Origin of the sequence: Duganella sp. HH101 (assembly GCF_001758795.1) — a bacterium.
Taxonomy (GTDB): domain Bacteria; phylum Pseudomonadota; class Gammaproteobacteria; order Burkholderiales; family Burkholderiaceae_D; genus Rugamonas; species Rugamonas rivuli.
Genome location: NZ_LRON01000014.1, coordinates 112810 through 167949, shown reverse-complemented (window position 1 = coordinate 167949; position 55140 = coordinate 112810). Strand labels below are relative to the sequence as shown.

At 64.3% G+C, this 55140-nt stretch carries 55 protein-coding genes (2 of these 55 cut by a window edge); 33 read left to right on the top strand and 22 right to left on the bottom strand.

Features of this window, described 5'->3' with window-relative positions; all coding sequences use genetic code 11:
• The 4 genes from DUGA2_RS21665 to DUGA2_RS21650 all read left to right on the top strand — a co-directional run.
• Positions 1-880 carry the 3' portion of an ABC transporter permease gene (locus DUGA2_RS21665; RefSeq protein WP_070271547.1) on the top strand. Its footprint begins 209 nt before the window's first position, so only the last 880 of its 1089 coding nucleotides appear in the window; its start codon lies off the left edge, out of view; its stop codon occupies positions 878-880.
• A complete protein-coding gene (locus DUGA2_RS21660) occupies positions 877-1803 on the top strand; it encodes an ABC transporter permease (protein WP_070271546.1) in 927 nt (308 codons plus the stop codon). The genes DUGA2_RS21665 and DUGA2_RS21660 overlap by 4 nt, the downstream gene beginning before the upstream one ends.
• A gap of 196 nt (positions 1804-1999) precedes the next feature.
• Positions 2000-3652: a PAS domain-containing methyl-accepting chemotaxis protein gene (locus DUGA2_RS21655; protein WP_070271545.1), complete on the top strand. Its 1653-nt coding sequence runs from the start codon at positions 2000-2002 to the stop codon at positions 3650-3652.
• Positions 3653-3695: 43 nt separating this feature from the next.
• On the top strand, positions 3696-3989 hold the full coding sequence (locus DUGA2_RS21650; RefSeq protein ID WP_070271544.1) for a 2Fe-2S iron-sulfur cluster binding domain-containing protein: 294 nt from the start codon (positions 3696-3698) through the stop codon (positions 3987-3989).
• On the opposite strand, the gene DUGA2_RS21645 is transcribed toward DUGA2_RS21650, so the two are convergent.
• Entirely contained in the window at positions 3986-4306 is a 321-nt protein-coding gene (locus DUGA2_RS21645; RefSeq protein WP_008443796.1) for a hypothetical protein, read from the bottom strand. The two genes, DUGA2_RS21650 and DUGA2_RS21645, sit on opposite strands and share 4 nt — an antisense overlap.
• 88 nt (positions 4307-4394) lie before the next feature.
• Here DUGA2_RS21645 and DUGA2_RS21640 point away from each other — a divergent pair, with 88 nt between their 5' ends.
• Positions 4395-4664, top strand: a complete 270-nt coding sequence (locus DUGA2_RS21640; RefSeq protein WP_070271543.1) for a thiamine biosynthesis protein ThiS — start codon at positions 4395-4397, stop codon at positions 4662-4664.
• Position 4665: 1 nt separating this feature from the next.
• The gene (locus DUGA2_RS21635) at positions 4666-5754 is read left to right on the top strand and encodes a sialidase (protein WP_070271542.1); all 1089 of its coding nucleotides are present in this window, start codon (positions 4666-4668) and stop codon (positions 5752-5754) included.
• Between the two features lie 6 nt (positions 5755-5760).
• On the opposite strand, the gene DUGA2_RS21630 is transcribed toward DUGA2_RS21635, so the two are convergent.
• Positions 5761-6366 carry a TetR/AcrR family transcriptional regulator gene (locus DUGA2_RS21630; RefSeq protein ID WP_070271541.1) on the bottom strand — a complete coding sequence of 202 codons (606 nt, stop codon included), beginning with the start codon at positions 6364-6366 and terminating at the stop codon, positions 5761-5763.
• An 87-nt stretch (positions 6367-6453) separates the two neighbouring features.
• On the opposite strand from DUGA2_RS21630, the gene DUGA2_RS21625 reads away from it, so the two are divergent.
• Positions 6454-7518, top strand: a complete 1065-nt coding sequence (locus DUGA2_RS21625) for an MBL fold metallo-hydrolase (protein ID WP_070271540.1) — start codon at positions 6454-6456, stop codon at positions 7516-7518.
• A 1-nt stretch (position 7519) separates the two neighbouring features.
• On the opposite strand, the gene DUGA2_RS21620 is transcribed toward DUGA2_RS21625, so the two are convergent.
• Positions 7520-7780, bottom strand: a complete 261-nt coding sequence (locus tag DUGA2_RS21620; RefSeq protein ID WP_229214746.1) for a hypothetical protein — start codon at positions 7778-7780, stop codon at positions 7520-7522.
• Between the two features lie 216 nt (positions 7781-7996).
• Positions 7997-10471, bottom strand: coding sequence for a TonB-dependent receptor (locus DUGA2_RS21615; protein WP_070271538.1), 2475 nt, complete (start codon positions 10469-10471; stop codon positions 7997-7999).
• 229 nt (positions 10472-10700) lie between these two features.
• Between DUGA2_RS21615 and DUGA2_RS21610 the strand changes: the two genes are divergently transcribed.
• From DUGA2_RS21610 to DUGA2_RS21590, 5 genes are all read left to right on the top strand, one after another.
• Positions 10701-11708, top strand: a complete 1008-nt coding sequence (locus DUGA2_RS21610) for a LacI family DNA-binding transcriptional regulator (RefSeq protein WP_070271537.1) — start codon at positions 10701-10703, stop codon at positions 11706-11708.
• A gap of 96 nt (positions 11709-11804) precedes the next feature.
• Positions 11805-14129, top strand: coding sequence for a glycoside hydrolase family 65 protein (locus tag DUGA2_RS21605; protein ID WP_070271561.1), 2325 nt, complete (start codon positions 11805-11807; stop codon positions 14127-14129).
• Entirely contained in the window at positions 14126-14767 is a 642-nt protein-coding gene (pgmB, locus tag DUGA2_RS21600) for a beta-phosphoglucomutase (RefSeq protein WP_070271536.1), read from the top strand. Before DUGA2_RS21605 ends, pgmB begins: the two co-directional genes overlap by 4 nt.
• A 31-nt stretch (positions 14768-14798) precedes the next feature.
• Entirely contained in the window at positions 14799-16067 is a 1269-nt protein-coding gene (locus DUGA2_RS21595; protein ID WP_070271535.1) for a sugar MFS transporter, read from the top strand.
• Between the two features lie 10 nt (positions 16068-16077).
• A complete protein-coding gene (locus DUGA2_RS21590) occupies positions 16078-17091 on the top strand; it encodes a substrate-binding domain-containing protein (protein ID WP_070271534.1) in 1014 nt (337 codons plus the stop codon).
• Positions 17092-17125: 34 nt separating this feature from the next.
• Here DUGA2_RS21590 and DUGA2_RS21585 read toward each other — a convergent pair whose 3' ends face one another.
• The 3 genes from DUGA2_RS21585 to DUGA2_RS21575 form a co-directional block, all read right to left on the bottom strand.
• Positions 17126-17317, bottom strand: a complete 192-nt coding sequence (locus DUGA2_RS21585) for a putative toxin-antitoxin system toxin component, PIN family (protein WP_070271533.1) — start codon at positions 17315-17317, stop codon at positions 17126-17128.
• A complete protein-coding gene (locus DUGA2_RS21580) occupies positions 17301-17690 on the bottom strand; it encodes a hypothetical protein (RefSeq protein WP_141753334.1) in 390 nt (129 codons plus the stop codon). The genes DUGA2_RS21585 and DUGA2_RS21580 overlap by 17 nt, the downstream gene beginning before the upstream one ends.
• A 94-nt stretch (positions 17691-17784) precedes the next feature.
• Entirely contained in the window at positions 17785-18180 is a 396-nt protein-coding gene (locus DUGA2_RS21575) for a RidA family protein (RefSeq protein ID WP_070271560.1), read from the bottom strand.
• A gap of 69 nt (positions 18181-18249) precedes the next feature.
• On the opposite strand from DUGA2_RS21575, the gene soxR reads away from it, so the two are divergent.
• From soxR to DUGA2_RS34825, 4 genes are all read left to right on the top strand, one after another.
• Positions 18250-18693 carry a redox-sensitive transcriptional activator SoxR gene (soxR, locus tag DUGA2_RS21570; protein WP_070271531.1) on the top strand — a complete coding sequence of 148 codons (444 nt, stop codon included), beginning with the start codon at positions 18250-18252 and terminating at the stop codon, positions 18691-18693.
• A gap of 296 nt (positions 18694-18989) precedes the next feature.
• On the top strand, positions 18990-20435 hold the full coding sequence (locus DUGA2_RS21565; protein WP_229214745.1) for a polysaccharide lyase family 1 protein: 1446 nt from the start codon (positions 18990-18992) through the stop codon (positions 20433-20435).
• A 27-nt stretch (positions 20436-20462) separates the two neighbouring features.
• Positions 20463-21086 (top strand): PEP-CTERM sorting domain-containing protein, encoded by a 624-nt coding sequence (locus tag DUGA2_RS21560; protein ID WP_168167811.1) that lies wholly within the window; start codon positions 20463-20465, stop codon positions 21084-21086.
• 2 nt (positions 21087-21088) lie between these two features.
• Positions 21089-21220, top strand: coding sequence for a hypothetical protein (locus DUGA2_RS34825; protein WP_286162316.1), 132 nt, complete (start codon positions 21089-21091; stop codon positions 21218-21220).
• Positions 21221-21373: 153 nt separating this feature from the next.
• Here DUGA2_RS34825 and icmF read toward each other — a convergent pair whose 3' ends face one another.
• From icmF to DUGA2_RS21540, 4 genes are all read right to left on the bottom strand, one after another.
• A complete protein-coding gene (gene icmF / locus DUGA2_RS21555) occupies positions 21374-24664 on the bottom strand; it encodes a fused isobutyryl-CoA mutase/GTPase IcmF (RefSeq protein ID WP_070271528.1) in 3291 nt (1096 codons plus the stop codon).
• 52 nt (positions 24665-24716) lie between these two features.
• Positions 24717-28286 (bottom strand): indolepyruvate ferredoxin oxidoreductase family protein, encoded by a 3570-nt coding sequence (locus tag DUGA2_RS21550; RefSeq protein ID WP_070271527.1) that lies wholly within the window; start codon positions 28284-28286, stop codon positions 24717-24719.
• Positions 28287-28488: 202 nt separating this feature from the next.
• Entirely contained in the window at positions 28489-29385 is an 897-nt protein-coding gene (locus tag DUGA2_RS21545; RefSeq protein WP_070271526.1) for an alpha/beta fold hydrolase, read from the bottom strand.
• 29 nt (positions 29386-29414) lie between these two features.
• Complete coding sequence (locus tag DUGA2_RS21540; RefSeq protein WP_070271525.1) at positions 29415-30470, bottom strand: sugar phosphate isomerase/epimerase; 1056 nt, start codon at positions 30468-30470, stop codon at positions 29415-29417.
• A gap of 136 nt (positions 30471-30606) precedes the next feature.
• Here DUGA2_RS21540 and DUGA2_RS21535 point away from each other — a divergent pair, with 136 nt between their 5' ends.
• Positions 30607-31203, top strand: a complete 597-nt coding sequence (locus DUGA2_RS21535) for a TetR/AcrR family transcriptional regulator (protein ID WP_070271559.1) — start codon at positions 30607-30609, stop codon at positions 31201-31203.
• On the opposite strand, the gene DUGA2_RS21530 is transcribed toward DUGA2_RS21535, so the two are convergent.
• Entirely contained in the window at positions 31200-32147 is a 948-nt protein-coding gene (locus DUGA2_RS21530) for a LysR substrate-binding domain-containing protein (protein ID WP_070271524.1), read from the bottom strand. The genes DUGA2_RS21535 and DUGA2_RS21530 overlap by 4 nt on opposite strands.
• Positions 32148-32279: 132 nt before the next feature.
• Between DUGA2_RS21530 and DUGA2_RS21525 the strand changes: the two genes are divergently transcribed.
• Positions 32280-33500: an HD-GYP domain-containing protein gene (locus DUGA2_RS21525; RefSeq protein WP_070271523.1), complete on the top strand. Its 1221-nt coding sequence runs from the start codon at positions 32280-32282 to the stop codon at positions 33498-33500.
• Here the strand turns inward: DUGA2_RS21525 and DUGA2_RS21520 are convergent.
• Positions 33497-34540 (bottom strand): GGDEF domain-containing protein, encoded by a 1044-nt coding sequence (locus DUGA2_RS21520; RefSeq protein ID WP_008443834.1) that lies wholly within the window; start codon positions 34538-34540, stop codon positions 33497-33499. The genes DUGA2_RS21525 and DUGA2_RS21520 overlap by 4 nt on opposite strands.
• A 466-nt stretch (positions 34541-35006) precedes the next feature.
• On the opposite strand from DUGA2_RS21520, the gene DUGA2_RS21515 reads away from it, so the two are divergent.
• The 11 genes from DUGA2_RS21515 to DUGA2_RS34070 all read left to right on the top strand — a co-directional run bounded on the left by DUGA2_RS21515 (position 35007) and on the right by DUGA2_RS34070 (position 44908).
• Entirely contained in the window at positions 35007-35186 is a 180-nt protein-coding gene (locus DUGA2_RS21515; RefSeq protein ID WP_070271522.1) for a Flp family type IVb pilin, read from the top strand.
• Positions 35187-35242: 56 nt separating this feature from the next.
• Entirely contained in the window at positions 35243-35773 is a 531-nt protein-coding gene (locus DUGA2_RS21510) for a prepilin peptidase (protein WP_070271521.1), read from the top strand.
• Positions 35774-35872: 99 nt separating this feature from the next.
• Entirely contained in the window at positions 35873-37243 is a 1371-nt protein-coding gene (locus DUGA2_RS21505; protein ID WP_070271520.1) for an ATPase, read from the top strand.
• Entirely contained in the window at positions 37240-38082 is an 843-nt protein-coding gene (gene cpaB / locus DUGA2_RS21500; protein ID WP_070271519.1) for a Flp pilus assembly protein CpaB, read from the top strand. The genes DUGA2_RS21505 and cpaB overlap by 4 nt, the downstream gene beginning before the upstream one ends.
• A gap of 7 nt (positions 38083-38089) precedes the next feature.
• Positions 38090-39394: a type II and III secretion system protein family protein gene (locus DUGA2_RS21495; RefSeq protein WP_070271518.1), complete on the top strand. Its 1305-nt coding sequence runs from the start codon at positions 38090-38092 to the stop codon at positions 39392-39394.
• Between the two features lie 13 nt (positions 39395-39407).
• Positions 39408-39686, top strand: a complete 279-nt coding sequence (locus tag DUGA2_RS21490) for a hypothetical protein (protein ID WP_083296403.1) — start codon at positions 39408-39410, stop codon at positions 39684-39686.
• Positions 39687-39706: 20 nt separating this feature from the next.
• Complete coding sequence (locus DUGA2_RS21485; RefSeq protein ID WP_070271517.1) at positions 39707-40879, top strand: CpaE family protein; 1173 nt, start codon at positions 39707-39709, stop codon at positions 40877-40879.
• Between the two features lie 10 nt (positions 40880-40889).
• Positions 40890-42236, top strand: a complete 1347-nt coding sequence (locus DUGA2_RS21480) for a CpaF family protein (RefSeq protein WP_070271516.1) — start codon at positions 40890-40892, stop codon at positions 42234-42236.
• Positions 42237-42240: 4 nt separating this feature from the next.
• Positions 42241-43218 (top strand): type II secretion system F family protein, encoded by a 978-nt coding sequence (locus DUGA2_RS21475; RefSeq protein WP_070271515.1) that lies wholly within the window; start codon positions 42241-42243, stop codon positions 43216-43218.
• 10 nt (positions 43219-43228) lie between these two features.
• The gene (locus DUGA2_RS21470; RefSeq protein WP_070271514.1) at positions 43229-44164 is read left to right on the top strand and encodes a type II secretion system F family protein; all 936 of its coding nucleotides are present in this window, start codon (positions 43229-43231) and stop codon (positions 44162-44164) included.
• A 9-nt stretch (positions 44165-44173) separates the two neighbouring features.
• Positions 44174-44908, top strand: coding sequence for a LytR C-terminal domain-containing protein (locus DUGA2_RS34070; RefSeq protein WP_070271513.1), 735 nt, complete (start codon positions 44174-44176; stop codon positions 44906-44908).
• Positions 44909-44988: 80 nt separating this feature from the next.
• Here the strand turns inward: DUGA2_RS34070 and DUGA2_RS21460 are convergent, their stop codons facing one another.
• The 3 genes from DUGA2_RS21460 to DUGA2_RS21450 form a co-directional block, all read right to left on the bottom strand.
• Positions 44989-45759 (bottom strand): GIN domain-containing protein, encoded by a 771-nt coding sequence (locus DUGA2_RS21460; protein ID WP_070271512.1) that lies wholly within the window; start codon positions 45757-45759, stop codon positions 44989-44991.
• A gap of 37 nt (positions 45760-45796) precedes the next feature.
• A complete protein-coding gene (locus DUGA2_RS21455) occupies positions 45797-46000 on the bottom strand; it encodes a hypothetical protein (RefSeq protein ID WP_008443885.1) in 204 nt (67 codons plus the stop codon).
• A gap of 124 nt (positions 46001-46124) precedes the next feature.
• Positions 46125-47027, bottom strand: coding sequence for a LysR family transcriptional regulator (locus tag DUGA2_RS21450; RefSeq protein ID WP_070271511.1), 903 nt, complete (start codon positions 47025-47027; stop codon positions 46125-46127).
• Between the two features lie 313 nt (positions 47028-47340).
• Here DUGA2_RS21450 and DUGA2_RS21445 point away from each other — a divergent pair, with 313 nt between their 5' ends.
• On the top strand, positions 47341-48336 hold the full coding sequence (locus DUGA2_RS21445; RefSeq protein WP_070271510.1) for an alpha/beta fold hydrolase: 996 nt from the start codon (positions 47341-47343) through the stop codon (positions 48334-48336).
• Between the two features lie 48 nt (positions 48337-48384).
• On the opposite strand, the gene DUGA2_RS34820 is transcribed toward DUGA2_RS21445, so the two are convergent.
• Positions 48385-48516 carry a hypothetical protein gene (locus tag DUGA2_RS34820; RefSeq protein WP_286162315.1) on the bottom strand — a complete coding sequence of 44 codons (132 nt, stop codon included), beginning with the start codon at positions 48514-48516 and terminating at the stop codon, positions 48385-48387.
• A 54-nt stretch (positions 48517-48570) separates the two neighbouring features.
• The gene (locus tag DUGA2_RS21440) at positions 48571-48837 is read right to left on the bottom strand and encodes a hypothetical protein (protein ID WP_070271509.1); all 267 of its coding nucleotides are present in this window, start codon (positions 48835-48837) and stop codon (positions 48571-48573) included.
• Positions 48838-48910: 73 nt separating this feature from the next.
• On the opposite strand from DUGA2_RS21440, the gene DUGA2_RS21435 reads away from it, so the two are divergent.
• Positions 48911-49651, top strand: coding sequence for an ABC transporter substrate-binding protein (locus DUGA2_RS21435; RefSeq protein ID WP_070271508.1), 741 nt, complete (start codon positions 48911-48913; stop codon positions 49649-49651).
• A gap of 13 nt (positions 49652-49664) precedes the next feature.
• On the opposite strand, the gene DUGA2_RS21430 is transcribed toward DUGA2_RS21435, so the two are convergent.
• The 3 genes from DUGA2_RS21430 to DUGA2_RS21420 form a co-directional block, all read right to left on the bottom strand.
• Positions 49665-50549 carry a dienelactone hydrolase family protein gene (locus tag DUGA2_RS21430; RefSeq protein WP_070271507.1) on the bottom strand — a complete coding sequence of 295 codons (885 nt, stop codon included), beginning with the start codon at positions 50547-50549 and terminating at the stop codon, positions 49665-49667.
• Between the two features lie 108 nt (positions 50550-50657).
• A complete protein-coding gene (locus tag DUGA2_RS21425) occupies positions 50658-51005 on the bottom strand; it encodes a transcriptional regulator (protein WP_070271506.1) in 348 nt (115 codons plus the stop codon).
• Positions 51002-51298 (bottom strand): DUF6516 family protein, encoded by a 297-nt coding sequence (locus DUGA2_RS21420; protein ID WP_070271505.1) that lies wholly within the window; start codon positions 51296-51298, stop codon positions 51002-51004. Before DUGA2_RS21420 ends, DUGA2_RS21425 begins: the two co-directional genes overlap by 4 nt.
• Positions 51299-51549: 251 nt before the next feature.
• On the opposite strand from DUGA2_RS21420, the gene DUGA2_RS21415 reads away from it, so the two are divergent.
• Together DUGA2_RS21415 and DUGA2_RS21410 are read left to right on the top strand one after the other, a co-directional pair.
• Positions 51550-53772, top strand: coding sequence for a TonB-dependent receptor (locus tag DUGA2_RS21415; RefSeq protein WP_168167810.1), 2223 nt, complete (start codon positions 51550-51552; stop codon positions 53770-53772).
• A 20-nt stretch (positions 53773-53792) separates the two neighbouring features.
• On the top strand, positions 53793-54839 hold the full coding sequence (locus DUGA2_RS21410; protein ID WP_070271503.1) for an enolase C-terminal domain-like protein: 1047 nt from the start codon (positions 53793-53795) through the stop codon (positions 54837-54839).
• Here DUGA2_RS21410 and DUGA2_RS21405 read toward each other — a convergent pair.
• Positions 54766-55140, bottom strand: the 3' portion of a protein-coding gene (locus DUGA2_RS21405; RefSeq protein WP_070271502.1) for a TetR/AcrR family transcriptional regulator. 231 nt of this gene lie beyond the right edge of the window; the window shows 375 of its 606 coding nt (coding positions 232-606); the start codon falls outside the window, past its right edge; its stop codon occupies positions 54766-54768. The two genes, DUGA2_RS21410 and DUGA2_RS21405, sit on opposite strands and share 74 nt — an antisense overlap.

Here is a 55140-nt window from a genome sequence, read left to right as displayed (position 1 = left end):
CCTGTGCGGCGTGGGCCTGGCGATAGGCTTCCGCGCCAACGTCGCCAACATCGGCGCCGACGGCCAGCTGACGGTGGGCGCCATCGCTGCCGGCGCGGTGGCGCTATATTTCGACGAGGTGCAGGCATGGTGGGTGCTGCCGCTGATGCTGGCGGCGGGCGCGCTGGGCGGCATGCTGTGGGCGGCCATCCCCGCGCTGCTGCGCACGCGCTTCAACACCAGCGAGATTCTCGTGAGCCTGATGCTGGTGTACGTGTCGTATCACTTGCTGAGCTACCTGGTGCACGGGCCGATGCGCGATCCGGCCGGCTTCAACTTCCCGCAGTCGAAAATGTTCAGCGATTCGGCCACCTTGCCGCTGCTGGTGGAGGGCTTGCGGCTGAACGCGGCCTTCATCCTGTCGCTGGTCGCGGCGGGGGCGGCCTGGTTCTTCTGCAAGCACACGTTTGCCGGCTACCGCATGCAGGTCAGCGGCATGGCGCCGGCCGCCGCGCTGTACGCCGGCTTCAGCGAGCCGCGCAATGTGTGGCTGGCCTTCATGGTCAGCGGCGCGCTGTCGGGCATTGCCGGCGTGGGCGAGGTGGCGGGGCCGCTGGGGCAGATGCAGCCGTCGGTGTCGGCCGGCTACGGCTTTGCGGCCATCATCGTCGCCTACGTCGGCCGCCTGCATCCGCTGGGCGTGGTGTTGTCGGCGGTGCTGATGTCGCTGCTGTACATCGGCGGCGAGACGGCGCAGATCGAGCTGCAGGTGCCGTCGGCGATCACCGGCATGTTCCAGGGCCTGCTGCTGTTCTACCTGCTGGCCGCCGACCTGTTCATCCACTATCGTTTCAAGCCGCACCATCGCCGCTTGCCTGTCACCGCCGGAGAAACCGCATGATCAGCACCGAACTGTTAATCGCCTTCCTCGCCAGCACGGCGGGCGCCGCCACGCCGCTGGTGGTGGCCTCGATAGGTGAGCTGGTGACGGAGCGCTCCGGCGTGCTCAATCTGGGCATGGAGGGCATGATGCTGGTGGGCGCGGTGGTGGGCTTCGGCGTCACGCTGGGCACGGGGCAGATGTGGCTTGGGCTGCTGGCGGCGATTGCGGCCGGCATGCTGATGTCGCTGATCTTCGGCTTCCTGGTGCTGACGCTGCAAACCAACCAGGTGGCCACCGGCCTGGCGCTGACCTTGTTCGGCATCGGACTGTCGGCCTTCATGGGGCGCGGTCTGGTGGGGCAGACGGTGGAGCCGATGCCGCATCTGCACTTCCCGCTGCTGTCGGATGTGCCGTTCGTCGGGCCGCTGCTGTTCCGTTTTGACGCAATGGTGTACGGTTCTGTCGCACTGGTGCTGCTGGTCGGCTGGATGCTGGCGCGTACCCGCATCGGACTGGTGATACGCGCGGTGGGCGAGTCGCCGCACAGCGCGCATGCGATCGGCTATCCGGTGATCGGCCTGCGCTACGGCACGGTGCTGTTCGGCGGCGCCATGGCTGGCCTGGGCGGCGCCTACCTGTCGCTGGCGCTGACGCCGATGTGGGTCGAGGGCATGACGGCGGGGCGCGGCTGGATCGCGCTGGCGCAGGTGGTGTTCGCGACGTGGAAGCCACGCGGCGTGATGGTGGGCGCCTATCTGTTCGGCGGCGTGACGGTGCTGCAGTTCCACGGCCAGGGCATGGGGCTCGATATCCCGTCGGAGTTCCTGGCGATGCTGCCCTACCTCGCCACTATCGTTGTACTAGTCATCATTTGCCGCAATCCGCAAGCAATCTTGCTGAATAAACCAATGTCTTTGGGCCAAAACTTCAAGCCGGATTGAGATATGTTGCGTTTGCGCACAGGAAAATTGATCTAGATCAAAAATCCGCAGTAAAAACTGGTGGTTAACATTCCCGGCGACAATTGGTGACTTTTGCGCAGGGATCCCCCCCCTATTCTGGACTCATCGGCTACCGGCCGATGGCGCTCCCCAAACCCCGGCACGCCCCTTCCATAACGATAATTAAGGAACGGCCATGCGCATCAACAGTCCAGTCACTCAAAACGAATACCTGATGGAAGACGGCAAGACCATTGTCTCCAGCACCGATTTGCAGGGCAATATCAACTACGCGAATCCGTATTTCATCGAGGTCAGCGGCTACACCGAACAGGAGCTGCTGGGCGCGCCGCAGAATATCGTGCGCCATCCGGACATGCCGGTCGAAGCCTTTGCCGATCTGTGGCAGACCATCCGCAGCGGCATGCCGTGGACCGGGCTGGTGAAGAACCGTTGCAAGAACGGCGACTACTACTGGGTGCTGGCGAACGTGACGCCGGTGATCGAGCAGGGCAAGCCGGTCGGCTATCTGTCGGTGCGGACCAAGCCCAGCCGCGCGCAGGTGCGCGAGGCCGATGCCTTGTACCGCCAGTTCAAGGCCGGCAATCCGCAGCGGCTGCGCATCGTCAACGGACGCGCGGTGGGGACCGGCATTGTGGCGCGGCTGGCGGGGTTGATGCGGATGTCGCTGGCGCGCCAGATCGGCGCGGCGACGCTGCTGACCGGCGGCGTGCTTGCCGTGCTGGCTTTTGCCTTGCTGGGCCTGGGCGACGCGGGCGTCGCCGCTGTGCGCAGCGGCTTGGGGGCGCTGGCGCTGTGCGCCATGCTGGGCATGGTGTGGTTCGGCCGCAGCCTGTATCTGAACGTGGCGCTGCCGCTGCGGCAGGCGACGCGCGCTGCGCGCATGATGGCGGGCGGCGACCTGACGGCGGCCTTCGATGTCCAGCGCGACGATGAAATGGGCCAGCTGCTGGCGGCGCTGCGGCAGACCAATATCAATCTGCACAGCATCATCGGCGACGTGCGCGCGAACTTCGACGAGATCTCGGTGGCGACCGGGGAAATCGCCGACGGCAACCTGGATCTGTCGGGCCGCACGGAGTCGCAGGCCTCCAGCTTGCAGCAGACCGCGGCCAGCATGGAGCAGCTGACATCGACCGTCCAGCAGAGCGCCAGCAATGTCGCCAGCGCCAACCAGTTGGCCGGGCAAGCGTCGGCGGTGGCGGCGCAGGGCGGCAGCATCGTGTCGCAGGTGGTGTCGACGATGGACGACATCAGCGCCTCGTCGAACAAGGTGCTCGACATCATCGGCCTGATCGACGGCATCGCCTTCCAGACCAATATCCTGGCGCTGAATGCGGCGGTGGAGGCGGCGCGCGCCGGCGAAGAGGGACGCGGCTTTGCCGTGGTGGCCAGCGAGGTGCGCAACCTGGCGCAGCGTTCGGCCACGGCGGCCAAGGAGATCAAGACGCTGATCGACCAGTCGATCCGCAAGGTGCAGGCCGGCACGGTGCTGACCAACAGCGCCGGCGTAACGATGAACCAGGTGATCGAGTCGGTGGACCGGGTGTCGCGCGTGATGGAAGAGATTTCGAACTCCACGCGCGAGCAGAGCGTTGGCATCGACCAGGTCAACCAGGCGGTGATACAGATCGACGACATCACGCAACAGAACGCGGCGCTGGTGGAGCAAGCCGCCGCCGCCGCCGGCAATCTGGCGCAGCAGACGCGGTGCGTGTCGCAGGCGATGGCCGTGTTCAAGCTGCAGGGTGGTGTGGCGGTGCGGCGCGTCGCCGTGGCGCCGGCGCCGCAGGTGGCCGCCAAGCCCCGGCTCAAGCTGTTGGCCTGATCGGGTTATCATGCCGGTTTGACGGGGCAAATCGGGAATCGGCATGGATGCTGCGGTAAAGGTGACGTTGGCGGGGCAGGGATGGCGCTTCGACGCGCAGGCGCCGGCCACGGTGCTGCAAAGCGCCGAGCGCGCCGGCGTGCGCCTGCCCAGCTCCTGCCGCAACGGCACCTGCCGCACCTGCATCTGCCTGAGCACCAGCGGCACGGTGCGCTACCTGATCGAGTGGCCCGGCCTGAGCCTGGACGAAAAGCGCGAAGGCTACATCCTGCCCTGCGTGGCCATCGCCGTAACCGACCTGGTCATCGAGGCGCCCGCCGCTTCGCGGATCGCTTAGGTCGCCGGGCCGTCGTCGCGCTTGCGCAGGCGGCTTAGCAGCGCGTCGGTCGATTCGCTGAGCGGCACGCCGTGGCGCCGCATCAGCTGGATATTCAGCACCATGTTTTCCAGCACCAGCTTGGCCGCCACGGCCAGCAGGGTCAGGTGCTTGTCTTCCTCGCTGAAGCTCTCCATCGCCTCGGCCATCTCGCACAGGTGGTTGGAGATCAGGCCGCGCAGATCGTGTTCGTCGAACGGCAAGTCGGCGAAATCGATCGGGTCTTCCTTCTCCACTTCCTCCATCAACAGTTCCAGCTCTTGCGGTGTGATCGTCATGCGGCGCTCCATTAGTTGATGCATTTTCATTTTATTCGAAACGGGCATAGAATCTGAATTCCCGTCGATCAGACCAATAAGCACAACGATGGCGCAACTCATTTTTACCCAGCAACTGGGCCGCTTCATGGATGTGCCGCAGGTGGAGACCAAGGCGGCAGATCTGCGCAGCGCCCTCGACGCCACCTTCGCCGACCACCCACGGCTGCGCGGCTACGTGCTCGACGAGCAGGGCCAGTTGCGCGAGAACGTCGTCATCTTCATCGACGGCCAGCGCACCCGCGAGCGGAAAATCTTGAACGACGCGCTGGCTCCCCTATCCAAAGTCTATATCTTGCAAGCTCTCTCTGGAGGTTGACATGTCCGACCGCGCCTACATCGGCACCCGCAAAGGTCTGTTTGAAATCTACCGCACCCATGAGGCGTGGCATATCGATCAGCAGCACTTCCTGGGCGACCCGGTGTCGATGGTGCTGCCGGACCGGCGCGACGGCGCGCTGTACGCGGCGTTGAACCTGGGCCACTTCGGCGCCAAGCTGCACCGGCGCGATGCGGGCAGCGACAACTGGGTCGAGGTGGCGGCGCCGGCCTTTCCCACCAAGCCCACCGACTCCGCCGATCCGGTCGAGTGGACGGTCAAGCAGATCTGGTCGCTGGCGGCGGGCGGGCCGGACCAGCCGGGCGTGCTGTGGGCCGGCACCTTGCCGGGCGGCCTGTTCCGCTCGAACGACCGCGGCGAGACGTGGCAACTGGTGGAAGGGCTGTGGAACGTGCCCGAGCGCGCGCAGTGGATGGGCGGCGGTTACGACGTGCCGGGCATCCACAGCATCTGCGTCGATCCACGCGACAGCAGGTCAGTGCTGGTCGGCATCTCCTGCGGCGGCGCCTGGCTGACCACCGACGGCGGCGAGAGCTGGTCGCTGCGCGCGCAAGGCATGAAGGCGAACTATATGCCGCCGGAAATGGCGGATGTGCAGCAGATACAAGACCCGCACCGCATCGTGCGCTGCCCGGCCGAGCCGGACAAGCTGTGGTGCCAGCATCACAACGGCATCTGGCGCTCGGTGGACAACGGCGCCAACTGGACCGAGGTGCACAGCGCGCCGCTATCGAATTTCGGTTTCGTGACGGCCGTGCATCCCAAGGATGGCGAGACGGCCTGGTTCGTGCCGGCCGAGGCGGACAGCAAGCGCATCGCGGCGCATGCGGCCCTGGCCGTCACCCGCACCACGGACGGCGGCAAGCACTTCACCGCCTGGCGCGGCGGCTTGCCGCAGCAGCATTGCTACGATCTGGTGTATCGCCACGGCCTGGCCGTCAGCGATTGCGGGCAGATCCTGCTGATGGGATCGACCACCGGCGGCGCCTGGCTGTCGGAGGATGGCGGCGGCCAGTGGCAGACCATCTCCACCACCTTGCCGCCGATTTACTCGGTCAGTTTCGCCTAGCCTGATTCAGCCGGCGTAGGCCAGGAACATATCGACGGTCGCTTCGACCACTTTCTTTTGCATGGCCGCGTCCAGCGGCGGCTGGTTCAGCGTCACCTGCGGCCAGAAGGCGAAGGTTTTCAGCTGGCCGGTCAGCATCTGCGGGGCCAGCACCGGATCGGCCTTGGTCAGCTTGCCGTCGGCCTGGGCGGCGCGCAGCCAGGCCACGGCTTCCTCTTCCTTGCGGGTCAGCCGCGTCACCATCTCCTGCGCCCGCTCGGGCGAGTGGATGGATTCGGCGATCGCCACCCGCGCCAGGTCGAGGAAGTAGCTGTCCTGCAGCATGGCCATCTTTTTCCATAGCAAAGCCAGCAATTGCTCGCGTACCGGCACGGCCGGATCGTAGGGCTGCTGCTCCTGTGCCATCGAACTATTCCACAACTCATGCAATATTTGCGCGAACAGTTCGTCTTTACTGGGGAAGTGGTTGTACACCGTGCGCTTGGAAACACCGGCGGTGGCGGCGATCTTGTCCATGCTGGTCGATTCGAATCCGCTGACACGGAACTCGGCGATGGCGGCTTCGACGATGGCCTGGCGTTTGCGGTCGGTCAGTTTGAGGGGCGTGTTCATGGCTTTATTTTACACCGACTAGTTTACTTTTCAAAAAATAAGAACTACACTGTGTAGTGTACATTGTCAATCCAGGAGTCGCCCGTCATGACTTATCAATCCGTTACCGCTGAATCCGCCCTCGATGGTTTGTCCGTGCCCAGCGCGCCGCGTACCCGCGACGGCAAGTTCCGCAATCCGGTGAAGATGCACCAGATGGGCTTCTTCAAGTCGCTGGGCGTCATGCTGCGCTTTGCCTTCGACAAGCCGAAGGACACCGTTCCGCGCCAGGCTATCCCCGTTCATGCGATCACGCAGCAGCAGTTATTGGATGCTCCGGATCGCAGCCTGTTCCGCCTCGGACATTCGACGGTGCTGCTCAAGCTCAACGGCCATTTCTGGCTGACCGATCCGGTGTTTTCCGAGCGCGCGTCGCCGGTGCAGTGGGCCGGGCCGCAGCGTTTCCACCAGGCGCCGATCAGCATCGAAGAGCTGCCGCCGATCAAGGGCATCATCCTGTCGCACGACCATTACGACCACCTGGACTACGCCGCCGTGATGAAGCTGGCCGCCAAGACCGAGCATTTCATCACGCCGCTGGGCGTGGGCGACCGCCTGGTCGCCTGGGGCATACCGGCCGCCAAGGTGCAGCAGCTGAGCTGGTGGGAGGCTACCCATGTGGCCGGCCTGAAGCTGGTGGCGACGCCGGCCCAGCACTTCTCCGGCCGTGGCCTGAGCGACCGCAACAAGACGCTGTGGGCCTCGTTCGTCATCGAGGACCGCGACGTGAAGGTGTTTTTCAGCGGCGATAGCGGGTACTTCGACGGTTTCAAGGAAATCGGCCGCAAGTTCGGCCCCTTCGACCTGACCATGGTGGAAACCGGCGCCTACGATCCGCAATGGCCGGATGTGCACATGCAGCCGGAGGAATCCCTGCAGGCCCACATCGATTTGCGCGGCAAGGTGATGCTGCCGATTCATAACGGCACCTTCGATTTGTCGCTGCACGCGTGGCACGACCCCTTCGACCGCATCGCCGAGCTGGCGGCGGACCGCCGCTTGCCATTGGCCACGCCGGAGATCGGCCAGGCGCTCGATATCCGCCTGCCGCTGGCCGATGGAAAATGGTGGGAAAGGGTGAAGGAACAGGAAGCGGCGATGGCCGCCGCCTGAGTCAGGCGACGACGTTGATCAGCTTGCCGATGGTCTCGCCCTGGGCGTTGATCTGCGGCTTGGGCGGCGCGGCCAGGTCGGCCGGCAGCACCTGCTGCGCGCGTGACGGTTTCTCTATCGCATTATTCAAATTCGGGGTTGGCGCCGCTTTCAATGGCGGCGCGGACGCCTGATCGCTCTCGCGCTGGCTATCGCTCAGCGTCTGCTTGTCCTTGGTCAGCTGCTGGCGGCTTTGCTCCAGCCGGTTGGCGTCCTGGCTCACGCGTGTCTGGTCCGTTTGCACCTGCCTTTCGGCCTGTGCTATCGATGCCTGCAGCGCACTGACGGACGTTACGGAAGCCACAATCTAACCTCTAGGCAAAAATTCTGGACATAGCAAGGCAGAATCGTGTTGAGCACGATCAATTGCAGATTAGGCTAGAAAAACAAAAAAGGCAAGGCGAACTACGCCTTGCCTGTGAGGGAGGGATGGAACAGTTTAGAAGCGGTACAAGACCGACGCTTCCCAGGTACGGCCAAACAGCGGACGTGCGTTGATCGGACCGGTGCCGCCGGCGGTCAGGCGCGAATTGCCCTCGGTCAGCCCCAGTTCGTTGTTGAGGTTGGTGCCGCTGAGGCGCACTTCGATCTTGTCACCCAGCGAGAACAGCACGCCGGCATCGATGGTGCGGTAGGACGGCAGGTATTGCTGGTTCGCCTGGTCCGCCCAACGCTCGCCGATCGAGGTGTAGGTGGCGTAGAGCTTGGCCGAGTTGCCGTCGCCGAAAGGAATCTTGTAGGTCGGCGTGAAGCGGAACTGCAGCTTCGGCTGGCGCTGGACGGTTTTGCCTGCGGTGTCGGGATTGTCGCGGTATTCCGATTTCTGGTAATCGCCGGTCAACGCCAGTTGCAGGTTTTCGATAGGGCGCACGGCAAGTTCGAATTCCACGCCATTGCCCTTGGAACCGCTGATCGAATGCAGCTCGCGGCCGTCGGCCAGCACCTGCGAGAAGGCGATGCCGTCGAACTCGGTGTGGAAGGCGTTGATGTAGGCGCTATACATCTGGCTCGCGGTCTTGAAGCCGATTTCGTACTGGCTTACTTTCGGCGTCGGCAGGATGCCGCGGTCGTCGACCGCTTTCTGGTTGCCGGCGCCGCGCAGGTCGTCGAAGGAAATGAAGGTGTGGCCGCGGTTGGCGCGCACGAACACCGCCGTATCCTTGGCCAGCTTGTAGTTGCCGCCGATGGTGAAGGAGTTGGCGCTGTCGGTGCGGCTCAGGTAGGTGTTGGAACCGTCCGGCATCGAGGTGCCGTTGTTGTACACGGTCAGCGGATTGTTGTCGGTATCGGCCGAGGTCAGGTTGGAGATCGTGCCGCTGATCTTCTGCTGTTCATGGCGCATGCCGAAGTCGATCTTGATGCGGTCGTTGACTTTCCATTCGTCGGAAATGAAGGCGGCGGTGTTGCGGCCGTCGTAAGAGGCGACCGGCGCGTAGAACACATTGCCGTCCGTGCCGTTCTTCGACACCACCACGCCGTTGTTCAGGGTGACGTTGATCAGGCTGGCCTGCGGCACGGCCGTCATCAGGTGGCTATTGCCCAGGTACCAGACGTCGCGCGACGAGTAGTCGGCAAAGTAGCCGCCGACGGTGACGGTGTTGCCGTGGCCGATGTCCTTGCTGACGCGCAGTTCGTCGGTGAACGAGGCCAGTTTCTTTTCCACCGACCACAGGCCGGCCTGCACCACCTGCTGGTTGCCGTCGACCGCGCCGCCGTGCACATAGGTGGCGCTGCCGGCCGTGGCCAGTTTGCCGCCGGCCGCCGCGACCGTTGCCGCGTTGCCGTTGGCCGAGGCGATGGCCGCCTTCAGGTAATCGTTCATCGACAGCGGGTTGTTACCGGTGAACATGGCGTTGGTGTTGAGGTCGCCGTCGAAGCGGTTGAACTTGTTCGATACGCTCCACTCGCCGATCTTCTGGTCGAAGTCCGCGCCGAACACGGTGGCTTTCAGGCCGCGGCCGTCGGCCAGGTCGCGGTTCAACGTCTTGCCCGGTGCGGCTTCGATGGTGAAGTTGCGCATTTCGCCGCTCATCAGCGTGCCGGTTTGCGGATTGAAGCCGGGGAATGCCGAAATCGTGTGGCCGCCGTTGCTGGAGATCAGCGGCACGCCGGTGTAGAAGGCGTTCTTGTCGTCGGTGTTGCGGACGTACATGGTCAGCTTGCCGTCGTCGAGCTTGCGGGTCAGCGTGGCGGTCAGCTGGTGGCCGTCGTCGGCCGGGAAGCCGGCGTCGCGCACGCCGTCGGTCTTGCGGTAGAAGCCGCCGACCGAGCCGTACCAGCCGTCGCTGATTTTGCCGCCGTAGTACATGTCGACGCGGCGCAGGCTGCCGGTGCCGGTGGTGAAGCGCACCGAGCCTTCCGGCGTGTCCGTGCCTTCTTTGAGGATGAAGTTCATCGTCGCGCCGGGCTGGGCGTTGGACCAGATGGTGGACGGGCCGCCGCGCAGCACTTCAACGCGCTCGACCGTGTCATCCAGGCGGAAGGCCGACGAGCCTTCGAAGAACGACAGCGTCGGCGGCGGGAAGATAGGGTTGCCCATCAGCTGTACCGAGACGAAAGGCGAATCGCTGCCGGACGGGAAGCCGCGCACTTCGATGTTGGCGCCGGACTGGCCGCCGGTCGATTCCGCATACACGCCCGGCACCAGTTTCATGACGTCGGCGGTGCTGCTCGGCGAGGCTTGTTTCAGTTGTTCTTCGGTGGCGGTGGTGATGGAGAAGGCCGAGTCGACCTTGCGCACGCCGCGCGCCGAGGCGACACCGGTGACGACGACTTGCTGGACTTCGGCGGCGACTTCCTTGGACGGTACGGGTTCGGTCGGCGCGGCGCTTTGAGCTTGTGCGGCGGTCTGGTTGACGAGCGTGAGGACGGCAGCCGTGACTGCGGATAACAAGAACGGATTCTGGCTTTTCATGTGGTCTGTGCTTTCTTATGGTGTAAATCGTCTCCTGGACGGCGCGCCACCAGCAAAAACAGCCTGCGGTAGTTCCATCCCCATCTTCCGCTTTTCGTGAAGATGGGCCATTGAAACAAGAAATGATATCGATGTCAATCAAAATGTTATCGATGTCATTTTCCGCGACAAACGAAAAATTTCTGTCATAATGCGTGCGCACCCCCTGTTTTCAACCTATGAGCGATCAATGCCTTCGAATAAGTCTGTAGCCCGCAAAGCCGAAACAGCATTGACGATGGAAGACCTGGCCAAGCTGGCCGGCGTCTCCAAGATCACCGTTTCCCGCGCGCTGCGCGACAGTCCGCTGGTGACGGTGGAAACCCGCGAGAAAATCCGCGCGCTGGCCAATGAGCAGGGCTACCGTTTCAACGTCAGTGCGCGCAATCTGCGCATGGGCCGCAGTTATTCGGTGGCGGTTGTGGTGGAAATGACACCCGTGCGCGGCCGGCCGATGTCCGACCCGTATCCGCTGGAGCTGTTGGGCGGCATCACGCAGGAGCTGACCACGGCCGGCTACAGCGTGGTGCTGACGTCCAAGCAGTTGATGAACACGGCGCCGGTGCAGGGCGCCGACGGCTTGATCCTGCTGGGCCAGGGCTCGCACGGCGAGGCGGTGCGTACCTTGCAGCAGACCGGCATGCCGCTGGTGGTGTGGGGAGCGCCGGAGCCGGACACCGATTACATCGTGGTCGGCTCGGACAACCGCAAGGGCGGCATCAGCGCCGCCGAGCGCTTCATCGCGCAGGGCCGGCAGAAGCTGGTGTTCCTGGGCGACGTCGACCACGCCGAGGTGCAGGAACGCTGCGCCGGCTTCATCGACGCGATGGGCGGGCGGGCGACGGTGCATATCATCCGTCCGAAGGCCTTCACCTTCGAGGCGGGCTTCGACAGCATCTCCGCGCTGTTGAAAAAGAAGGGCGCCAATTTCGACGGCGTGTTTGCCGCCAGTGACTTGCTGGCCATGGGCGCGATCCGCGCGCTGGCCGAGAAGAATTTGCGGGTGCCGGAGAATGTCTCCGTCATCGGCTACGACGATACGCCCGGCGCGGCCAGTTTCGTGCCGCCGCTGACCAGCGTGCACCAGTACCTGCGCGACGGTGGCGTGTTGTTGGCCAAGAAGATGTTGGGCCTGATCGAAGGCCTCCCGGTCGCGTCCGAAATGCTGCCGACCACCTTGATGGTACGCCAGACCTAGTTTTCCCGTTTTCCCCTGAAAAAAGCCAAAAACGTCCAAAAACCGGCTTTTTTCAAAATTCAAACCGCTTTGAATCGCATTTTTAAGGAATACGCTGTGCAACAACACACCTATCCCCTCGAAGCCTGGTGCATCCGCGAGACCAGTTTCGACACCGACTCCCACTTTCTCGACGAGACCCTGTTCGCTTTGGGGAACGGCTACATCGGCCTGCGCGGCACCGGCGAGGAGGGCTACAGCGGCCCGGCCGGCACCTCGCTCGACGGCACTTACCTGAACGGCTTCTACGAATCGGAGCCCATCCAGTATCCTGAGGCGGCCTACGGCCTGGCCAAGGTGAACCAGTTCATGTTGAACGTGCCGAACGCGAAGGGCATCGAGCTGTGGCTGGAGGACGAGCGCTTCGATCTGCTGTCCGGCTTCGTGCAGGCGTACGAGCGGGTGCTGGACTTCCGCACCGGCGTGTTGACCCGCACGGTGGAATGGACCTCGCCGCAGGGCCGCAGCGTGAAGCTGCACAGCCGCCGCCTGGTGTGCTTCGAGAACAAGCATCTGTTCGCGATCGAGTTCACGGTGACGCCGCTGAACTTCGCGGGCCGCGTGCGGCTGGTGTCGTCGCTCGATGGCGCGGTGAAGAACCAGGAAGCCGGTGACGATCCGCGCGTAGGTTCGGCGGTGTCGGGCCAGTCGCTGCACATGGTGGCGCACGAACAGAACGTCGGCTTCGCGGCGCTGGTGCAGCGTACGCACAACAGCGGCTTCATGCTGGTCAGCGCCATCGATACCGAACTGACCGGCGCCGATGCGACCATCGAAATCGCCCAGGTGGAGCAGCGCCTGACGCAGACCTACGAAGTGCAAGCGCAGGCCGGCCAGGCGATCACGCTGAACAAATACGGCAGCTACTTCTCGTCGCGCGACTACGCCGAGGCGGAGCTGATGTGGCGCAGCAAGGACACGCTGGCCACCGCCAAGGCGGGCGGCTTCGACGAGCTGCGCCTGGCGCAGGAACAGTACCTGGCCGACTTCTGGCAGCAGGCCGACGTGCAGATCGCCGGCGATGACGCGCTCCAGCAAGGCATCCACTTCAACCAGTTCCACCTGCTGCAATCGGTGGGCCGCGACGGCAAGACCAACATCTCCGCCAAGGGCGTGACGGGCGAAGGCTACGAAGGCCACTATTTCTGGGACACGGAAATCTACATCTTCCCCTTCTTCCTGTACTCGAAGCCGGAGATCGCCCGCAAGCTGCTGGAGTACCGCTACGCCGGCCTGCCGAAGGCGCGCGAGCGCGCGCGCCAGATGTCGCATGCCACCGGCGCGCTGTACCCGTGGCGCACCATCGCCGGCGACGAGTGCTCGGCCTACTTCCCGGCGGGGACGGCGCAGTACCACATCAACGCCGATATCGCCTACTCCATCAAGCTGTACATGGAAGCGACGGACGATCAGGAATACCTGGTCAAGCATGGCGCGGAAATCGTCATGGAGACGGCGCGCATCTGGATGGGCATCGGCAGCTACGACCGTGAGGGACGCTACTGCATCAACCAGGTGACGGGGCCGGACGAATACACGGCGCTGGTCAACAACAACTACTACACCAACGCGATGGCGCAGATGCACCTGAACTTTGCGGCCTCGATCGCGGAGCAGTTGCAGGCGCAGGCGCCGGCGGAGTTCGCGCGCATCGCCGCCGCCACCGCGCTGGTTGCGGGAGAGCCGGCCGAGTGGCGCCGCGCCGCATCGCTGATGAACCTTCCTTATGACGACGCGCTGCAAATCCACGCGCAGGACGACAGCTTCCTGTCCAAGAAAGTGTGGGATTTCGCCAACACGCCGAAAGAGAACTACCCGCTGCTGCTGAACTACCACCCGATGGTGATCTACCGCCACCAGGTGTGCAAGCAGGCGGACGTGGTGCTGGCGCTGCTGCTGCTGTCCGACCAGTTCACGCTGGAAGACAAGCGCCGCGACTTCGACTACTACGAGGCGGTGACGACGCACGATTCCTCGCTGTCCTCCTGCATCTTCAGCATCATCGCTGCGGAGGTGGGCTATCAGGACAAGGCCTACGACTACTTCATGGAGACCGCGCGCCTCGACCTGGACGACACGCACGGTAACACGCACTACGGCGTGCACACGGCGGCCATGGCCGGTACGTGGATGGGCGTGGCGTACGGCTTCGCTGGCATGCGCGTGGTGGGCGGCGAGCTGCATTTTGCGCCGTCGGTGCCGAAGCAGTGGCAGCACTACACGTTCAAGATTCATTTCAAGGGTGCGCTGCTGGAGGTGCATGTGGAGCCTGGCCGCGCCGACTACCGCCTGCTGCAAGGCGAGACGCTGGACTTTACCCACGGCGGCGAAGCCGTCGCACTGACGCTGTCGAAACCGACGCAATCGAGGAGTTTTGCATGAGCCGCTTTAAAGCCGTTATCTTTGACCTGGACGGCGTGATCACCGACACCGCCCACTATCACTACCTGGCGTGGAAGCGCCTGGCGGAATCGCAGGGCGTACACTTCGACCACGCCTTCAACGAAAACCTGAAGGGCATCGACCGTATGGGATCGTTGGACCTGATCCTGGCGTCGTCGAAGCGGGCGTACACGCAGGAGGAAAAGCTGGCGCTGGCCGACGAGAAGAACCGCCACTACCAGGAGTTGATCGCCACCATGTCGTCGGCGGATCTGCTGCCGGGCGCGGTGCGGGCGCTGGACGTGGTGCGCGCTGCGGGCCTGCGCATCGGCCTGGCCTCGGTCAGCAAGAACGCCTTTACGGTGCTGGGCCGCCTGGGCATCACCGATAAATTCGATTACGTGGTCGATGCGGCGACCATCGCTCGCGGCAAGCCGGATCCGGAGATTTTCCTGAAGGCGGCGCGGGAGCTGGGTGTGGCGCCGGAAGACTGTCTGGGCGTGGAGGATGCGGTGGCGGGCGTGGCGTCGATCAAATCGGCGGGCATGTTCGCACTGGGGATAGGCCATCCCTTTGTGCTCACCCAGGCCGACGTGGTCATCACGAGCCTGGGCGACTTCAATCTCGAATCATACTAAATAATATAAATTATAAAAATTCGGAGACAGTATGAAGAACAATCGCATTCTACTTGCGCTATTTCTGATTTACTTTGTATTCGCGATCCTGCTCAATAGCGTGGGCACGGTCATCCTTCAGGTCATCAACAACTACGGCATCAGCAAGTCCGGCGCCAGCGTGCTGGAAGGGTTCAAGGATTTGCCGATTGCGGCGGTGTCCTTCCTGATCGCGTCCTTCCTGCCGCGCCTGGGCTACAAGAAGGCCATGCTGGCCGGGCTGGCCATCGTCACCGCCGCCTGCATGGCGATGCCGGTGCTGCCATCCTTCGCCACCACCAAGCTGCTGTTCTTCTGCGTCGGCGTGTCGTTCGCGCTGGTGAAGGTGTCGGTGTATTCGACGCTGGGCCTGATCGCGGCGGACCGCAAGCAGCACGCCAGCATCATGAACCTGCTGGAAGGCTTCTTCATGGTCGGCGTGTTGAGCGCCTACTGGGTGTTCGGCTACTTCATCGATTCGTCCGATCCGTTGTCGCGCAGCTGGCTGCAGGTGTACTGGGTGCTGGCCGTGTTGTGCGCGCTGACTTTCGCGCTGCTGCTGACCACTCCCTTCAACGAGGACATGGCGGCGCTGCCGGAAGGCCGCAGCATCGCCCAGGATTTCGCGGCGATGCTCAAGCTGTTCTTCAAGCCGCTGGTGTGCGTGTTCGTCATCACGGCGTTCCTGTATGTGCTGATCGAGCAAAGCGTGGGCACCTGGCTGCCGACCTTCAACAACGAAATCCTGAAACTGCCGGCGGCGATGAGCGTGCAGGTGACGAGCATCTTCGCCGCCTGCCTGGCGATAGGCCGTTTGTCGGCCGGGGTGTTGATGCGCAAGTTGAACTGGTATCCGGTGATGAACGCCTGCGTGATCGGCATGGCGGCCATGGTGCTGCTGGCGCTGCCGTTGACGCATGACGTGGTGGCCGATCCCAACATCAGCTGGTCCAGCGCGCCGCTGGCGACTTTCCTGTTCCCGCTGATTGGGCTGTTCATGGCGCCTATCTATCCGGGCATCAATTCGGTGATGCTCAGTTCCCTGCCGAAGAACCAGCATTCGGCCATGACAGGGCTGTTGGTGATTTTTTCTGCGTTGGGAGGCACCACCGGCTCGCTGATCACCGGCTACGTGTTCGGCAACTTCAGCGGCCACTTCGCTTTCTACCTGACGCTGGTGCCGATATCTATCGTCTTGATTATGTTGTATTTTTTCAAAAAAGCGGTCGATGACGGTGGTGGTGGTTTCGACCCGTCCGCTATAATCAGCGGTCAACATTGAGCAATTGTCTATGAACCTGGAGCGCCTCGCGAATTTACTCGGCATGTCGAAGACCACGGTGAGCCGGGCGTTAAACGGTTATCCCGAGGTGAATGGACGGACCCGCGAGCGCGTGCTGAAGGCCGCCAAGGAGAATGGCTATCAGGCCAATCCGATGGCGCGCTCGCTGGCGCTGGGGCGTACCAATGTGTTCGGGATTATCTATCCGCTGCTGCCGGCGGATTTGGGCGATCCGATGTTCCTCGATGTGGTGGCCGGCATGTCGGCCGCGCTGGAGGCGGTCAGCAAGAACCTGATCATCGCGCCGGTGTCGCCGGCGGCGGAGCAGCCCTCGTACCAGCAGATCGTGCGCGGACGGCGGGTCGACGGGTTGGTGGTCAGCCGCACGCTGGTGCGCGACGAGCGTATCGCGTTTCTCAGCAAATCCAAATTCCCCTTTGTCGCGCATGGCCGCACCGAGCTCGATGCGCCGTATGCGTGGTTCGACTACGACAATGCGGCGGGCATCCGCATGGCGATGGAGCGTTTGCTGGGATTGGGGCATCAGCGCGTGGCGCTGGTAAGCGCGCCGCTGGAATTGAACTTCGCCCGTCAGCGCAAGGATGCGTTTGTGGCGGCGATGGCGTCGGCCGGGCTGGTGGTCGATACGCGCTACCTGATCGACAATACGCTGGACCGGCGCAGCGGGTATCAGGCGATGCAGCAGTTGCTGGCGTGCTCGCCGCGGCCTACCGCCGTCATCGTCGACAATCACCTGTCCGGCGTTGGCGCAGTGCGCGCGCTGCTCGATGCGGGTATCGACATCGGCAAGGAGATCTCGGTGATCGTCTGGGGCAGCATGGCCGATACGCTGGCCGGCATCGACGTCACCACCATCGACCAACCCGAGGCCCACAAGGCCGGCGCCCGCATGGTGGAGATGCTGTTGGCGCTGGTGGACGGCAAGCCGGCCGGCGAGCTGCAAGAGCTGTGGCAGCCGGTTTTACTTTCTGGTTCAACGGTGGGCCCGCAGCCGCGAAATTGATATCGAGGCGATGCGTTGCCTCGATGCTGAACGGCTATGCTTTGGGCGCTTCTGCGGGAAGGTGGAGCATAATAGTTGCCTTGAGCTGACGTGATAGTTCGTTGAGCAGCTCGATATAGGTGAAGATCTCGGCACGCCGCGATCTGGCAACGGCCAGGATTTTTCCAGGAGTTCCGTTCCAGATCAGGCCGGAGATCACGACGTTGGTGTCAAGCACGATTCGCATGCTGCTCTGCCCGAACAGCTTTCACTTCTTTTTGGATCTCGTCCAACGACATGGGCTTGCCGCTGGGTGCCGCCATTTTTTCCATGTTGGAGAATAGACGGCCCATTCGCCGTTGATGTAATTTTTCGCCAAACTCGGAACATTGTTTTACCCATTCCATTGGCGCATGACTATTGCTACGCTTTTCAGCCAAGATGTCTTCCATGGTCATTAGCGATCCAGATTGATCCTCGACTTCTGTAAAGATCTGGTTCATCTTCAACTGAAGTATTCCATCGCGCAGCAGTGTTGCGAGCACGCTTGGGATCAACAGCCCCGCTTCCTCGGCTTCCTTGGCCAAGTCATCTGGTAGAGAGATTTTTAGCGTTGCCATGGCTATCCCCTGATCGCGCCTGATGTATCAGTGTAGTACTACCTTGTCGACAAGGGAAGGCAGGAGGTGTTGATGTGCCTCCTGCGGTGTCGGATTAGTTAATGACAGCAGTGGCTTCGATTTCGAACAGCATGCCGTCCAGCGCCAGGCGCGGCACGGGGATGAGCGTACAGGCGGGTGCTGGGTGTTCGCCCCACAAGGATCGCAGTGTGCTGCTGAAGATGCCCAGCCGTTCTTCGCTGTGATCGACGATCAGTGCCGTGACCTTGGCGACGTTGTTCAGTCGCGCATCGGCGGCGGCGAGGGCGGTTTGCAGATTGCCCAGCGCTTGCTTGACCTGCGCCTCAAAACTTTCGGACAGCACTCCCTCGGCGTCCTCGCCGCCCTGGCCGGCGATGTAGATGATGCGCGCCGGCGCTTCGGCGACGACGACGTGGCTATAACCGTTGGGGCGCGGGTCGTACAGGCCGGGTGGGTTGATGAATTTCATGGTGTCCTTCAAGCAGTGAATGTGCAGACACTATAAAATCTCAACCTAACTTGAGGTCAAGGATTTTATATGGCATCCCCTCCGAAGGAACTCGGCGTCGGCGAGTTGGCCGAACGCGCCGGCGTGGCGGTATCGGCGCTGCATTTTTACGAGGCCAAGGGCCTGATACATTCGGTGCGCTCCAGCGGCAACCAGCGGCGCTACGCACGCTCCGTGCTGCGGCGGCTGGCCGTGATCAAGGTGGCGCAGCGCGTTGGCCTGCCGCTGGCGGCCATTGCGCAAGCGCTCGATGCGCTGCCGTCGGGACGCACGCCCACCGTCGCCGACTGGCGCCGTTTGTCGGCCGCGTGGAAGCTGGAGCTGGAAGAGCGCATCAAGACGCTGACGCAATTGCGCGATCAGCTCGACGGCTGCATCGGCTGCGGGTGTCTGTCGCTGAAGGCCTGCCCGCTGCGCAACGCGCAGGACGCGCTGGCGCAGGAAGGCGCCGGGCCGCACTTCGAATCCCGTTGAAAGCTTGTTGCATATTTTTTTCTGACAGATTAGTATCAATTTATTCGACGCCGGTGTGAATCATCGGCCGGCTTCGATTCTTGACCTGCGCGACCTCGGCTACCAGCCCTCGTCGCAACGGCGACAGGTACGCAAGGTGCCTGTTTCAGTCATCGCAGTCGGATGCTGAATGTTTATCCAGACCCACCCAGTTGGCATATATCGACCCTGACTCGCTCCGGCGCGCATGGCACCAACACGTGGGTACGAATCGTCACTTGCATTGCCAGTTACTTTCAAAAAAAATGGAGACAACCTTGAAATATTCACTTATCGCCGCAGGCATTCTGCTGGCATCGGCCGCGCAGGCAGCCACGATAGACGCAAAGACCCTCGTCGGCGCCAGCACTCCGCTGCAAACGGCGCAATACGGCGTGCGCAATTACTCGGCCCCGGTGCTGGTCAGCGGCTTGCACGATCCCGCCAACTACATGGCCGCGCCCAAGCTGCCGGTGTGGCAGTTCGCCTCGGCCGATCCGACCGGCGGCGTGCTCACCTTCGAACGCAATAGCGCGCCGGCCACCGGCTGGCACTCTCGCACGCGCAAGACGCCGGTGCTGGTGACGGGCGGCGGCTCGGCCACCGCGAACCGCATCTACACCGTGTACAACGGCCAGCAGCTGATCGCTGCCATCAATGAAGCCGGCAACGAACCGAAGATCATTCGCGTGATCGGCCATATCGATCTGCGCTGGAGCCAGAACAACACGGTGTTCAAGGAATACACCAGCTACTCGGATCAGAAGCTGGGCGGTTCGATCAGCCTGCCCTCGAACACCACGCTGGTCGGTATCAACGACGCACAGGGCCGCGCGGCGCGCATCACCGGCACGGCGCTGCTGATCGGCGGCGAGCTGGCGCTGACGGCCGGCGGCGATCCCGAGGCCGACTTCAAGAAGTGGATCGCCGACGGCAAGGACGGCGACGATTATCCGACCTGGACCCGCAATGTCATCGTGCGCAACCTGGTGCTCGATACGCCCTGGGATGTCAATCCGGAGGACTCGGCCAATGCCTACGCCGACGGCCTGACGGTATCGCGCGGCCAGAACATCTACCTCGACCACCTGACCATCACCGACGGCGACACGCCGGACTCGCTGGCCGTCGCCCCTTACACCACGCGGCACGATGGCGCGCTCGATGTGGTGCGGGGCAGCGATTACGTCACCATCTCCAACAGCTACTTCGGCAAGCACCACAAGACCACGCTGGTGGGGAACGGCGACTCCGGCCGCGCCTGGAGCGACGAGGGCCGCATGCATGTGACGTTCAGCGGCAACTGGTGGGACGGCGCGACCACGCGATTGCCGTTGAATCGCTACGGCCAGGTTCACATGTTCAACAACCTGATCACCGGCAGCGTCTCCACCAAGGATGCCGATATCAAGTTCGAAAGCGGCACCGATGCGCGCTACCACTCGAACATGCTGATCGAAAATCACTACTACAACATCACAGGCCTCAAGCTCACTGAGTTCTGCGGCAAAGCCATCAAGGGCAAGGACTACACCGGCTTCCGCTCATCCGGCCATGTCTTCGTCAGCGACAAGGCGGGCACCAATCTGGTCGACGGCCAGTGCGGCTTTGCGCTGCCAAGCGCCGCAAACCTGTGGACGCCGCCTTACCTGTACGCGCTGCAGACCGCGACGGCCACGCTGACGTCCGTGCCTGCCAACGCCGGCGCCGGCAAACTCAAATAAACCCACTTCTGGATGCTGGAGAAACGCATGTTCGTCAAACGATTGAGTTTCATTTTTCTTCTTGCGCTTGGGCTGATGTCCGGTGCGGCGCGGGCTGCGCTGGTGGTCGACACGGGTACGCCGTCCAACGCCATCGGCTCCGGCTGGGCCTTTAACGCCAACCATAGCTATGCCGGCCAGTTCTCGGTGGCGGGTGCGCTGACCATCGATAGCATCGCAGGTTATTTCAGCACCGATGCCGGCACGGTGGGCATCAGCTTGTTCAGCAACAGCGGCGATGGCGACGGCGGCTTCATACCGGGCAGCGTGCTGCAGTCGGCCAGTGTGGCCACCAGTGCCGGAGCGCTGGGCTGGAATGGGGCTTCAGCCTTGGACTGGAAGGTGGGACCGGGCACTTACTGGGTGGTGTTCTCGGCCAGCTATGGCGCCGGCAGCCAAAGCAGCATGCCGGGCATGGCGCCGCAAGCACTGGGCGGCTATGCGTTGATGCAGGGCGGGGCGTGGTATGACGCGACCTTCCTGGGACTGGGGCAGGGGTTGAGGGTGGATGGCACCCTGGTGTCCAGCGTGCCCGAGCCGGCCGGTACGATGATGTTGGTCGTGGGCCTGGCCGGCATCGGCCTGCTGGCGCGCCGCCGCAGGCAGCGCTGAAGATGACAGTGGCCGTCCGCTTCGCGCAGGCGGCCACTCCCGGGTTACATCAGTTCAATTTGTCGTCGATCGCCGTGATACGCGATCCCTGGCTGGAAACGGTGCTGCTGACCGCCGCATGCCGCAAGGGTTAGCGCGGCGATCGCCGGTGTCAGTCGTTTCAGGGAAGGATGCATCGTATCCCTGGTGTATTTGCCAAAATGGCAGCCAGTATAGGATGGAAGCGCGACGGCATTCAAGTGCGTCGCAGGGACGGGAGGCCTTGGACGGCCTCCCGTGGTGGTGCCTTACATATTGCGGCGGTACTGGCCGCCGACTTCGAACAGCGCCGTCGTGATCTGGCCCAGCGAGCAGACGCGCACGGCATCCATCAGCTTTTCAAACACGTTGGCGTTGTCGATGGCGGCCTGCTGCAGTGCCGCCAGCGCTGCCGGTGCGGCATCCGCGTTACGCGCATGGAAGTCCTCCAGGCGCGTGAGCTGCGACTGCTTCTCGTCGTCGGTGGAACGCGCCAGCTCGATGATCTGCGGCGCTTCGGTGCCGGCCTTCGGATTGCGGAAGGTGTTGACGCCGATGATGGGCAGCGTGCCGTCGTGCTTCTGGTGCTCGTACAGCATCGACTCTTCCTGGATTTTGCCGCGCTGGTAGCCGGTTTCCATCGCACCCAGCACGCCACCGCGTTCGGCGATGCGCTCGAACTCCTGCAGCACCGCTTCTTCCACCAGGTCGGTCAGCTCTTCCATGATGAAGGAGCCCTGGTTCGGGTTCTCGTTCTTGGCCAGGCCCCACTCGCGGTTGATGATCAATTGAATTGCCAATGCCCTGCGCACGGATTCGTCGGTCGGCGTGGTGATCGCTTCGTCGTAGGCGTTGGTGTGCAGCGAGTTGCAGTTGTCGTAGATCGCGATCAGCGCCTGCAGCGTGGTGCGGATGTCGTTGAAGTCGATCTCCTGCGCGTGCAGCGAACGGCCGGAGGTCTGCACGTGGTACTTGAGCTTTTGCGAACGGTCGTTGGCGCCGTACTTGTCGCGCATCGCCACCGCCCACAGGCGGCGTGCCACGCGGCCCAGCACCGTGTATTCCGGGTCCATGCCGTTGGAGAAGAAGAACGACAGGTTTGGTGCGAAGTCGTCGATGTGCATGCCGCGCGCCAGGTAGGCTTCCACGAACGTGAAGCCGTTCGACAGCGTGAACGCCAGCTGCGAGATCGGGTTCGCGCCCGCTTCGGCGATGTGGTAGCCGGAGATGGACACCGAGTAGAAGTTGCGCACCTGGTGGTGGACGAAGTATTCCTGGATGTCGCCCATCACCTTCAGCGAGAACTCGGTCGAGAAGATGCAGGTGTTCTGGCCCTGGTCTTCCTTCAAGATGTCTGCCTGCACGGTGCCGCGCACGTTTTGCAATACCCAGTCCTTGATCTTGGCCGCTTCGTCGGCGCTAGGCTGACGCTTGTTCTCTTCGACGAACTTGGCAACCTGCTGGTCGATGGCGGTGTTCATGAACATCGCCAGGATGGTCGGCGCCGGGCCGTTGATGGTCATCGAGACGGAGGTGCTTGGGCTGCACAGATTGAAGCCGTCGTACAGCACCTTCATGTCGTCCAGCGTGGCGATCGACACGCCGGAGTTGCCGACCTTGCCGTAGATGTCCGGGCGCAGCGCCGGATCGGCGCCGTACAGGGTCACGGAGTCGAACGCGGTCGACAGGCGCTTGGCGTCCATGCCGGTGGAGACCAGCTTGAAGCGGCGGTTGGTGCGGAAGGCGTCGCCTTCGCCGGCGAACATGCGGGTCGGGTCTTCGCCCTCGCGCTTGAAGGCGAACACGCCGGCCGTGAACGGGAAGGAGCCCGGCACGTTTTCCAGCATCAGGAAGCGCAGCACTTCGCCGTGGTCCTCATAACGCGGCAGGGCCACCTTGCGGATCTTGGTGCCGGACAGCGTGTGCTGGATCAGGCGGGTGCGGATTTCCTTGTCGCGGATCTTGACGACGTAATCGTCGCCGGCATACGCGGCCTGCATGTCCGGCCACTGCGCCAGCAGCTTCTTGGCGCCGCCGTCCATTTCCGCATCGCGTTCGGCGATGAGATCGTCGAAGTCGGCGGTCTTGTGGGCGATGGCCAGCATGCGCTTCGATTCGGTCAGCTGCTGGCGTTCGCGCGCCAGCGTGACCTGCTTGCGCGTGAAGCGGTGGTAGCCGCGCACGGTGTCGGCGATCTCCGCCAGGTAGCGCGCGCGGGCCGGAGGCACGATCACGTTCTTACCGCTGGAGAAGCGCACATCCACCGGCGCCAGCTTGCCCGGCTTGGCCTTCAGGCCGAACTGCACCAGCTTCGGCACCAGGCCCTGGTACAGCGAGGTGACGCCGTCGTCGTTGAAGCGCGACGCCTGGGTGCCATAGACCGGCATTTCTTCCGGACGCTTGCTCCACATTTCACGGTTGCGCTGGTACTGCTTGGCGACGTCGCGCAGCGCGTCCTGAGAACCCTTGCGGTCGAATTTGTTGATGGCGATGAAGTCGGCGAAATCGAGCATGTCGATTTTTTCCAGCTGCGAGGCGGCGCCGAATTCCGGCGTCATCACGTACATGGACACGTCGACGTGCGGCACGATGGCGGCGTCGCCCTGGCCGATGCCGGAGGTTTCGACGATCACCAGGTCGAAGCCCGCCACCTTGCAGGCGGCGATCACGTCCGGCAGCGCCTGCGAGATTTCGGAACCGGCTTCGCGCGTGGCCAGGGAGCGCATGAAGACGCGCGCCTGGCCGTTCCACGGATTGATCGCGTTCATGCGGATACGGTCGCCCAGCAGCGCGCCGCCGGATTTGCGGCGCGACGGGTCGATCGAGATGATGGCGATGTTGACGGTGTCGCCCTGGTCGAGGCGGATGCGGCGTATCAGTTCATCGGTCAGCGAGGATTTACCTGCGCCGCCGGTGCCGGTGATGCCCAGCGTTGGCACGGCCAGGCCTTCGGCGGCGGCCAGCAGTTCGGCGCGCAGGGCGGGGGAGGCTTTGTCGTTTTCCAGCGCGGTGATCAGCTGGGCCAGCGGGCGGTGGCGGGCGGCGATCTCGCCTTCCTTGAGCGGCGCGAGCGTGGTCGGCGAGTAGTTGGACAGGTCGATGTCGCACTGCTGCACCATCCACTGGATCATGCCGACGAGGCCCATGCGCTGGCCGTCTTCCGGGCTGAAGATCTTGGTGACGCCGTAGGCATGCAGGTCGGCGATTTCTTCGGGGACGATGACGCCGCCGCCGCCGCCGAATACCTTGATGTGCGAACCGCCGCGCTGGCGCAGCAGGTCGATCATGTACTTGAAGTATTCGACGTGGCCGCCCTGGTAGCTGGAGATGGCGATGCCTTGCACGTCTTCGGCCAGCGCCGCGGTGACGACTTCGTCGACCGAACGGTTGTGGCCCAGGTGGACCACTTCCACGCCGTTCGATTGCAGGATGCGGCGCATGATGTTGATCGAGGCGTCATGGCCGTCGAACAGCGAGGCCGCCGTCACGAAGCGGACTTTGTTGTTCAGGCGCGGCTGCTCGGGTACGGCGGCGATTTTTGGTGCGGATAGGTCGTTCATTTGTGTCCCTTGTATTCTTGTGTCGATCTGCGTCGTGGTTCCATTATAGGACTCAAGCCGCGCGCTGCTGGCTGAATTGCGCCAGCAGGCGTGCCTTCTCGGTACGGAAGGTGGCGACAGCCTTTTCCTTCACATGGCCGAAGCCACGCACCTTCTCCGGCAGGCCGGCCAGTTCCACGGCGGTGGCGTGGTTTTCAGGCGTCAGCTTGTCCATCAGCGCAGTCACCAGCTCGCGGTACTCGACGATCAGGGCGCGTTCCATCTTGCGCTCTTCGGTGTAGCCGAAGATGTCGAAGGCGCCGCCGCGCAGGCCCTTGAACTTGGCCAGCAGCTTGAAGGCGCTCCACATCCACGAGCCGAATTCCGCCTTGACCAGGTGGCCCTTGGCGTCCTTCTTGGCGAACATCGGCGGCGCCAGGTTGAACTTGACCGAGAAGTCGCCCTCGAACTGCTGCTTGAGCTGTTCGACGAAACGGCCGTCGGTGTACAGGCGCGCCACTTCGTATTCGTCCTTGTAGGCCATCAGCTTGAAGGCGTACTTGGCGACGGCGGTCGACAGCTTGTTGCCCAGGCCCAGGGCGGTTTCCTTGGCGCGCACCTGCGACACCAGCTGCTCGTAGCTCGCAGCGTAGGCGGCGTTCTGGTAGGCGGTCAGGAACTCGACGCGCTTGCCGATGACGTTTTCCAGGCTTTGCGGCATCTGCATGACGATGGCTTGCGTAGGCGTAGCCACGCGCTCGACGCGCTTCAGGTCCACTGCGGCGCGGCGGCCCCACAGGAAGCTCTTCTTGTTCGAGGCGATGCCGACACCGTTCAGTTCAATCGCGCGCAGCAGCGATGCTTCCTTCAGCGGGATGCGGCCTTTCTGCCATGCGTAACCGAGCATGAACAGGTTGGCGGCGATGGAGTCGCCCATCAGCGCGGTGGCCAGCTTGGTGGCGTCGATGAAATCGGCGGCGCCGGCGCCGACCGATTCCTCGATCAGTGCGCGCACTTCTTCCACCGGATACTGCCAGTCGGCGTTCTGCGCGAAGGTGCCGGGCGGCTGCTCGTGCAGGTTGACGATGGCCAGCGTGCGGCCCGGACGCATCTTCGACACCGCGTCGGCGGCGCCGGCGGTCAGCATGTCGCAGCCGAGGATCACGTCCGCCTCGCCGGTGGCGATGCGTTGCGCGCGCAGGTGGGCCGGGGTCTTCGCGACCTTGACGTGCGATGTCACCGAACCGTTTTTCTGCGACATGCCGGTCATGTCCAGCACCGACGCGCCTTTGCCTTCCAGGTGGGCGGCCATGCCCATCAGCGCGCCGACGGTGATCACGCCGGTGCCGCCGATGCCGTTGATCAGGATGTTGTACGGCTGCTCGCAGGACGGCAGCACAGGTTCCGGCAGGGCGCCGAAGCCGTCGTCGGCGTTATCTTTCGTCACGCCGGTCTTGGTCTTCTTCAGCGAGCCGCCTTCGACGGTGACGAAGCTCGGGCAGAAGCCCTTCACGCACGAGTAGTCCTTGTTGCAGGACGACTGGTCGATGGTGCGCTTGCGGCCGAACTCCGTTTCCTTCGGCAGGATGGAGGTGCAGTTGGACTGGATGCCGCAGTCGCCGCAGCCTTCGCACACGGCTTCGTTGATGACCATGCGCTTGGCCGGGTCGGGGAACTCGCCCTTCTTCCGGCGGCGGCGCTTCTCGGCCGCGCAGGTCTGGTCGTAGATCAGCACCGATACGCCGCCGATCTCGCGCAGCTCGCGCTGGACGGCGTCCATGTCCTTGCGGTCGTGCAGGCTGACGATGGACGGCAGGGCGCTGCGGTCGGTGTAGCGGTTCAGGTCTTCGGTGACGAGGGCGATGCGTTTGACGCCTTCGGCCGCCATCTGCTGGGCGATCATCGGCACCGAGGTGATGCCGTCGACCGGCTGGCCGCCCGTCATCGCGACCGCGTCGTTGTAGAGGATCTTGTAGGTCATGTTGACCTTGGCCGCCACCGCTGCGCGGATCGCCAGGTAGCCGGAGTGGAAGTAGGTGCCGTCGCCCAGGTTCTGGAACACGTGCGGAATCTTCGAGAACGCGGCCTGGCCTATCCACGGCGCGCCTTCGCCGCCCATGTGCGTGGTCAGTTTGTTGAACTCTGGGTAGATCGAGGTCGCCATCACGTGGCAGCCGATGCCGGCCAGCGCCAGGCTGCCTTCAGGTACCTTGGTCGAGGTGTTGTGCGGACAGCCGGAGCAGTAGAAGGCTGGACGGAACGGCGTGCTGATGGCTTTTTTCAGCACGGCGTCCTTGGCGTCGAGGAAGGTCAGGCGGGCCTTGATATGGTCGCAGGTGACTGGGTCCGAGATCAGGCGCTTGACGCGCGAGGCGATCACGCGCGCCACTTGCGAGACGGAGAAGTCGGCCTTGGAGGTCAGCAGCCATTCGCCGCGTGGGGCGACCCATTCGCCTTTTTCATCGAACTTGCCGATCACGCGCGGGCGCACGTCGTCGCGCCAGTTGTACAGCTGTTCCTTCAGCTGGTACTCGACGATCTGGCGCTTCTCTTCGACCACCAGGATCTCGTCCAGGCCTTGCGCGAATTCGCGCACGCTGTCCGGTTCCAGCGGCCATGGCATCGCGACCTTGAACAGGCGCAGGCCGACGTCGGCCGCCATCTTCTCGTCGATGCCCAGTTCTTCCAGCGCTTCCAGCACGTCCAGGTAGGATTTGCCGGAGGCGATGATGCCCAGCTTGGCGTTCGGGCTGGTGATGGTGGTGTGATTGAGTTTGTTCTCGCGCGCATAGGCCAGCGCGGCGTAGATTTTGTAGTCCTGCATCAGCGCTTCCTGATTGCGCGCCTGCTGGCCCAGCGGGATGCTGGACAGGCGTGCATTCAGGCCGCCTTCCGGCATGACGAAGTCCTGCGGAATCTTGACTTCGACGCGGAACGGATCGGCGTCGATGGAGGCCGACGATTCGACGGTGTCGGCCAGTGCCTTGAAGGCCACCGTGCAGCCGGAGAAGCGCGACATGGCCCAGCCGTGGATGCCCAGGTCCAGGTATTCCTGCACATTGCATGGATACAGGACGGGGATCATCGAGGCCGAGAACAGGTGGTCCGACTGGTGCGGCAGCGTCGACGAGTAGGCGCCGTGGTCGTCGCCGGCCACCAGCAGCACGCCGCCGTGCTTCGAAGTACCCGCATGGTTCATGTGCTTGAAGACGTCGCCGCAGCGGTCCACGCCCGGGCCTTTGCCGTACCACATGGCGAACACGCCGTCGTACTTGGCTTCGCCGATCAGGTCCACCTGCTGCGAACCCCAGACGGCGGTCGCGGCCAGATCCTCGTTCACGCCCGGCACGAACTGTACGTGGTGCGCTTCCAGGTGCGGCTTGGCTTTCCACAGGTTCTCGTCCAGGCCGCCCAGCGGCGAGCCTCGGTAGCCGGAGATGAAGCCGGCGGTGTTCAGGCCGGCAGCCTGGTCGCGCACGCGCTGCATCATCGGCAGGCGCACCAGCGCCTGGATGCCGGACAGGAAAATGTCGCCCTTGGTCGCGGTGTATTTGTCGTCGAGGCTCACGGTGGTGAGGCGGGATGTGGCGGCGGCTGCATCTCTTGCGGATGCTGCTGCGCCGTTTGCCGTGGTATCGGGCATGGCGGTGTCTCCGGTGTTGTGTCGGTTCGCGCCCAAGCTTGGAGGCGCCGGGTAGGCGCGCCAGGATCAGGCCATGGGCCGCATGGTTAGCGGCGTTGCAGGTATTTTAGGCTTAAAAAACCCGCTTTGTAGCAGAGTATGGGCGCGAGTTGACGTATACGGAAATACCGAATGCCGATGGGGGTATAAGAAAAAGTGATGGCTACACTGGGCTGCCCTCCAGGAAGGGCAGCAGATGCGCCAGGAAGTCGTCCGGATTCTCCTCCATCACGAAGTGGCCGGAATCGGCAATCATCGCGCCGCGCAGGTCGAGGGCGCGGCCCTGCATGGTGAGCAGAGGGGCGTCCTTGGTCGCGTGCTCGGCGCCGATCGCCAGCACCGGCATGGCCAGCGGCGAGGCGGCGCGCAGCAGGTTCTGGCGTATCGTCTCGGGTATCGCGCGGTAGTAGGCGAAGCCGGCGCGCAGCGCGCCCGGCGTGGCGTAGGCCTCGGTGTAGACCGCGGCGGCGACGCGGTCGCGCCGGTACGACCATTTGTCCAGCATGAAGCCGATGTACTCGCGCTCCTTGCCGGCGGTGAGCGCCTCGGGCAGGTCGTGCACCTGGTTGAACATGAAGTGCCACAGGAAGATGTTGTCCTCCTGCGGGACGAAGATGGGCGGCGCCGGCGCCAGGCCGGGGATCACCGCCTCGGTCAGCGCCAGCTTGCCGATCGCACCGGGGAAATCGCTGGCCATCGCGTAGCCTATCCACATGCCGATGTCGTGGCCGACCACGTCGTAGTGGGCGTGGCCCAGCTGCGCCATGGCCTGGTGCAGGATGCTGGCGACGGTGCCGGTGTCGTAGCCGCCGGCGGGGCGGTCGGAGTGGCCGGTGCCGGGCGGGTCGACGGCGATGGCCAGATAGCCTTGCGCGGCCAGCGCGCTCATGACGTGGCGCCAGGCGTACCAGGTTTGCGGCCAGCCGGGTATCAGCAACACCGGGCGGCCGGCGCCGGCGCTGACGCAGTGGATGCGGTTGCCGTCGACGCGCACGTAGTCGTGCGTGTAGCCGGTTGCGGGATGGTCTTGTTGGTCTTGTTTGGCGAGTGATGCGTGCATGGTGTTCCTTGTGTGGTCGGGTGGCGGCATCAGGCGATGCCGAGCAGCTGCTTCATTTGCTGCGGGTTGACCGGCGCACCGGCGAAGTCGTCGAAGATCTTGTCGGTGACGGGGATGATGTGGGCGTTGATGAAGTCCACGCCCTCCCTGGCGCCGACCTCCTGGTGCTTCAGGCAGCACTCCCATTCCAGCGTGGCCCAGCCGGCGTAGTCGTACTGGGTCAGCTTGGAGAAGATGGACTTGAAGTCGACCTGGCCGTCGCCCAGCGAGCGGAAGCGCCCGGCGCGGTTTTCCCAGGACTGGTAGCCGCCGTAGATGCCTTGCCGTCCGCTCGGATTGAACTCGGCGTCCTTGACGTGGAACATGCGGATGCGCTCCTTGTAGATGTCGATGAAGTCGAGGTAGTTCAGCTGCTGCAGCACGAAGTGGCTGGGGTCGTACAGCATGTTGCAGCGCTGGTGCTGGCCGACGCGGTCGTAGAACATCTCGAAGCTGACGCCGTCGTGCAGGTCCTCGCTGGGGTGGATTTCGTAGCACAGGTTGACGCCCTGTTCGTCGCAGGCATTCAGCACCGGCAGCCAGCGCTTGGCCAGTTCGTCGAAGGCGGTTTCGATCAGGCCGGCCGGGCGCTGCGGGAAGGGGAACAGGTAGGGCCAGGCGAAGGAGCCGGAAAAGGTGCCCATCTCGGTCAGGCCCAGGCGGCGCGAGGCCTTGGCTGACATCAGCAGGCGCTCGATGGCCCAGGCGGTGCGGGCTTGCGGCTTGCCGTGCAGTTCGGCCGGCGCGAAGCTGTCGCACATGGCGTCGTAGGCGGGATGGACGGCGACCAGCTGGCCGAAGATGTGGGTGGTCAGTTCGCTCAGCACCAGGCCGTGGCCGGCCAGCATGCCGGTGATGTCGTCGCAGTAGGCCTGGCTTTCGGCGGCGGTGGCGACGTCGAACAGGCGCTGGTCCCAGGCGGGCAGCTGCAATGCCTTGAAGCCGGTGTCGCTGGCCCAGGCGGCGATCGATGGCAGGTCGTTGAAGGGGGCTGCGGTGTCGCTGAATTGGGCGAGGTGCAGGCTTGGTCCTTTGATGGTACGCATTTTTATCGGCTCCTATTGTTTGTCGATCGACAAAGAATAGGATAAATTTGTCGGGCGGTCAAGCCGGTATTTGTTCGCCGGGTGGCCCGAGCGAGCGGCTATACTGGCCGTCCTGGTGATTTTGCTGAGGTAAATGATGGCTGGTAGGCCAAGAGAATTCGACCGCGAGCTGGCGCTGCAAAAGGCCAGGGACGCTTTTTGGGAGCGCGGCTACGAGGGTGTCGCCATGTCCGATCTGGTGGCGGCGCTGGGCATCGCCTCGGCGCGTATTTACGCTGCCTTCGGTTCGAAGGAGGAGCTGTTCCGCGAGGCGGTGGCGCTCTACGTGGAAGGCGAGGGCGGCTTCGCCACGCGCGCGCTGGCGCAGGAGGAGACGGCGCGCGCCGCCATCGAACGCATGCTGCGCGAAGCGGTGCAGCTGTACACCCGCAGCGGCCGGCCGCATGGCTGCATGGTGGTGTCGGCGGCGGCCAACGGCGGCATCCAGAGCGACGCCGTCATCGTCTGGCTGGCGGAGTTCCGCAGCGCCCGCACCAAGTCGATCGTCGATCGTCTGCGGCTGGCCTTGAAGGCTGGCGAGCTGAAGGCCGGGACAGATGTGGTGGCGCTGGGGGATGTCTACGCCACGCTGCTGCATGGACTGTCGGTGCAGGCGCGCGACGGCGTCGGCAAGTCGCGGCTGCTGGCGATGATCGCACCGGCGATGGCGGCGCTGGAGTTGGCCGGCCGCTAGGAGGCTGTACCGCCGGCGATGGCGGTGGCGCCCGGCCAGGTGTCGCCGGCGCACAGCTGCGCGCTGACCTGCTGCACCAGCCGGCTGACCGCCGCCGCCGCGTTGGTCAGCGGAATATTCTTGGACGCGCACAACACCACCGTGCGCGAAATCGACGGACTGTGGATGCGGTGCGAGCGCATGGCGCCGCGCTCCAGCTCGTCCAGCACCGGCGCCGACGGCAGGATGGTCGCGCCCATGTCGGCCAGGATGGCGGACTTGAGGATGGCGATGGAATTGATCTCGATCACCTTATCCAGCGTCAGGCCGGCCTGGCGCGCCACGCTTTCGATGCGCGGCCGCACGCCGTGTTGCAGTCCGGGCAGGATCAGCGTGGTTTTCAGCGTTTGCGCCAGCGTGAGCGCCTGCTCGCCTTGCGCGTACGCGGCGTCGGCGCGGCAGATGAAGCGTAGTTCCTCTTCCACCAGCGGCGTCGTGGCGAACTGGGCCAGTTGGCCGTCGTCGAACAGCACGGCCAGGTTGACGCGGCCGGACTTGAGCTGGTCGCTCAGGTTGCCGGTCAGCTCTTCCGTCAGTTGCAGCGTGATTTCGGGGTATTGCGCGCGCGCCGCCGTCAGCAGCGGCAGCGCCAGCGCGCCGGAGATGCTGTGCGGCAGACCCAGCGTGACGCTGCCGCTGGGGCGTTCGGCCGACTGCGCCACGGCCGAACGGGCGTCGGCCACCTGCTTGAGGATGGCTTGCGCGTGTTCGTAGAAAATCTTGCCGGCGTCCGTGCTCAGCACGCCCTGGGCGGAGCGATGCAGCAGCTGCACGCCGAGCTCCTCTTCGAGCTGGCGCAACTGTTGCGTCAGTGCCGGTTGCGCAACATGCAGCACCACCGCCGCCCTTGACAGGGAGCCGTGGTCTACTATGGCTACAAAGTACCGAAGTTGGCGTAATTCCATGGAGGCAAAGCGTTGTATTAACCTGGACAAACAAATGGTAGCACTTGTAAAACTAATCCTGACAGGAAACTATTTGTTATACTGGTATCAGCCCGTTCCGCTGCCGCCAGCCTCTCTAAAGTGGGTACCAGTATGCTAAAGAAAGTCGATTCTTCCCAGCTTAAAGTGGGCATGTACATTCATGACCTGAGCTGCGACTGGATGACCCATCCCTTCGTTCGCAACCGTTTCCTGCTCACCAGCGAAGATGAAATCCGCAAGATCATCAACGCCGGCATCCACGACGTTGTCATAGACAACGCCAAAGGGATGGACGTGCAGGATGCGCCGAGCGTGGATGAGGCGCAGGCCGCCACCGAGCGCGAAATCGTCGAAATCGTCGCCAAGGCGCCGGTTATCACCCGCGTGTCGCTGGGCGAGGAGATGCAGCGCGCGGTGCAGATCCGCCATCAGGCCTCGACCCTGGTACGCACCGTGATGCAGGACGCGCGCCTGGGCAAGGCCATCGAACTCGACCAGGTCCAGCCGGTGGTGCAGAATATCACCGAATCCATTTTGCGCAACCCGGGCGCGCTGGTTGGCCTGCTGCGCATCAAGAACAAGGACGATTACACCTTTTTGCACTCCGTTAGCGTATGTACGCTGCTGGTTGCGTTCTGCCGCTCGCGCGGCATCGACGCCGAAACGACCCACCAGGCCGGCCTCGGCGGCCTGCTGCACGACACCGGCAAGGCGCTGGTGCCGGACGCCATCCTGAACAAGCCGGGCCCGCTGACGGACGAGGAATTCGCCATCATCAAGCGCCATCCGCAGGACGGCTACAACATCCTGCTACAGTCGCCGGAGGTGGGGCCGATTCCGCTCGATATCACGCTGCACCACCACGAGCGGCGCGACGGCAGCGGCTATCCGAACAAGCAGGCCAACGATGAAATCAGCGAATTGGCGCAGATGGCGGCGATTGTCGACGTGTACGACGCCATTACGGCCGACCGCTGCTATCACAAGGGCATGCCGGCGGCGGCGGCGCTGCGCAAGATCTACGAGTGGAGCAAGTTCCACTTCAATCCGAAATTCGCGCAGGAATTCATGCGTTGCGTGGGGATCTATCCGGTCGGCACCATGGTCATGCTGGAATCGGGGCGCCTGGGTGTGGTGATTGAACCACACGAGACCAACCTGCTGGCGCCGAAAGTGAATGTTTTCTTCAATACCAAGCAAAATCTCTACATCAAGCCGGAAACCATCGATTTGTCGCGCGGACTGGGCTTTGGCGGCGGCGACAAGATCGTCGGCCACGAGTCGCCCAGCAAGTGGAATGTCGACCCGATGCGCTTCCTGACGCTGGCCTAGAAGAATTCGGCGGTGTCGTTGGATTCGATGGCGTGCAGCAGGCCGCCGTCGACCAGCTCGTCGTAGTGGCAGGCCAGGTTGCGGCCATGGCTTTTCGCGTAGTACAGCGCCTGATCGGCGTGTCCCAGGATGATCACCGGCGCCTCCAGCGCGCTGATGCTGACAAACCCCACGCTCACCGTCACCTTGCCCACCTGCGGGAAATCGTGGGAAGCCACATTCGTGCGGAAGCGGTCGATGATTTTCTTGGCGTTGTCCAGGGTGGTCGAACGCAGCAGCACGACGAATTCCTCGCCGCCGAAACGGAACACGCGGTCTTGCGCGCGGAACGAGGACGTCAGCAGGTTGGCGATCAGGATCAACACCTCATCGCCGTATAAATGGCCGAAACGGTCGTTAACGTGCTTGAAATGGTCCACATCGACCACGGCCAGCCATTGCTTTTCCTCATCATGATGGCTGCGGCGCTCCGGCTCGCCCGGCAGCGTGATGGCGTCCTGCTCGGTGCTGGCGGCCAGCATCTTGGCCAGCTGGTCGTCGAAGGTCTTGCGGTTGAGCAGGCCGGTCAGCGAATCGCGTTCGCTGTAGTCCAGCAGGTTCTGGAAGTTGCGGTAGACGCTGACGATGCCGCCGATGACGTGGATGGTGTCGCTGGTGTACGGGGTCGGGTTGACGATTTCCAGGCAGGTGTCGGCCTTGTCGCCCAGCCAGATCGGCAGCCACAGCGTGTGCTCGCCCGCCTCGTTGGCGACGTCGGCGCCCGATTCGTGGTTGGCGATGCACTGCGCCAGGGCCGGGATGTTCTCGATCGGTTCGCCGGGATTGTGCAGGTCCGAGGTGTCGACCATGCGGGCCGCTTCGCCGGCGCAGATGATGGCGCGCGGCCGGACGAAAATCTTGCCCCTGACTGTGGCCAGCGTCAGCACGCGGGCCTGACTGGCGCGGGCAAGCTCCTGCACCGCCGAGATCACCGAGATGTCGAGCATCGTGTGATCGCGGTGGCCGGTCATGTCCACCATGTGTTTCAGTAGGGAATCCATTTTCTTCTCTGGAAAATAATCACACAACCTTGCGTCGAGCCACGTTTTGTTCACGCCTATCAAGCCAATATCTTTGATAGTCAGGCGCACAGTGAAGCTGCAACACGGGGCCTTTCCAAAGAACAGCTAAGCAGGATAATAGCTTTTTGCAATCAAGGCAATTCATGTGTGCGAAAAAAAACATTCCTTGCAACTTATGCGACCTTTTTCCGACAGCCGGGCCATTCCGTCAGAGCTTAATGATCAGGAAATTGGTGCAGTTTGACATAAGCCAGCCGGGATGTCTGTCCCGCACGAACATTTTCATCATACCCCTAAAATGATGCCGCAAGGAAAACTTGCGTCACGTCAACTCTCAGAAAACTCCGATCCGTATAGTAGGTCTTAATGGTGAAGCGAAGGCGATCCGGGCAGTCCGCCAAGCCGCGCCAGGGGTACTTTTTTTCATTTCATCCGGGAGTAAATCATGAACTCGCTTATTGCAGCAGCAAAGGTGTTTGCGCACGACGAAGAAGGGATCACCGCCATTGAATATGGCCTGATCGCGGCGACGATGGTGGTGGCCGTCGGTACCGCCTTCGCCTTGCTGGGGCCGGCGCTGAGGACCGCTTTCACCACGATCGCGACCGCCATCACCACCCCGTAAGCACCTGGCTTTCCAGCCGCAGTCGGGCTGGAAAGCCTTTTGTTGGAGACACCGTCATGCTGAATGCGATCGAACTGATATTGATCTGCCTGGTGGCGCAAGCGGCCGTCACCGACCTGGCCCTGCGCAAGATTCCGAATGTACTGATCCTCAGCGGCCTGTTGCTGGCGCTGATGTTGCACATGCTGGGCGGGCAGCACTGGGCGCCTTTGACGTACTGGCTGGCCGGCAGCTTGGCCGGCTTTTTTTTATTCCTGCCGCTGTATTTATTGCGCGGCATGGCCGCCGGCGACGTCAAGCTGATGGCCATGGTCGGCGCCTTCGTCGGCCCGCTGGCGGCGCTGCATGTGGCCGCGCTGGCCACGCTGATCGGCGGCGCGATGGCTTTGGTGATGCTGCTGTTCAGCGGCCGCTGGCGCGATGGCTGGCGCAACCTGTCCACGATCTGCAGGCCGCTGCTGTGGCGTTGCCTCGGCATCCCGTTACAAGCGGTGCCACTGGAGCCCGGCGCCAGCGTCGGCGGCATCCCCTACGGCCTGGCGATCGCGCTGGCGACGATGGTGGTTGTCGCGCTGGCGCATCGCTGACCGGCCGCCTGCCGCGCCTTTGCTGCGCGTCAATGTCCACAAAGTGCGGGCCGATAGACTTGATTCCTCAACGTAACTAATTCACCGCTGGAGACCGCCATGCTCGCAGTCGAATCGCCTTCCTCCGCCCATGATGCCGGCCTGGCCGGGGAGCTGCCGGCGCAGCCGAAATCGGTGCGCGACACCGGCTTGTCGCAGCAGCTGATCGTCGAGCTGATCGCCAAGGCCATTTTCGTCAACGGCAAAAGCCATCTGCCGGTGCTGACCACGCGGCTGCACCTGTCGATCAACGTGCTGCGCGAGGTGCTCGAGTTCATGCTGGCCGAACACGTGGTCGAAGTGGCTTGGCGCGGCGAGTCGGACATCGACGTGCAGTACCAGCTGACGGCGGCGGGACGGCTGCGCGCAAGCGCCTGGATGGACCGCTGTCCCTACGTTGGCCCGGCGCCGGTGACGCTGGAAGCCTATCGCGCCGTGGTCGAGCGCCAGGCCGCCCAGGTGCCGCAGCTGTGCGCCGACGAACTGGCGGCCGAATTCGCCGACGATTTCCTCAGCCCCGCCGTGCAGCGCATGCTGGGCGCGGCCATGTACGCGGGCCGCACGGTGCTGCTGCATGGGCCGTCCGGCAGCGGCAAGTCGGTGCTGGCGCGCCGCCTGGGGAGTTTGCAGCAGGGCGTGATCGCGGTGCCGCATGCGCTGGTGGTGGGGCAGGAGATCGTCCAGGTCTACGACGCGCTGCTGCATCGCGCGCCGACGCCGCAGCACCTGCGTGCATTGCGGCCGTCGCCGGAGCGTCGCAGCAGCGATCCGCGCTGGGTGCTGTGCCAGCGGCCCGTGGTGGCGCTCGACGCCGACCTCAGTGCCGACATGCTGGAGCTGCAGCCGGACAGCCATAGCGGCAGCTACCGCTCGCCGCCGCAGCTGAAGGCCAACAACGGCCTGCTGATCGTCGATGACCTGGGCCGGCAGCGCATGTCCGCCGCCGATCTGCTGAACCGCTTCTCGCAGGCGCGCGAGCTGGAACGCAGCCAGCTGGCGCTGGCCGGCGGCTACCACTTCAGCGTGCCGTGCCACATGCAGCTGGTGTTCGCCACCAGCCTGGCGCCGGAGGCGCTGCTCGACGCATCGGCGCTGCGCCGCATCGGCTACAAGATCCCGGTCGGCCCGCTGGACGGCGCCAGCTACCGCACCTTGTTTCGCCAACAGTGCGTGACGATGGGCGTGGTGTTCGACGAAGCGGCGCTGCGCCATCTGATCGACGTGCTGCACGCGGGCAGTGGCCTGCCGCTGCTGGCCTGCTATCCGCGCGAGATCATCGGCCGCATCGGCGATTTCGCCGGCTTCCTGGGCGAGCCCGCGCGCCTCAGCGTGGCGGCGCTGGAGCAGGCCTGGATCAGCATGTTCGCCACCTGCGAACCGGCGGCCGCCGCAGGCGATGCGATCGACCAGCTGCAACGGCGCATAGCATGAACAACAAGCGCGCACTGATGATGATGGCGCTGGCTATCGTGCTGGGACTGGTGGCCGTGGGCCTGGCCTCGCGCTGGCTGCTGCGCCAGTCGCCGGCGTCGGCCAACAAGATCGTCGTCGCCGCTACCGACGTGAACCTGGGCCAGCGCCTGACGCCGGAGATGCTGATGACGATAGACTGGCCCGCCGAAAGCCTGCCGCACGGCGCCATCCGCGACGGTGCGCGGCTGGTCGGGCGCGTGCTGAAAACCAGCGTGCTGCGCAACGAGCCGCTGAGCGAGGCCAAGCTGGCGCCGGCCGGCACGCTCGGCGGCCTGTCGGCGCTGATCTCGGAAGGCAAGCGGGCCATCACGGTGCGCGTGAACGATGTGGTGGGGGTGGCCGGGTTTGCGCTGCCGGGGAACTTCGTCGACATCATCGTCAACACCCAGGCCGCCGCATCCGGCAGCGATAACGCGATCTCCAAGATCGTGCTGGAACGGATACTGGTGCTGGCCGTGGCGCAGGAAGTGGGACGCGACGAGACCAAGCCGCGCGTGGTCAACGCGGTTACGCTGGAGGTGACGCCGGCGCAGGCCGAGAATATCGACCTGGCGCGCAGCGTCGGCAGCTTGTCGCTGGTGCTGCGCAACCAGGTCGATCCGCGCCCCGGCGTGACGGACGGCGCGACCAAATTCAGCCTGCTCGGCATCGCCAGGGTGGCCGCGCCTGCCCCCGCGCCGGCCGCAACGCCCGCCGCCGCGGATAAGCCGCGCGCGCAGCTGGCGCAGACGGCGCCGCGCAACCGTTCCTGCGTCGGCGTGATCGCCGGTGTGCAGCGCACGCAGGAATGCCTGTGAGCGCGCCATGAGGACGCTACGATACGTGCTGCTGATCGCGGCGGCCAGCCAGGTGCAGGTTGCCGCAGGCGTCCCGGCCAACGGCGCCGCCGCAGCCGTCGCTGCGCTGGAAGCACCGCCGCAGCAACCGCAGGCGAACCGCGAGGCCGTGGGCCTGCGCTGCGGCGGCCAGGCGGCGACGCCGGGCAAGCTGACGCTCGCGCTGGGCAAGTCGACGCTGATGCGCATGCCCGAAGCGGTGCAGGCGCGCAGCGTCGGCAATCCGGCCGTGCTGCAGGCGATGCTGGTGGCGCCGGATACGCTGTACGTGGTCGGCGTCGACATCGGCAGCAGCAATATGATCGTGCAAGGCCGCAGCGGCATGTGCAATGTGATCGAGGTGGCGGTCGGCGTCGATCCCGCCGCGTTGCAGAACGCGCTGGCCGCGCTGATGCCCGCGCAAAAAGACATCCAGGTCAGTGCCGCCGGCGACACGCTGGTCATCAGCGGCACCGTCGACGATGTGCAAACGGCGGCGCGCGTGCTGGACCTGGCCGCCGCGTTTGTGCGGCGGCCGGCGCAGGCGCTGGAGGCGGCCAGGGGCGACAAGGGCGGTGCGGCCGCAGCGTCGCCCGCATCGGCGCCGTCCACCGCCGGCGCGGCGCGCATCGTCAACCTGCTCAATGTCGGCGCGCCGCAGCAGGTGATGCTGGAAGTGAAAATCGCCGAGGTCTCCAAAACGCTGCTGGACAAACTGGAGAGCGACCTGGCGCTGAGGTTCGGCGGCGGCAGCTGGACCACCGCGCTGGCATCGAATTTTGTGTCCGGCACGCTGAAAGGATTGCTCGGCATCGGCAAGGCCGGCGGCAACCACGCCGGCATCTCCGCCGAGAAGCAGGATGGCCTGGTGCGCATCCTGGCCGAACCGACGGTGATGGCGATCAGCGGCCAGGAAGGCAGCTTTCTGGCGGGCGGAAAAATCCTTATCCCGGTCGCGCAGGACAACAACAAGATCACGCTGGCGGAGAAGGAGTTCGGCGTCGGCCTGCGCTTCACTCCCACGGTGCTGGCCGGCGGCCGCATCAACCTGCGTGTCGCGCCGGAAGTATCGGAGTTGTCGCGCGAGGGCATCGGCGTCTCCGCCGCGGGTATTTCGGGCGGCGCCATCCTACCGCTGATTACCACGCGCCGCGCCGCCACGACGGTCGAACTCAAGCCGCTGCCGGCGGACTACAGGCTGCCGACCGACGACATCACCACGCCGAGCCGCGCGCAGCTGTTCCTCGAAGGCCGTATGGAAGGGCCGCCGGCCCAAAGCACCGACCACAAATAACCGGGATACGACGATGCGACATCTAATTAGCCTGCCACTGGCATGCACGCTGGCAGCGTGCGCCCTGCAAACCACGCCGACTACGCCGCATTGGGACCGCAACTTCGGCGTCGCCGCCCGCGCCACGCTGGCGCAGCAGGTCATGCATGCGGACGCGGGCCGCAATGGCGATCCGGTCTCCGGCATGGATGGCCGCGCCGCGCACGCCGCCTACGAGCGTTACCAGAAGGCCAGCAGCGAACCGTCGCCGCAGCCGTCCGCATTCACCATCGGCGTCAGCGGCGCCAAGTAGCCGCACCACGAGGAGCGATCATGAAAGCACTGATGATCAGCAGGGACAGCCTGCTGCACGCCGAAGTCGCCGCACAAGGCTCCGCGCGCATGCCGCCGATGCAGCTGGTGGCGTCGCGCAACGGCCTGCGCGACGCGGTCGAACGCCAGCTGTCGGAGGCGCCGGACCTGGTGATCGTCGACGCCAGCGACGCCGCGCAGGACGAGACGGAGCTTATCGAGCGCCTGGGCAAGCTGTATGCCGCGTCGTCGTTCATGCTGCTGACGCGCGAGCCGCAGCAGGACCTGCTGATCCGCGCCATGCGCGCCGGCATGCGCGAGGTGCTGCAACTGCCGCTGGTGCACAGCGCCTTCCACGAAGCGATGAGCCGCATCGAGGTGGCGACGGGTGTCAGCCAGACGCGCGACGGCAAGGTGCTGGCCTTCATCTCCTGCAAGGGCGGCAGCGGCGCGACGTTCTTGTCGACCAACTTCGGCTACGCGCTGGCCGCGCTGGCCGACAAGAAGGTGCTACTGATCGACCTGCACGGCCAGTTCGGCGACGCCACGCTGTACGTGTCGGACCAGAAGCCGACGATGACGCTGTCCGACATCTGCGCGCAGATCAGCCGCATGGACGGCTCCTTCCTCGATTCCTGCCTGGTGCACGTGGCCTCCAACTTCGGCGTGCTGGCGGCGGCCGACGATCCCAACCACGCGGTCGACATGAAGCCCGAACATATGGACGCCATCCTGCGCCTGGCCCGGCAACACTACGACTTCATCGTGCTCGATGTCGGCCGCCAGATCGACGCCATCTCGCTGCGCGCACTGGACCAGGCGGACACCATCCATCCGGTGCTGCAGCTGGCGTTGCCGGACATCCGCGACGGCCGCCGCCTGCTGGACATCTTCCGTTCGCTGGGCTATCCGAGCGAGCGCACGCGCCTGATCGTCAACCGCTACGAAAAGGGCGGCAAGCTGCGCTTGATGGACCTGGAGCAGGCGCTGGGCGCGGACGTGGTGCACACGGTGCCCAACGACTATCTGTCGGCCACGGATTCGGTCAACCAGGGCATACCGGTGCTGCAGCTGTCGCGCAGCAGCGCGGTGGCGCGCAGCCTCGCCGAGCTGGTGGAGCTGGTGACGGCGCGCCGGGTCTCGGAAAGCAAAGGCCTGTTCGACCGCCTGTTCGGCCGCCACGACAACGATTGAGGAGGATGACATGAGCTTACGCGAACGACTGGCGACCGCCGACGACAATCGCCCGGGCGTCAACGGGCCGCCGGGCCTGGCCGCGGCGGCGTATCTGGAGCTGAAGAAGAGCATGCACCAGACGATACTCGACCGCATCGACCTGGAGCGCCTGAAGCGGCTGACGCCGGAGCAGTTCAAGCACGAGCTGGCGCTGCTGGTCCAGCGCATCATCGAGGAAGAGCGCATCGTGCTCAATCAGCACGAGCGGCATAGCCTGGTGCTCGACATCCAGCACGAGATGCTGGGCTTCGGGCCGCTGGAGCCGCTGCTGGCCGATCCCGGTGTGTCCGACATCCTGGTCAACACCTGCGCCAGGGTCTACGTCGAACGCGCCGGACGGCTGGAGCTGACCGACGTCACCTTCAACGACAACGCCCACCTGATGAAGATCATCGAGAAGATCGTCTCGCGCGTGGGCCGCCGCGTGGACGAGTCCAGCCCGATGGTCGATGCGCGGCTGCCGGACGGTTCGCGCGTGAACGCCATCATTCCCCCGCTGGCGATCGATGGACCCATCCTGTCGATACGGCGTTTCTCCGTCAATCCGCTGACGGTGCAGAACCTGCTCGACTACCGCAGCCTGACGCCGCCGATGATGGAGGTGTTGAAGGCGCTGGGCCAGGCCAAGGTCAACATCCTGATCTCCGGCGGCACCGGCAGCGGCAAGACCACCATGCTGAACGTGCTGTCCGGCTTCATTCCGGCGGCGGAGCGCATCGTCACCATCGAGGATGCGGCGGAGCTGCAGATGCGCCAGCCGCATGTGGTGCGGCTGGAGACGCGGCCGCCCAACATCGAGGGCAAGGGCGAGGTCAATCAGCGTTCGCTGGTGCGCAATGCGCTGCGCATGCGGCCGGACCGCATCATCCTCGGCGAGGTGCGCGGGCCGGAGGCGCTCGACATGCTGCAGGCGATGAACACCGGCCATGAAGGCTCGCTGGCCACGATCCACTCGAACACGCCGCGCGACGCCTTGTCGCGGCTGGAGAACATGGTCGGCATGACCGGCTTGAACCTGACGCCGCGCGCCACGCGGCAGCAGATCTGTTCCGCCGTGACGGTGGTGATGCAGGTGTCGCGGCTGACCGACGGCACGCGCAAACTGGTCAGCCTGCAGGAAATCACCGGCATGGAAGGCGACGTGATCGCCATGCACGAGATCTTCCGCTACGAGCAAAAGGGCGTGGACGCGAACGGCAAGGTGCAGGGCAGATTCTCCGCCACCGGTGTGCGGCCGCGTTTCGCCGACCGCCTGCGCATGTTCGGCGTGCCGGTGGCGGATTCGGTGTTCGATCCCGACAAGATCTACGAGTAGCGGCATGGACACGCTCTTCACGGCTTTCGCGGTGCTGCTGTTCGCCGCAGTGATACTGATGATCGAAGGCGCCTGGCTGTGGTGGTCGAGCGCCCACGGCGGCGGTGCGCGGCGCATCGCCAAGCGCCTGCGGTTGATGGCGGCGCGCGGTGAGCGCGGCGGCGAGCGGATCGATATCCTCAAGCAGCGCAGCTACAGCCGCAACCCGACGCTGGAAAAAATCCTGCGCCGGGTCGGCCGCCTGGCCCTGCTGGACCGTTTGCTGTTGCAGGCTGGCGTGCAGTGGTCGGTGTCGCAGTTCCTCTGCTGCACGCTGGCGATGCTGGCGTGCGGCTTGTTGGTTCTGTCGCTATTGTCGATGCCGGCGATGGCGGCGACCGGCCTGCTGGCCTTGTCGCTGTCGCTGCCTTGGCTGGTGCTGATGCGCACGCGCAGTGCGCGCCTGCTCAAGCTGGAGGTGCAGCTGCCGGAGGCGGCGGACTTTCTCGGCAGGGCGCTGCGCGCAGGCCACTCCTTCGCCAACGTCATGCAGATGGTGGGCGAGGAGATGCCGGAGCCGATTGCCGGCGAATTCAAGTTCGCCTACGAGGAGATCAACTACGGTGTGCCGATGAACGAAGCCTTGCACAACCTGGCGATGCGCGTACCGCTGACCGATCTGCGCTATCTGGTGATCGCGGTGCTGATCCAGCGCGAGTCGGGCGGCAACCTGGCTGAAGTCCTCGGCAACATCAGCCGCCTGATACGCTCCCGCCTGCGCTTGCTGGCGCAGGTGCGTGTGATGTCGGCCGAGGGCAGGATGTCGGCCTGGATACTGGGCCTGTTGCCGTTGGGCGTATTGGGAGTGATGGTGGTGCTGAATCCCGCCTACATCCGCGTGCTGTGGACCGATCCGGTAGGCGTGCAGATGACGTGGTACGCCTGTGCGATGGCTTGCGGCGGCGTGCTGTGGATGCGCAAGCTGATACGCATACGGGTGTGAGGAGCGGGGCATGGACATCCGGCAGATTGTTTTCCTCGTGATCGTCTTCGCGGTGGTGGTGTGCATCGCGCTGGTGGCGTTGCTCAGTTTTTCGTCGGTGCCGATACGCGAGCGGCTCGGCGATTTTATCGGCACGTCCGTATCCTCGTCGCCGGCCGAGGGGGGCTGGGTGGAGAAGGTCGCGCAGGCGGCGCGGCCTTTTTCCCGCATGTCGCTGCCGGAGGAGGGCTGGGAGCGCTCGCCGCTGCGCACCCGTTTCATGAACGCCGGCTGGCGCAGCGCAGCGGCGCCGTCGCTGTACTTCGCCGCCAAGACGCTGCTGGCGCTCGGGCTGCCGGCCGTGGTGGCGGTGCTGGGCGCGGCCGCGCTGCAGGGGGTGCTGAACAAGCTCTATCTCCATCTGCTGCTAATGACGGCGGCCATCGGCTACTACATACCGAACGTCGTGTTGTCGCGCAAGGCGGCCGGCCGCAGCCGCGAGATCTTCGAAAACTTCCCCGATGCGCTGGATCTGCTGACCGTCTGCGTGGAGGCGGGCCTGAGCCTGGAGCGCGCGCTGGCCAAGGTGGCGGGGGAAATCCACATCAAGAGCGTGGCGCTGGCGCAGGAACTGCAACTGGTGCTGATGGAAATGCGCGCCGGCTTCACCAAGGAGAAGGCCTTGCGCAACCTGGCCCTGCGCAGCGGCGTCGAGGATGTGGATACGCTGGTGGCGATGCTGATCCAGTCGGAGCGCTTCGGCACCAGCATGGGCGAGTCCTTGCGGGTGCATTCGGATAACCTGCGCAGCAAGCGCAGCGTTATCGCCGAGGAGGCCGCAGCCAAGATCGCGTTGAAGCTGCTGTTCCCGCTGATCTTTTGCATCTTCCCGACGCTGATGCTGGTGTTGATCGGACCCGCGGGCATCCAGATTTACCGGATGCTGCCGACCATGCTGGGCCAATAGGAGACGATGATGAAACACGTACTGGGCGCCGCGTGCACAGGCGCATTGCTGATGGCGTGCAGCGGCATGGCGCCCGCACCCGCTCCCGTACCGGAGCCGGACACGCGCAGTGCAGCCCTGACGGCGCTGGAGCGGGCCTGCCTGCAGGCGCCGACCGATGCGTCAAGCTGGGAGCAATTGGGCGCGGCGCTGGAAGCCGGCGGAGAGCGGGAGCGGGCGGCGACCATGTTCAAACAGGCGGCCACGCTGCGCGCCCACGACGTGCAGCGCGACTACATGCTGCTGAAGGAGGGCGCGGCGCAGGCCAGGGCCGCCCTCGATGCGTCGATGCCGCGCACAGAGGTGCGGCAGATCGGCGCGGCGCTGGTGGAGGTGCTGCGCATCGGCGCAGCTGCGCGCGCCGATGCCGATGCCGATGCTGATGCCAATGCCAATGCCGTCGCCGCACCCGCGCCGCCGGGCGTCCGGCTGGAGATCAGCAACGGCAACGGCATCGCCGGCGCCGCCGCGCGGCTGGCGCGCACGCTCGACGCGGAGGGCATCAAGGCCACGCGCCTGACCAACGTCCGGCCTTTCGTGGTGCCGCTCAGCCGCATCGAGTATCAGCGCGACCAGCAGCTGCTGGCCCAGACGCTGGCGCAGCGACTGGGGCTGCCGCTGCAGGCGCACAGCGGAAAATCGGCCTACGCCGACATGCGCATCGTGCTGGGGCACGACGTCGCGCAGGCCCGCTATCTGAAGTAAAAAAAACCGTCCGGGAGGAGTGACCCTCGCGGACGGTAAAAACACACCCATGTGTTTCCTGCTGCGGACTACCGCATTCTTTACTGCCAGCTGATGCTGCCCATGCCGCGGGCGCTGGCGTTACGACTGGCCGGGTTGCCGTACACCTTGGCCGAACCCATGCCCGATAACTTCATATTCGCGCTGTTCTTCGCGTACACCGACGCGCTGCCCAGTCCTGTCATGTTGACGTCCACGGTGTCGGCGTGCAGCGCCTGCGCATCGAGGCCGCCCACGCCGCCCAGGGTGGCGTGCAGCTGCCTGGTCTGGCCGGTCATTTCGATATGGCCGGCGCCGTGCAGATTCAGATCGACGTTGTCGCTGTTGCCGGTGTTGACGGTCATGCTGCCGACGCCGCCCAGCTTGACGTCGACGTTGCGATACTGGGCGTTGTTGACCTTCACCGAACCTGCGCCATCCAGTGTCAGGCGCAGCTTGTCGCCGCTGAAGCCTGCGACTTCGGTCGAACCGACGCCGCCTGACACGATCTGCTGCAGGTTCGGCAGCGTCAATTCCGCGCGCAGCGACTGCTTGTTGCCGAAGCTGAAGCTGCGCATCTTGCTTGTGCCGATGTGCAGGGTATCGCCCGTCTGCTCCACCGTCACTTTTTTCAGCGCGTCAGCCTCTCCGTATAGAGTCAGCGACGCGACTGGTCCTTGCTTGACCTTGAGGCTGATGACGCCATCGAGGTCGATGTTGACGGCACGCGCATCGACGCTGCGGTTCTCGCTGATCACATCGGCCGCCAGCGCGGCGCTTGCGCCGCTGCTCAGTACCGTGGCCAGCATTGCAGCCTGCAGATATTTTTTCATGATGCGCTCCGTCGTTGTTCGAGGTTTGCTGCGGGGATTACAGTGCTGCTTTTTCTGCGGCGGTCAGGCGTTTGGCGCTGACGGTGACAACCTGCATTTTGCTGGTGTCGGCCTTGGCGGCGACGGCTGCCACTGGGGCTGCGCTGTGCATGGCCGGTACGGCTGCGGTGGCGAACGAGGTGGCGCTGGCGACGACGATTGCTGCGACGAAGATGGCTTCCATGTTTTTGGCGATGTTCATTTTGAGCTCCTTGGGTTGTGTGGTTCACTGCGTTTTGTCTTGCGTTGAGTGAACTATAGACAAGGGGCCCCTGTACATCCATCGGGATGTGACGAACTGCAAAAACGAGGGGTCAGAATGCGGATTAGCGGTTTGAAACTGCGCCGCACAGCAGGTCTTGATTGCTGGCGTAGAGCTGGGTCAGCCAGGCGGAGACGGTTTTGAAGCGGGCGATGGAACCGGCGTCGCGATGGCTGAGCAGCCAGATATCGCGCTGCACCTCGACGCCGCTGCCGATGCGCACCAGCCCCTCCTGCTGTCCCAGCAGGCAGGGCAGCAGCGCCATGCCGACGCCGGCGCGGCAGGCGCGCACCATCGTGCTCAGGCTGTTCACCTTCAATACTTTGTTCGGCTGCGGGTCCATCTGCGCCAGCCACTGCATCTCGCCGGTGCCGGCCAGCGCGTCGTCGTAGGCGATCCACGGCCGGGTGCCCCAGCAGGCGCGCGGCGTGTCGGCGAAGCTGGCGTGGCCATAGACGGCGAAGCCGAGATCGCCCAGCTTGCGCATCACCAGCGCCGCATCCTCGCCGGGTTTGCCCAGGCGCAGGGCGAAATCGGCCTCGCGGCGGGTGAAGGACAGGTTCTGGTTTTCCGCCTGCAGCGTCAGCTGCAGGTGCGGATGCTGCGCGAGCAGGGCGGGAACGTGGTCCAGCAGCCAGTAGTCGAACAGGAAGTCGATCGAGGTAATGTTGACCGGGCCGGCCGTGGCGTCGGCCTGCTGGGTGGAGGCTTGCAACATGCTCTGGACGTTGCCGTAGACCGCTTCGCCGTGCTGGACGAAGACCTGGCCGGCGTCGGTCAGCTGGTAGCCGGTGTTATCGCGGATGAACAGGCGCAGTTTCAGGGCTTTTTCGGCGGCGGCGATGCGGCGGCTGATGGTCGAGGCGTCCACGCCCAGCTGGCGGCCGGTGGCGCTCATGCTGCCGCTGCGCGCCAGCGTCAGGATCAGCGGGATGTCGTTCCAGTCGAATTCGGTATTTGAGGGCATGGAGGATGTCGTTTCGTGGGGCGGTCTGCATTTTTGCAAAGTCAGCTTGCAGGGCTGTCTGTTCCGCAAACGTGCCGGCTGGCCTAAGATTCAACCCATCGCAAGGCCAAACGTGCAAAGCACTGTAGCACAGGCCCTTGTAGCCAAGTATCAACTAAAAGGAAGAAGTTGCTGTAAAAGAATTGATTGAAATAGCTTGCTATTAAATAGCGTGCGATATATATTGAGCACATGGGCAGCGCAAGAATCGCCAGTAAGAATGTAAAAACGTAGTTTCCTATTAAATCGTTAACTAACTAAAATGGAGTCCATCATGAACAAAACTACCCAAGACCAAGCAGTGAACCCATCCCGTCGCTCCGCCATCTTCGGTGGCGCCGGTGCAGCAGTCGCCGCCGTGGCGGTGCCGCTGGCCGCGTTTGCCGGTGGCAGCGCACAGGCCGCACCGGCGATTCATGGTGGCGCAGTCAGCAAAACGGGCAGCACCATCACCACCCGCGACGGCGTCGAGATCTATTACAAGGACTGGGGCCCGCGCGCCGGCCAGCCGGTGATCCTGAGCCACGGCTGGCCGCTGAACGCCGACAGCTGGGAATCGGCTGCCTTCCACCTGGCCAACAACGGTTTCCGCGTCATCACCCATGACCGCCGCGGCCACGGCCGTTCGAGCCAGCCTTGGGACGGCAACGACATGGACCACTACGCCGATGACCTGGCGCAGCTGATCGAAGCGCTGGATTTGAAGAACATCATCCTGGCCGGCTTCTCGACCGGCGGCGGAGAAGTGGCGCGTTATGTGGGCCGTCACGGCACCAAGCGCATCGCCAAGCTGGGCCTGATCTCCGCTGTGCCGCCGCTGATGCTGAAGACCGCCACCAACCCGGGCGGCCTGCCGATGGAAGTGTTCGACGGCATCCGCGCCGGCTCGGTCGCCAACCGCGCCCAGTTGTACCTGGACATCGCCTCGGGTCCGTTCTACGGCTACAACCGTCCGGGCGCAAAGCCTTCGCAGGGCATCATCCAGGCCTGGTATGCGCAGGGCATGCAGGCCGGCCACAAGAATACCTATGACTCGATCAAGGCCTTCTCCGAGACCGACTTCCGCGAGGACTTGAAAAAGTTCGACAAGCCTACCCTGGTGATCCACGGCGACGACGACCAGATCGTGCCGATCGATGCCGCCGGCAAAGCCTCGGCTGCCATCGTCAAGCATGCCAAGCTGATCGTCTACCCGGGCGCGCCGCACGGCTTGACCGATACGCACAAGGACCGCTTCAACGCCGACTTCCTGGCCTTCGCCAAGTCCTAACATGAAGAAAGGGCCCCGCGGGGCCCTTTCTTTACATCAGCCTAGCGCTTAGAAGCAGCAGGCCAGCATCTTGATGCAGCACTCCAGGCCGCCGCAGCAATCCATGGTGCTGGCGTAGGCGCCGGCGGATGCCAGCAGGATGGCCGTCACGGCCGACGCTTTGATGATGATGGTTTTCATGGTGTTTCCTTATAAAAGTAAAAGTTGTTTGCTTGATCGAAAACACTTTCACCGTCAGTCGGGAGGACACCACACTTTGGTCGGCGGGGCAGGCAGGATGGCGGGGGCGGGGCATTGGGCCGCCATACTGGCGGGCGGCGTAGCCGGCAGCGCGACATCGCCCAGGGCCGCCGGCATCGCCGACGGCAGGCAATCGGCCGCCACGCACTGCGTCACCGGGCAATCGGCGCTCTTGCAGCAGGCATGCGCAGGCGCGGCTGCCAGCATGGAGCTGTACAGCACGAAAATCACCGCGACAAAGAGGGCCAGGACGTTGCGCATCCGGCCATTGTAGCAAGCCGGCGGGTGGTAAGGTTAGGCCGGACTTAAATTGGTGACGTGCTATATTTCAATCATGAAAAAGTTCCTGACGGCACTGGCGATGCTGAGCTTGGGCGTGCTTCACGGAGCGGCGCGGGGGGAGGTCGTCAATGTTTATACCAGTGCCCGGGTCGCGCCCCTGGTGATCGGCGGCGGCGGCATCTATCCCGACATGGTGGCGTATCTGAACCGCAAAAAACTCGGCCAGCTGAGTTTCAAATTGATCTATCTGCCGCGCAAGCGCTTGCAGCTGCAAGTGGAGCGGGGCGAGTTGGACGGCATCGTCATCGGCATGATGCCGGAATGGTTCAACGACGCCGCGCAGAAAAAATACCTGTGGACGGTGCCGTTCGCCATCGACCGTTATGTCATCGTGCTGCCGGCGGGCCAGGCTTACAGCGCGTCCAAGCCTGGTGCGCTGAGCGGCCGCACGATCGGCATGGCGCTCGGCTACAGCTATCCTGGTCTGGAGGCGTGGATGCAGCAGCAGGGACTGGTCCGCAGCGACGCCATCAGCGACGACAACAACCTGGAGAAACTGCGGCTCGGGCGGGTGGACAGCGTGATGGTCGCCGAGTCGATCGCGCGCTACTACCTGAAGGTGCACGCGGTGGCGGCCGACAAGTTCCAGCTGCACGAACTGCCGGCACGCGTGACCGAGCGCCGCTTCCTGGTGCCCCGTTCCAAAGCGGCGGTCCACGACAGCATCGCCCCCGTGATCCGGCAGCTCAAGGACGATCCCGAGTGGCAGCGGCTGGCGGCCAAATACGAATAGGCCGCAGCCTTTCTCAAACCAACCGTGCGCGGAAGAAGTCGGTCGTACGCTGCCAGGCCAGCTTGGCGGCGGCGGCGTCGTAGCGCGGCGTCGTGTCGTTGTTGAAGCCGTGTTCGACGCCCGGATACACGTGGTACTGATATGTCGCCCCGGCATCCTTCAGCGCCTGCTCGTAGGCGGGCCAGCCGGCGCGGATGCGCTCGTCGTTGCCGGCGTCGTGGATCAGCAGGTGGGCCTTGATGCGCGCCACGTCCGCCGCCGCCGGTTGCCCGCCGTAGAAAGGCACGGCCGCCGCCAGTTCCGGCAACTGCGTGGCCAGATAGTTGGAAATGCCGCCGCCGAAGCAGAAGCCGACCACGCCCAGCTTGCCGTTGCCCTCAGGTTGCTGTTGCAGCCAGCGCGCGGCGGCGACAAAGTCGGCGCGCGTCTTGGGCTGGTCCAGCTTGCCGAACAGCGCGCGCGCCTTGTCCTCGTCGCCGGGGTAGCCGCCCAGGGTGAACAAGGCGTCCGGCGCGAAGGCGATGAAACCGTCCAGCGCCAGGCGGCGGGCAATGTCTTCGATGTGCGGATTCAGGCCGCGATTCTCATGCACCACCAGCACCAGTGGCAGCTTGCCCTTGGCATCGGCGGGCGAGACCAGGTAGCCGCGCACCGTGCCGTTGCCCTGCGGCGAAGGCAGTTCGACGAAGCGGGCCTTGATGCGGCGGTCGTCCGCGTTGACGAGCGGGGCGGCGAAGCTGGGGCTGAGCGTGGCGAGCAGGCCGGCGGCCGTGGTGCCGCCCACCGCATAGCGCGTCGCCGACGACAGGAAATCACGGCGCGAGATGCCGCCGTGTACGTACTGGTCGAACAGCTTCAATACTTCCGGGTCAAAATCGGCAGCGGTTTTGCGTGTCATGTCTCGATTCCTCAGGCAGGTGGGCGAGCGGCTAGTGTAGCGCGATGCCGCGCCGCCGGCGCTGCGCTCGGGAGGAATATTTACGCATATTCAAGCGTGGTTTTTGGATCAGACCAGTATGGCTTCCAGTTTGATGTGCTCGGCTGTCAAGCGGACTACTTGCTGCGCCACGTGGGCCAAACCGAGAATTTCCAATTCGTCAACATCGCGCTGTACGGCATCTGGAGTACGTCCTAGACGCTCTGCAATAGCGGCTATCGGTCCGGGGTGATCTTTGATGGTGCGGAGTAGCGCCAGGCGGTGGGACGTCAGTAACTTGAGCAGGTCGGCAGGGTCTTCGAAGCTGACAGTGTTTTCTGCGCACAGTTCTTTCTGTTGATCGGCTAATTGGGCAATTCGCCTTCCGTGCCGAAAGAAGTCATCGTCGTTTGCAAGATTAAGAATCACGGTATTCATTTCTTCCCCAATAGCGCTTGCCAGTCTTGCTGGAAGCGCGCATCAATATCGTCGAAGTTCGTAAATTCCACAGGCTCCACGACACCCATTCGATGCCGATGATGGACGCCATGGGCGTTGTCGTAACCGATCACTCTGCCGTTGTCCCGCTGATACAAGTCGTGATTAATATACGCCAGGTTGTAGCGCGTTACCTGTCCTTTTCCGTTGATCCAGACTTCGCGCCGTAGCAGGCCATTACCGCGTCTGTCGGAAATTTTATAAACCGTATTGATAATTTTTTTATCGACCATGATTGGCCCATGCTACGGCTGAAACCGTGACTGGAGTCTGCGGCAGCGCAAGCGCTGCCCATAGCGGGGCCGGTCGGCTGCCGTTTTCGAACCGGCCGTCAGATGTTTCCACGTACAACAGGCACCGATTCGGGTAAGCAAATATCGCTTGCGCTGCCCGCAATAACACGCGCATAATCGCAAAAAAAAACGAATGTTCATTCATTATGGAGACAACGATGCGTACGTGTGACCGTGGTTCTGGCTCGAAATTGAAACTGACATATCTCCCCCTGGCGGTAGCGTGCGGCGCGCTGCCGATGGCGGCCTGGGCCGAGCCGCCTGCTGCCGAGGCTGTCACCGCGCCAACGGCGAGCGCCACTGGCGACCCGATCGAGATCGTTACCATCACCGCGCAGCGCCGCCGCGAACCGGCGCGCGAAGTGCCGCTGAGTGTGGACGTGGTCAAAGGCGAGGCGCTGGAGCGCGGCGGCTATCAATCCCTGGGCGACCTGGCGGCGTTGCTGCCGGGTGTCAATCTCAACCAGGCGGGCGGCGCCACGGGCCAGAGCCAGATCACTATGCGCGGCGTCACCACCGGCTCGCAGGTCGGCGCCACGGTCAGCATGTATATCGACGATGTGCCGTTCGGCTCCAGCTCCGCGTATGCGGGCGGCGGTTCCAGCGCACTCGACCTGGGCCTGTTCGACCTGGCCAATGTGGAGGTGCTGCGCGGACCGCAGGGAACGCTGTACGGTGCGGGCGCGATGGGCGGCTTGATCAAGTATGCCGCAGTCGAACCCGACTCCGGCGAGTTCAGCGTGGCAACCACGGGCGAGCTGTCACGCAAGCAGGGCGGCGAATCCGGCCACGTGTTGCGTGCCGTGGTCAACACGCCACTCAAGCCGGGCGTAGCCGCGCTGCGGGCCACGCTCTACCAGCGCGCGGACGGTGGTTTCATCCGCGACTTGAATCATCCCGGCGGTGCGTCCGATGGCTCGACCACCTCGGGCGGTCGGCTCGCCTTCCTGCTCACCCCGAATAAAGACCTGTCGCTGCGCGTCACCGCCTTAAGCCAACGCCAGCGCCACGACGGCTCTACTGCCGAGGACATGAACCTGGCTACGATGCAGCCGGTCGATGGCCCGGATACCATGCGGCGCTTTATCTCCGAGCCGGTCGACGTGGGCAACGATCTTGTTTCGATGGCGATCAAAGCCGACCTGAAATGGGCCACGCTGGACGTCATTAGCGGCTGGCAGCGTTCCACCAACCATGGCCGGATGGACCCATCGGCCTTCTATGTGCCCTTGCTGGGCGCGGCCGGCATCAACGCCGCCGGCTACGCCCTGGACTATTCGTTCTACAACCGCAAGCTGACCCAGGAAGTGCGCCTGACTTCACCGCGCAGCAAGATATTCGAGTGGCTGGCCGGAGCCTTCTACACCAGCGAAGAGGGTTCCAAGAATCAGCACATGGATCCATTGAATGCAGCGCGCCAGCCTGTCGCGCCGCTGCTGCTCGACGCCACGTTTCCCTCCACTTTCCGCGAGGCGGCGCTGTTCGGCACCGGCACGTATTACACCGGCCAGCAGACCGACCTGTCGCTGGGCGTGCGCCGCAGCCAGAACCGCCAGCATCTCGACAATCAGCTCAGCGGGCTGTTCGCGCCGGCGTCGCAGCCGGCGGCCGATTCGTCCGAAGGTGTGACCACCTGGCTGCTGACCGCCCGCTGGCGGCCCGCCGCCCGGCATGCCCTGTACGCGCGCGTGGCCAGCGGCTACCGCCCGGGCGGCCCCCTGCCCGTGATCCGCAATCCGCTGACCGGCGAGCCGCTGAACAAGCCCGCCTTCCGCTCCGACAGCCTGTGGAGTTACGAGCTGGGCTGGAAGGGCGATTTGCTGCCGAACCTGCTGGCATCGGAACTGGCGCTGTACCAGATCAACTGGAAAAACATGCAGGTGTTCAGCGGTGGCGGCGGCTTCGGCGGCATCAGCAACGCCGGCAGCGCCCGCTCAAGGGGGCTGGAGTGGACCTTGCGCAGCGCGCCTATCAGCGGTTGGCGATTGTCCTCCGCGCTCAGCGTCATCGACGCCAAGCTGCTCGACGCCAGCCCGGATCTGGGCGGCAAGGCTGGCGAACGCTTGCCCGACACTGCCCGTGTGTCGACCGCGTTGCAGGCCGACCACGAATTCCAGCTCGGCGGCCGCGACGCCTATGTGGGCGCCACCGCACGCTACACCGGCGAGCGCTTCAACACCTTCTCCGCCGCGCCCGGCACGCCGCTGTATCGCATGCCCGGCTACGCCACCATCGATCTGCGCGGCGGCATCGAGTTCGAACAATTCGCGTTGTCGCTGTTCATCCGCAACCTGGGCGACCGGCGCGGCCAGACCGCGGCCGATACCACCCTGAGTTCGCTGGGCGGCCCGGGCCGGATCAATCTGATCGCGCCGCGCACCTTCGGCCTGCAGCTCAGCAAGTCCTTCAAGTGAGATACGGAGTTCATACCACCATGCAGATCGAAACTTTTATCGACGAGGTATTGTTCAAGCAGCCGCTGCGGATAGCCGGCCGCACCCTCACCGGTCAATCCGTGCTGCGCATCGCGGTACACGATGGGCCGCATGTGGCGCATGCCGAAGCGGCGGGAGTTTTTTACCGCGGCGACAGCGGCGCCAGCATGCGGCGCGAGATCGAGGCATTGCTGCCGGACCTGCCCGCCGACTTGCTGGGCGTCTGGGGTACGGTGCGCCGGATGGCGCCGGGCGGCGCGCGCAATGCGCTGGACTGGGCCTGCTGGCAACTGGCCGCCGCCGCGCGCGGCGAGCCCACCTACCGGCAAGCCTTCCTTGCCCGCGTGCGGCCGCTGGTCACGATGGTCACGCTGGGCGTCGCCGAGCCGCAGCAGATGGCGCAGGCGGCGCTGGCGCTGCCGTCTGCCCGGGCGCTCAAGCTGAAGCTCGATGGCGGCGACCAGGACGCGGCCCGCGTGATCGCCGTCAGAAAGGTGCGGCCGGATGTCAGGCTGTCCATCGACGCCAATGAAGGCTGGTCGCTCGAACATCTCGACCGCATGATGGCGGTGCTGGTCGATAACGGCGTGGAGCTGATCGAGCAGCCATTGCCGGCCAACGCCGACAGCGCGCTGGAGCGGATGCGCGCGCCTATCCCGCTGGCCGCCGACGAATCGCTGCAAACCATGGCCGATCTGGATCGTGTGCAGGCGCGCTACCAGGTGGCCAACATCAAGCTCGACAAATGCGGCGGATTGAGCGAGGCGCTGGCGCTTGCGGCCGAAGCGCGGCGGCGCGGCCTGCGCGTGATGATCGGTTGCATGGGCGGCCGTTCGATGGCGCTGCTGCCGGCGTTTATCGCGGCCCAGGGCGCCGACCTGGTCGACCTCGACGCGCCCCTGTTCATGGCCAGCGACACCACGCCGGCCGCGCTCTACCACGGTGGCTGCATCAGCTACGCCGAGTCGGCGTTCAGTCCGATGCTGTCGGCCGCAGCGGCGCCGTATAGCGCTTCACCCGCACCGGTGCCCCATGCAGTTGCGTGATCAACAGGCGCGCCACCTTCAGTTTGGCGTCGGTGCAGGTGGGGACGCCGATCAGCATCTGCGCCTGTGCCGACAGCAGCAGGGACAGCAGCGCCTCGCCGACGACCTGCGCATCGAGCGTGCCGCCGCCGCTGGCGACGCGCGCCGTTGCCCCCAGCACCGCGTCACGCAGGCGCGCGAAGTTGCGCACCACCACCGCCTGCACCTCGGCGTTGCGGCGCGCGATGGCGGCCACTTCCAGCGCGGTGCACGCCGCCTGGCTGGCCGAACCCGGTGCCTCCAGCGCCTGCAGGATGGCCTC

Excerpts from the sequence above, each read along its gene's own strand:
- DUGA2_RS21625 (WP_070271540.1), top strand. The coding sequence starts at position 6,454 with ATGACTTATCAATCCGTTACCGCTGAATCCGCCCTCGATGGTTTGTCC.
- DUGA2_RS21430 (WP_070271507.1), bottom strand. The coding sequence starts at position 50,549 with ATGACACGCAAAACCGCTGCCGATTTTGACCCGGAAGTATTGAAGCTG.
- DUGA2_RS21550 (WP_070271527.1), bottom strand. The coding sequence starts at position 28,286 with ATGCCCGATACCACGGCAAACGGCGCAGCAGCATCCGCAAGAGATGCA.
- DUGA2_RS21630 (WP_070271541.1), bottom strand. The coding sequence starts at position 6,366 with ATGAACACGCCCCTCAAACTGACCGACCGCAAACGCCAGGCCATCGTC.
- DUGA2_RS21590 (WP_070271534.1), top strand. The coding sequence starts at position 16,078 with ATGAACCTGGAGCGCCTCGCGAATTTACTCGGCATGTCGAAGACCACG.
- DUGA2_RS34825 (WP_286162316.1), top strand. The coding sequence starts at position 21,089 with ATGACAGTGGCCGTCCGCTTCGCGCAGGCGGCCACTCCCGGGTTACAT.
- DUGA2_RS21655 (WP_070271545.1), top strand. The coding sequence starts at position 2,000 with ATGCGCATCAACAGTCCAGTCACTCAAAACGAATACCTGATGGAAGAC.
- DUGA2_RS21505 (WP_070271520.1), top strand. The coding sequence starts at position 35,873 with ATGCTCGCAGTCGAATCGCCTTCCTCCGCCCATGATGCCGGCCTGGCC.
- DUGA2_RS21520 (WP_008443834.1), bottom strand. The coding sequence starts at position 34,540 with ATGGATTCCCTACTGAAACACATGGTGGACATGACCGGCCACCGCGAT.
- DUGA2_RS21420 (WP_070271505.1), bottom strand. The coding sequence starts at position 51,298 with ATGGTCGATAAAAAAATTATCAATACGGTTTATAAAATTTCCGACAGA.
- icmF (WP_070271528.1), bottom strand. The coding sequence starts at position 24,664 with ATGAACGACCTATCCGCACCAAAAATCGCCGCCGTACCCGAGCAGCCG.
- pgmB (WP_070271536.1), top strand. The coding sequence starts at position 14,126 with ATGAGCCGCTTTAAAGCCGTTATCTTTGACCTGGACGGCGTGATCACC.
- DUGA2_RS21580 (WP_141753334.1), bottom strand. The coding sequence starts at position 17,690 with ATGGCAACGCTAAAAATCTCTCTACCAGATGACTTGGCCAAGGAAGCC.
- DUGA2_RS21610 (WP_070271537.1), top strand. The coding sequence starts at position 10,701 with ATGCCTTCGAATAAGTCTGTAGCCCGCAAAGCCGAAACAGCATTGACG.
- soxR (WP_070271531.1), top strand. The coding sequence starts at position 18,250 with ATGGCATCCCCTCCGAAGGAACTCGGCGTCGGCGAGTTGGCCGAACGC.
- DUGA2_RS21455 (WP_008443885.1), bottom strand. The coding sequence starts at position 46,000 with ATGAACATCGCCAAAAACATGGAAGCCATCTTCGTCGCAGCAATCGTC.
- DUGA2_RS21615 (WP_070271538.1), bottom strand. The coding sequence starts at position 10,471 with ATGAAAAGCCAGAATCCGTTCTTGTTATCCGCAGTCACGGCTGCCGTC.
- DUGA2_RS21435 (WP_070271508.1), top strand. The coding sequence starts at position 48,911 with ATGAAAAAGTTCCTGACGGCACTGGCGATGCTGAGCTTGGGCGTGCTT.
- DUGA2_RS21515 (WP_070271522.1), top strand. The coding sequence starts at position 35,007 with ATGAACTCGCTTATTGCAGCAGCAAAGGTGTTTGCGCACGACGAAGAA.
- DUGA2_RS21640 (WP_070271543.1), top strand. The coding sequence starts at position 4,395 with ATGGCGCAACTCATTTTTACCCAGCAACTGGGCCGCTTCATGGATGTG.
- DUGA2_RS21495 (WP_070271518.1), top strand. The coding sequence starts at position 38,090 with ATGAGGACGCTACGATACGTGCTGCTGATCGCGGCGGCCAGCCAGGTG.
- DUGA2_RS21560 (WP_168167811.1), top strand. The coding sequence starts at position 20,463 with ATGTTCGTCAAACGATTGAGTTTCATTTTTCTTCTTGCGCTTGGGCTG.
- DUGA2_RS21410 (WP_070271503.1), top strand. The coding sequence starts at position 53,793 with ATGCAGATCGAAACTTTTATCGACGAGGTATTGTTCAAGCAGCCGCTG.
- DUGA2_RS34070 (WP_070271513.1), top strand. The coding sequence starts at position 44,174 with ATGAAACACGTACTGGGCGCCGCGTGCACAGGCGCATTGCTGATGGCG.
- DUGA2_RS21445 (WP_070271510.1), top strand. The coding sequence starts at position 47,341 with ATGAACAAAACTACCCAAGACCAAGCAGTGAACCCATCCCGTCGCTCC.
- DUGA2_RS21470 (WP_070271514.1), top strand. The coding sequence starts at position 43,229 with ATGGACATCCGGCAGATTGTTTTCCTCGTGATCGTCTTCGCGGTGGTG.
- DUGA2_RS21545 (WP_070271526.1), bottom strand. The coding sequence starts at position 29,385 with ATGCACGCATCACTCGCCAAACAAGACCAACAAGACCATCCCGCAACC.
- DUGA2_RS21475 (WP_070271515.1), top strand. The coding sequence starts at position 42,241 with ATGGACACGCTCTTCACGGCTTTCGCGGTGCTGCTGTTCGCCGCAGTG.
- DUGA2_RS21485 (WP_070271517.1), top strand. The coding sequence starts at position 39,707 with ATGAAAGCACTGATGATCAGCAGGGACAGCCTGCTGCACGCCGAAGTC.
- DUGA2_RS21595 (WP_070271535.1), top strand. The coding sequence starts at position 14,799 with ATGAAGAACAATCGCATTCTACTTGCGCTATTTCTGATTTACTTTGTA.
- DUGA2_RS21460 (WP_070271512.1), bottom strand. The coding sequence starts at position 45,759 with ATGAAAAAATATCTGCAGGCTGCAATGCTGGCCACGGTACTGAGCAGC.
- cpaB (WP_070271519.1), top strand. The coding sequence starts at position 37,240 with ATGAACAACAAGCGCGCACTGATGATGATGGCGCTGGCTATCGTGCTG.
- DUGA2_RS21525 (WP_070271523.1), top strand. The coding sequence starts at position 32,280 with ATGCTAAAGAAAGTCGATTCTTCCCAGCTTAAAGTGGGCATGTACATT.
- DUGA2_RS21440 (WP_070271509.1), bottom strand. The coding sequence starts at position 48,837 with ATGCGCAACGTCCTGGCCCTCTTTGTCGCGGTGATTTTCGTGCTGTAC.
- DUGA2_RS21480 (WP_070271516.1), top strand. The coding sequence starts at position 40,890 with ATGAGCTTACGCGAACGACTGGCGACCGCCGACGACAATCGCCCGGGC.
- DUGA2_RS21540 (WP_070271525.1), bottom strand. The coding sequence starts at position 30,470 with ATGCGTACCATCAAAGGACCAAGCCTGCACCTCGCCCAATTCAGCGAC.
- DUGA2_RS21535 (WP_070271559.1), top strand. The coding sequence starts at position 30,607 with ATGGCTGGTAGGCCAAGAGAATTCGACCGCGAGCTGGCGCTGCAAAAG.
- DUGA2_RS21510 (WP_070271521.1), top strand. The coding sequence starts at position 35,243 with ATGCTGAATGCGATCGAACTGATATTGATCTGCCTGGTGGCGCAAGCG.
- DUGA2_RS21450 (WP_070271511.1), bottom strand. The coding sequence starts at position 47,027 with ATGCCCTCAAATACCGAATTCGACTGGAACGACATCCCGCTGATCCTG.
- DUGA2_RS21650 (WP_070271544.1), top strand. The coding sequence starts at position 3,696 with ATGGATGCTGCGGTAAAGGTGACGTTGGCGGGGCAGGGATGGCGCTTC.
- DUGA2_RS21635 (WP_070271542.1), top strand. The coding sequence starts at position 4,666 with ATGTCCGACCGCGCCTACATCGGCACCCGCAAAGGTCTGTTTGAAATC.
- DUGA2_RS21645 (WP_008443796.1), bottom strand. The coding sequence starts at position 4,306 with ATGACGATCACACCGCAAGAGCTGGAACTGTTGATGGAGGAAGTGGAG.
- DUGA2_RS21530 (WP_070271524.1), bottom strand. The coding sequence starts at position 32,147 with ATGGAATTACGCCAACTTCGGTACTTTGTAGCCATAGTAGACCACGGC.
- DUGA2_RS21575 (WP_070271560.1), bottom strand. The coding sequence starts at position 18,180 with ATGAAATTCATCAACCCACCCGGCCTGTACGACCCGCGCCCCAACGGT.
- DUGA2_RS21585 (WP_070271533.1), bottom strand. The coding sequence starts at position 17,317 with ATGCGAATCGTGCTTGACACCAACGTCGTGATCTCCGGCCTGATCTGG.
- DUGA2_RS21660 (WP_070271546.1), top strand. The coding sequence starts at position 877 with ATGATCAGCACCGAACTGTTAATCGCCTTCCTCGCCAGCACGGCGGGC.
- DUGA2_RS34820 (WP_286162315.1), bottom strand. The coding sequence starts at position 48,516 with ATGAAAACCATCATCATCAAAGCGTCGGCCGTGACGGCCATCCTGCTG.
- DUGA2_RS21425 (WP_070271506.1), bottom strand. The coding sequence starts at position 51,005 with ATGAATACCGTGATTCTTAATCTTGCAAACGACGATGACTTCTTTCGG.
- DUGA2_RS21490 (WP_083296403.1), top strand. The coding sequence starts at position 39,408 with ATGCGACATCTAATTAGCCTGCCACTGGCATGCACGCTGGCAGCGTGC.